General features: G+C 60.9%; 53 protein-coding genes (2 of these 53 running past the window's edge). 22 read left to right on the forward strand and 31 right to left on the reverse strand.

Going from position 1 to position 55,265, the window contains the following annotated elements; genetic code table 11:
• The 4 genes in view from ACJ8IM_RS23065 to rfaD are tightly spaced (at most 22 nt apart) and all read right to left on the reverse strand, a layout consistent with a single transcriptional unit that may run on beyond the window.
• Positions 1 to 83: the 5' portion of a glycosyltransferase gene (locus tag ACJ8IM_RS23065; RefSeq protein ID WP_033654528.1), read on the reverse strand. Its footprint begins 1,084 nt before the window's first position; 83 of the gene's 1,167 nt are visible here — the first part of the coding sequence; it begins with the start codon at positions 81 to 83; its stop codon lies off the left edge, out of view.
• The gene (gene rfaC, locus ACJ8IM_RS23070) at positions 80 to 1,045 is read right to left on the reverse strand and encodes a lipopolysaccharide heptosyltransferase RfaC (protein WP_033654529.1); all 966 of its coding nucleotides are present in this window, start codon (positions 1,043 to 1,045) and stop codon (positions 80 to 82) included. The genes ACJ8IM_RS23065 and rfaC overlap by 4 nt, the downstream gene beginning before the upstream one ends.
• A 2-nt stretch (positions 1,046 to 1,047) precedes the next feature.
• Positions 1,048 to 2,094: an ADP-heptose--LPS heptosyltransferase RfaF gene (rfaF, locus tag ACJ8IM_RS23075; protein ID WP_033649730.1), complete on the reverse strand. Its 1,047-nt coding sequence runs from the start codon at positions 2,092 to 2,094 to the stop codon at positions 1,048 to 1,050.
• 22 nt (positions 2,095 to 2,116) lie between these two features.
• Positions 2,117 to 3,046: an ADP-glyceromanno-heptose 6-epimerase gene (rfaD, locus tag ACJ8IM_RS23080; RefSeq protein WP_016929696.1), complete on the reverse strand. Its 930-nt coding sequence runs from the start codon at positions 3,044 to 3,046 to the stop codon at positions 2,117 to 2,119.
• A gap of 240 nt (positions 3,047 to 3,286) precedes the next feature.
• Here rfaD and kbl point away from each other — a divergent pair, with 240 nt between their 5' ends.
• Both kbl and tdh read left to right on the forward strand, forming a co-directional pair.
• Positions 3,287 to 4,483: a glycine C-acetyltransferase gene (kbl, locus tag ACJ8IM_RS23085; RefSeq protein ID WP_033636462.1), complete on the forward strand. Its 1,197-nt coding sequence runs from the start codon at positions 3,287 to 3,289 to the stop codon at positions 4,481 to 4,483.
• Positions 4,484 to 4,492: 9 nt separating this feature from the next.
• Positions 4,493 to 5,518 carry an L-threonine 3-dehydrogenase gene (gene tdh, locus ACJ8IM_RS23090; protein ID WP_033649729.1) on the forward strand — a complete coding sequence of 342 codons (1,026 nt, stop codon included), beginning with the start codon at positions 4,493 to 4,495 and terminating at the stop codon, positions 5,516 to 5,518.
• Positions 5,519 to 5,559: 41 nt separating this feature from the next.
• On the opposite strand, the gene ACJ8IM_RS23095 is transcribed toward tdh, so the two are convergent.
• Genes ACJ8IM_RS23095 through gpmM form a run of 3 tightly spaced genes read right to left on the reverse strand, consistent with a single transcriptional unit; the run spans position 5,560 to position 9,398 of the window.
• Positions 5,560 to 6,507, reverse strand: coding sequence for a divergent polysaccharide deacetylase family protein (locus ACJ8IM_RS23095; RefSeq protein WP_033654530.1), 948 nt, complete (start codon positions 6,505 to 6,507; stop codon positions 5,560 to 5,562).
• A gap of 2 nt (positions 6,508 to 6,509) precedes the next feature.
• Positions 6,510 to 7,844: a murein hydrolase activator EnvC gene (gene envC / locus ACJ8IM_RS23100; RefSeq protein WP_033649727.1), complete on the reverse strand. Its 1,335-nt coding sequence runs from the start codon at positions 7,842 to 7,844 to the stop codon at positions 6,510 to 6,512.
• 9 nt (positions 7,845 to 7,853) lie between these two features.
• Positions 7,854 to 9,398 carry a 2,3-bisphosphoglycerate-independent phosphoglycerate mutase gene (gpmM, locus tag ACJ8IM_RS23105; protein ID WP_033654531.1) on the reverse strand — a complete coding sequence of 515 codons (1,545 nt, stop codon included), beginning with the start codon at positions 9,396 to 9,398 and terminating at the stop codon, positions 7,854 to 7,856.
• 297 nt (positions 9,399 to 9,695) lie between these two features.
• Between gpmM and ACJ8IM_RS23110 the strand changes: the two genes are divergently transcribed.
• From ACJ8IM_RS23110 to cysE, 5 genes are all read left to right on the forward strand, one after another.
• Positions 9,696 to 10,130, forward strand: a complete 435-nt coding sequence (locus ACJ8IM_RS23110) for a rhodanese-like domain-containing protein (protein ID WP_033649725.1) — start codon at positions 9,696 to 9,698, stop codon at positions 10,128 to 10,130.
• A gap of 28 nt (positions 10,131 to 10,158) precedes the next feature.
• Positions 10,159 to 10,407 (forward strand): glutaredoxin 3, encoded by a 249-nt coding sequence (gene grxC, locus ACJ8IM_RS23115; protein ID WP_004931142.1) that lies wholly within the window; start codon positions 10,159 to 10,161, stop codon positions 10,405 to 10,407.
• Between the two features lie 57 nt (positions 10,408 to 10,464).
• Positions 10,465 to 10,935, forward strand: a complete 471-nt coding sequence (gene secB, locus ACJ8IM_RS23120) for a protein-export chaperone SecB (RefSeq protein ID WP_004931139.1) — start codon at positions 10,465 to 10,467, stop codon at positions 10,933 to 10,935.
• Positions 10,935 to 11,954, forward strand: a complete 1,020-nt coding sequence (gene gpsA / locus ACJ8IM_RS23125) for an NAD(P)H-dependent glycerol-3-phosphate dehydrogenase (RefSeq protein ID WP_033636456.1) — start codon at positions 10,935 to 10,937, stop codon at positions 11,952 to 11,954. The genes secB and gpsA overlap by 1 nt, the downstream gene beginning before the upstream one ends.
• A gap of 103 nt (positions 11,955 to 12,057) precedes the next feature.
• Positions 12,058 to 12,879, forward strand: coding sequence for a serine O-acetyltransferase (gene cysE / locus ACJ8IM_RS23130; protein ID WP_004931135.1), 822 nt, complete (start codon positions 12,058 to 12,060; stop codon positions 12,877 to 12,879).
• Between the two features lie 61 nt (positions 12,880 to 12,940).
• On the opposite strand, the gene ACJ8IM_RS23135 is transcribed toward cysE, so the two are convergent.
• From ACJ8IM_RS23135 to cpxR, 5 genes are all read right to left on the reverse strand, one after another.
• Positions 12,941 to 13,612, reverse strand: a complete 672-nt coding sequence (locus tag ACJ8IM_RS23135) for a DUF3313 domain-containing protein (RefSeq protein WP_033654532.1) — start codon at positions 13,610 to 13,612, stop codon at positions 12,941 to 12,943.
• A 104-nt stretch (positions 13,613 to 13,716) separates the two neighbouring features.
• Entirely contained in the window at positions 13,717 to 14,490 is a 774-nt protein-coding gene (locus ACJ8IM_RS23140; protein WP_033654533.1) for a CHAD domain-containing protein, read from the reverse strand.
• 51 nt (positions 14,491 to 14,541) lie between these two features.
• A complete protein-coding gene (gene trmL / locus ACJ8IM_RS23145; protein ID WP_033636451.1) occupies positions 14,542 to 15,015 on the reverse strand; it encodes a tRNA (uridine(34)/cytosine(34)/5-carboxymethylaminomethyluridine(34)-2'-O)-methyltransferase TrmL in 474 nt (157 codons plus the stop codon).
• Positions 15,016 to 15,058: 43 nt separating this feature from the next.
• Positions 15,059 to 16,453 (reverse strand): envelope stress sensor histidine kinase CpxA, encoded by a 1,395-nt coding sequence (cpxA, locus tag ACJ8IM_RS23150; RefSeq protein WP_033636450.1) that lies wholly within the window; start codon positions 16,451 to 16,453, stop codon positions 15,059 to 15,061.
• On the reverse strand, positions 16,450 to 17,148 hold the full coding sequence (gene cpxR, locus ACJ8IM_RS23155; protein WP_004931124.1) for an envelope stress response regulator transcription factor CpxR: 699 nt from the start codon (positions 17,146 to 17,148) through the stop codon (positions 16,450 to 16,452). The genes cpxA and cpxR overlap by 4 nt, the downstream gene beginning before the upstream one ends.
• Before the next feature lie 148 nt (positions 17,149 to 17,296).
• Between cpxR and cpxP the strand changes: the two genes are divergently transcribed.
• From cpxP to ACJ8IM_RS23175, 4 genes are all read left to right on the forward strand, one after another.
• Positions 17,297 to 17,776, forward strand: coding sequence for a cell-envelope stress modulator CpxP (cpxP, locus tag ACJ8IM_RS23160; RefSeq protein WP_004931122.1), 480 nt, complete (start codon positions 17,297 to 17,299; stop codon positions 17,774 to 17,776).
• Positions 17,777 to 17,908: 132 nt separating this feature from the next.
• Complete coding sequence (fieF, locus tag ACJ8IM_RS23165) at positions 17,909 to 18,811, forward strand: CDF family cation-efflux transporter FieF (protein WP_033654534.1); 903 nt, start codon at positions 17,909 to 17,911, stop codon at positions 18,809 to 18,811.
• Between the two features lie 231 nt (positions 18,812 to 19,042).
• Entirely contained in the window at positions 19,043 to 20,005 is a 963-nt protein-coding gene (gene pfkA / locus ACJ8IM_RS23170) for a 6-phosphofructokinase (protein WP_004931116.1), read from the forward strand.
• 186 nt (positions 20,006 to 20,191) lie between these two features.
• Positions 20,192 to 21,181 carry a sulfate ABC transporter substrate-binding protein gene (locus ACJ8IM_RS23175; RefSeq protein ID WP_033636447.1) on the forward strand — a complete coding sequence of 330 codons (990 nt, stop codon included), beginning with the start codon at positions 20,192 to 20,194 and terminating at the stop codon, positions 21,179 to 21,181.
• A 65-nt stretch (positions 21,182 to 21,246) separates the two neighbouring features.
• On the opposite strand, the gene tpiA is transcribed toward ACJ8IM_RS23175, so the two are convergent.
• Together tpiA and ACJ8IM_RS23185 are read right to left on the reverse strand one after the other, a co-directional pair.
• Complete coding sequence (tpiA, locus tag ACJ8IM_RS23180) at positions 21,247 to 22,014, reverse strand: triose-phosphate isomerase (RefSeq protein WP_004931113.1); 768 nt, start codon at positions 22,012 to 22,014, stop codon at positions 21,247 to 21,249.
• Between the two features lie 127 nt (positions 22,015 to 22,141).
• Complete coding sequence (locus ACJ8IM_RS23185) at positions 22,142 to 22,726, reverse strand: DUF1454 family protein (RefSeq protein ID WP_033636444.1); 585 nt, start codon at positions 22,724 to 22,726, stop codon at positions 22,142 to 22,144.
• Between the two features lie 199 nt (positions 22,727 to 22,925).
• On the opposite strand from ACJ8IM_RS23185, the gene ACJ8IM_RS23190 reads away from it, so the two are divergent.
• Entirely contained in the window at positions 22,926 to 23,345 is a 420-nt protein-coding gene (locus tag ACJ8IM_RS23190) for a DUF805 domain-containing protein (protein ID WP_033639143.1), read from the forward strand.
• Between the two features lie 11 nt (positions 23,346 to 23,356).
• Here ACJ8IM_RS23190 and fpr read toward each other — a convergent pair whose 3' ends face one another.
• Positions 23,357 to 24,103, reverse strand: a complete 747-nt coding sequence (gene fpr, locus ACJ8IM_RS23195) for a ferredoxin--NADP(+) reductase (protein ID WP_033636442.1) — start codon at positions 24,101 to 24,103, stop codon at positions 23,357 to 23,359.
• Positions 24,104 to 24,106: 3 nt separating this feature from the next.
• Positions 24,107 to 24,718 (reverse strand): helix-turn-helix transcriptional regulator, encoded by a 612-nt coding sequence (locus ACJ8IM_RS23200; RefSeq protein ID WP_033654535.1) that lies wholly within the window; start codon positions 24,716 to 24,718, stop codon positions 24,107 to 24,109.
• A gap of 297 nt (positions 24,719 to 25,015) precedes the next feature.
• Between ACJ8IM_RS23200 and emrD the strand changes: the two genes are divergently transcribed.
• Complete coding sequence (emrD, locus tag ACJ8IM_RS23205) at positions 25,016 to 26,200, forward strand: multidrug efflux MFS transporter EmrD (RefSeq protein ID WP_033649888.1); 1,185 nt, start codon at positions 25,016 to 25,018, stop codon at positions 26,198 to 26,200.
• A gap of 193 nt (positions 26,201 to 26,393) precedes the next feature.
• Here emrD and glpX read toward each other — a convergent pair whose 3' ends face one another.
• The 3 genes from glpX to ACJ8IM_RS23220 form a co-directional block, all read right to left on the reverse strand.
• Complete coding sequence (gene glpX, locus ACJ8IM_RS23210; RefSeq protein ID WP_033654536.1) at positions 26,394 to 27,404, reverse strand: class II fructose-bisphosphatase; 1,011 nt, start codon at positions 27,402 to 27,404, stop codon at positions 26,394 to 26,396.
• A gap of 130 nt (positions 27,405 to 27,534) precedes the next feature.
• The gene (glpK, locus tag ACJ8IM_RS23215) at positions 27,535 to 29,043 is read right to left on the reverse strand and encodes a glycerol kinase GlpK (RefSeq protein WP_033654537.1); all 1,509 of its coding nucleotides are present in this window, start codon (positions 29,041 to 29,043) and stop codon (positions 27,535 to 27,537) included.
• 42 nt (positions 29,044 to 29,085) lie between these two features.
• Complete coding sequence (locus ACJ8IM_RS23220) at positions 29,086 to 29,931, reverse strand: MIP/aquaporin family protein (RefSeq protein WP_004931095.1); 846 nt, start codon at positions 29,929 to 29,931, stop codon at positions 29,086 to 29,088.
• A 524-nt stretch (positions 29,932 to 30,455) separates the two neighbouring features.
• On the opposite strand from ACJ8IM_RS23220, the gene zapB reads away from it, so the two are divergent.
• The gene (zapB, locus tag ACJ8IM_RS23225; protein ID WP_004931092.1) at positions 30,456 to 30,695 is read left to right on the forward strand and encodes a septal ring assembly protein ZapB; all 240 of its coding nucleotides are present in this window, start codon (positions 30,456 to 30,458) and stop codon (positions 30,693 to 30,695) included.
• Between the two features lie 60 nt (positions 30,696 to 30,755).
• Here zapB and rraA read toward each other — a convergent pair whose 3' ends face one another.
• The 7 genes from rraA to priA all read right to left on the reverse strand — a co-directional run bounded on the left by rraA (position 30,756) and on the right by priA (position 38,827).
• Complete coding sequence (gene rraA, locus ACJ8IM_RS23230; protein ID WP_004931090.1) at positions 30,756 to 31,241, reverse strand: ribonuclease E activity regulator RraA; 486 nt, start codon at positions 31,239 to 31,241, stop codon at positions 30,756 to 30,758.
• 75 nt (positions 31,242 to 31,316) lie between these two features.
• The gene (locus ACJ8IM_RS23235; RefSeq protein ID WP_033636436.1) at positions 31,317 to 32,234 is read right to left on the reverse strand and encodes a 1,4-dihydroxy-2-naphthoate polyprenyltransferase; all 918 of its coding nucleotides are present in this window, start codon (positions 32,232 to 32,234) and stop codon (positions 31,317 to 31,319) included.
• A gap of 96 nt (positions 32,235 to 32,330) precedes the next feature.
• Positions 32,331 to 33,665 (reverse strand): HslU--HslV peptidase ATPase subunit, encoded by a 1,335-nt coding sequence (gene hslU / locus ACJ8IM_RS23240; protein ID WP_033636435.1) that lies wholly within the window; start codon positions 33,663 to 33,665, stop codon positions 32,331 to 32,333.
• 12 nt (positions 33,666 to 33,677) lie between these two features.
• Positions 33,678 to 34,208, reverse strand: coding sequence for an ATP-dependent protease subunit HslV (gene hslV / locus ACJ8IM_RS23245; RefSeq protein ID WP_004931085.1), 531 nt, complete (start codon positions 34,206 to 34,208; stop codon positions 33,678 to 33,680).
• A 102-nt stretch (positions 34,209 to 34,310) separates the two neighbouring features.
• Positions 34,311 to 35,246 (reverse strand): cell division protein FtsN, encoded by a 936-nt coding sequence (gene ftsN / locus ACJ8IM_RS23250; RefSeq protein ID WP_033654538.1) that lies wholly within the window; start codon positions 35,244 to 35,246, stop codon positions 34,311 to 34,313.
• A 65-nt stretch (positions 35,247 to 35,311) separates the two neighbouring features.
• Positions 35,312 to 36,340, reverse strand: a complete 1,029-nt coding sequence (gene cytR, locus ACJ8IM_RS23255; RefSeq protein WP_004931082.1) for a DNA-binding transcriptional regulator CytR — start codon at positions 36,338 to 36,340, stop codon at positions 35,312 to 35,314.
• A 291-nt stretch (positions 36,341 to 36,631) separates the two neighbouring features.
• A complete protein-coding gene (priA, locus tag ACJ8IM_RS23260; RefSeq protein ID WP_033654545.1) occupies positions 36,632 to 38,827 on the reverse strand; it encodes a primosomal protein N' in 2,196 nt (731 codons plus the stop codon).
• A 199-nt stretch (positions 38,828 to 39,026) separates the two neighbouring features.
• On the opposite strand from priA, the gene rpmE reads away from it, so the two are divergent.
• On the forward strand, positions 39,027 to 39,242 hold the full coding sequence (rpmE, locus tag ACJ8IM_RS23265) for a 50S ribosomal protein L31 (RefSeq protein ID WP_004931078.1): 216 nt from the start codon (positions 39,027 to 39,029) through the stop codon (positions 39,240 to 39,242).
• Between the two features lie 77 nt (positions 39,243 to 39,319).
• Here rpmE and metJ read toward each other — a convergent pair whose 3' ends face one another.
• Complete coding sequence (metJ, locus tag ACJ8IM_RS23270) at positions 39,320 to 39,637, reverse strand: met regulon transcriptional regulator MetJ (protein ID WP_006317756.1); 318 nt, start codon at positions 39,635 to 39,637, stop codon at positions 39,320 to 39,322.
• Positions 39,638 to 39,941: 304 nt separating this feature from the next.
• On the opposite strand from metJ, the gene metB reads away from it, so the two are divergent.
• The 3 genes from metB to metF all read left to right on the forward strand — a co-directional run bounded on the left by metB (position 39,942) and on the right by metF (position 44,663).
• A complete protein-coding gene (gene metB, locus ACJ8IM_RS23275; RefSeq protein WP_033645215.1) occupies positions 39,942 to 41,102 on the forward strand; it encodes a cystathionine gamma-synthase in 1,161 nt (386 codons plus the stop codon).
• A gap of 2 nt (positions 41,103 to 41,104) precedes the next feature.
• A complete protein-coding gene (locus ACJ8IM_RS23280; RefSeq protein ID WP_033649894.1) occupies positions 41,105 to 43,540 on the forward strand; it encodes a bifunctional aspartate kinase/homoserine dehydrogenase II in 2,436 nt (811 codons plus the stop codon).
• Positions 43,541 to 43,766: 226 nt separating this feature from the next.
• Positions 43,767 to 44,663, forward strand: a complete 897-nt coding sequence (metF, locus tag ACJ8IM_RS23285; protein WP_033636430.1) for a methylenetetrahydrofolate reductase — start codon at positions 43,767 to 43,769, stop codon at positions 44,661 to 44,663.
• Positions 44,664 to 44,771: 108 nt separating this feature from the next.
• On the opposite strand, the gene ppc is transcribed toward metF, so the two are convergent.
• The gene (gene ppc / locus ACJ8IM_RS23290; RefSeq protein WP_033638623.1) at positions 44,772 to 47,408 is read right to left on the reverse strand and encodes a phosphoenolpyruvate carboxylase; all 2,637 of its coding nucleotides are present in this window, start codon (positions 47,406 to 47,408) and stop codon (positions 44,772 to 44,774) included.
• 257 nt (positions 47,409 to 47,665) lie between these two features.
• Positions 47,666 to 48,811 carry an acetylornithine deacetylase gene (gene argE, locus ACJ8IM_RS23295; RefSeq protein WP_033649896.1) on the reverse strand — a complete coding sequence of 382 codons (1,146 nt, stop codon included), beginning with the start codon at positions 48,809 to 48,811 and terminating at the stop codon, positions 47,666 to 47,668.
• 216 nt (positions 48,812 to 49,027) lie between these two features.
• On the opposite strand from argE, the gene argC reads away from it, so the two are divergent.
• From argC to argH, 4 genes are all read left to right on the forward strand, one after another.
• Entirely contained in the window at positions 49,028 to 50,032 is a 1,005-nt protein-coding gene (argC, locus tag ACJ8IM_RS23300; protein WP_033654539.1) for an N-acetyl-gamma-glutamyl-phosphate reductase, read from the forward strand.
• A gap of 20 nt (positions 50,033 to 50,052) precedes the next feature.
• Positions 50,053 to 50,826, forward strand: a complete 774-nt coding sequence (gene argB, locus ACJ8IM_RS23305) for an acetylglutamate kinase (protein WP_033636427.1) — start codon at positions 50,053 to 50,055, stop codon at positions 50,824 to 50,826.
• A gap of 25 nt (positions 50,827 to 50,851) precedes the next feature.
• Positions 50,852 to 52,072 carry an argininosuccinate synthase gene (locus ACJ8IM_RS23310; protein ID WP_033649897.1) on the forward strand — a complete coding sequence of 407 codons (1,221 nt, stop codon included), beginning with the start codon at positions 50,852 to 50,854 and terminating at the stop codon, positions 52,070 to 52,072.
• 68 nt (positions 52,073 to 52,140) lie between these two features.
• On the forward strand, positions 52,141 to 53,514 hold the full coding sequence (gene argH, locus ACJ8IM_RS23315) for an argininosuccinate lyase (RefSeq protein ID WP_033636426.1): 1,374 nt from the start codon (positions 52,141 to 52,143) through the stop codon (positions 53,512 to 53,514).
• Between the two features lie 36 nt (positions 53,515 to 53,550).
• Here argH and ACJ8IM_RS23320 read toward each other — a convergent pair whose 3' ends face one another.
• Positions 53,551 to 53,877: a type II toxin-antitoxin system HicB family antitoxin gene (locus ACJ8IM_RS23320; RefSeq protein WP_033654540.1), complete on the reverse strand. Its 327-nt coding sequence runs from the start codon at positions 53,875 to 53,877 to the stop codon at positions 53,551 to 53,553.
• Positions 53,878 to 54,059: 182 nt separating this feature from the next.
• Positions 54,060 to 55,265, reverse strand: the 3' portion of a protein-coding gene (locus ACJ8IM_RS23325) for a dihydrolipoyl dehydrogenase (RefSeq protein ID WP_033654541.1). It continues 243 nt past the right edge of the window; 1,206 of the gene's 1,449 nt are visible here — the last part of the coding sequence; the start codon falls outside the window, past its right edge — the gene reads right to left on this strand; the stop codon is at positions 54,060 to 54,062.

A 55,265-nucleotide genomic window follows, 5' to 3' on the forward strand; every position in this document is an offset into this window, starting at 1 on the left:
TCGGTGGTATCGTTGATGTACTGCAGGAACAGGCGCTCGACGCCGCCCATTTTACCCAGGTTGATAATGTGCAGTTTTTTCATGCTATAACCTTTTGCAACGCCTGCCATGCCGTATCGGCGTCGATTGTCGCCATGCTTTTTTCCGGCGAAATCAACGAGTGCTGATTTTGCCCGTAGCCGCCGATCAGGCCGGGATCGGTCGGCCCGAACAGCGTGATGTTCGGTTTGTCGAGCGCGGCGGTCAAATGGCTGAGCCCGGTGTCGACCGAGACCACGCCCTTGGCGCCGGCCAGCACCTCGGCCACCTGCTGCAGGCTGAGCTTCGGCAGCACTTCGACATGTGAAAAACCTTCCGCCAAGCGCAGCGCGCGCTGATGTTCATGCTCTGCACCCCACGGCAGTTTGATCTTCAACCCGCTGTCCGCTGTCAGCGCGATCAGCTCGCGCCAGTTTTGCTCCGGCCAGTGCTTGTCGTCACGCGTCGTCGCGTGCAAAAACACCAAATACCGCCCGGCATCGACCGGCGGGCTGCTGAGAAAGCGCGCGGCGATGGCGTAATCGCCGTAGCTTCCCGGTTTATCGTAGCCAAGGCTTTTGGCGAACAGTTCGCGCGTGCGTTCCACCGCGTGCTGCTGCTTGTCTATCTCATGGCGCACGTTGTAGAACCAGCTGGCGAACGGCTCGCGCGCGCTCTTGCAGTCCAGGCCATGTTTGTCGCCTTTGGCGATGCGCGTGATCAGCGCGGCGCTTTTGATTAGGCCCTGCGCGTCGATCACTACGTCATAACGGCGTTCTTGCAGCGCGCGCTTGAAGTCGCAGCGCTGTTGCCGGGTGTCGTTGCCGAACCAGTTCTTGCGCCAGCGGCGAATGGCCACCGGGATCACGCGATCCACCGCCGGGTGCCAGGTCGGGATTTGGCTGAAACCTTCTTCCACCACCCAGTCGAAGCGGATATCGGGAATGGCCTGCAGCGCGTCGGTCAGGGCGGGCAGCGTATGCAGTACGTCCCCCATTGAGGAGGTTTTTACGATTAACACCTGCATGACTATTCCTCGCTGGCGACAAGTAGCGGCGTCAGCGCATCCAATACTTGCTGCGGCTGAATATCGATCAAACTTTGGTGGTATCCCTGCTCGGCATCGCCCTTGCGCACCTTGTGATAACCGCTGATCAAGCGAATCACCCGCGCCTTGTCGGAGAGCGGCGGCGTGAAGTCGGGGCTGCTTGGGCCGTACAAGGCTATCAGCGGTTTGTTCAACGCTGCGGCAACGTGCATTAAACCGGAGTCGTTGCTGACCACCGCCCGGCAGGCCGCGATCAGGATCACCGCCTGCTCCAGCTGGGTTTTTCCGGCCAGGTTAAGGCAGAAATCGCGGGCGTCTTCCTGCAGCGCGGCGCGGATCTGTTCGCCGGCCTCGTGGTCTTTCGCCGAGCCGAACAGCGCGATCTGATAGCCGTTCTCGATCAGCCGCTGAGCCAGCGTCGCGTAGTGATAGTGCGGCCAGCGTTTGGCGGGGCCGAACTCCGCGCCTGGGCAGAAGCCGACGATCGGCCGGCTGTCGGTCAGGTTGAAGGCCGCGGTGGTGTCGGCGATCTCTTCGTCGCTCACCTGCAGCTGTGGCCACAGCAGCGGCTGCGGCAGATCGTCGGCGCGCTGAATGCGGCCTTTGTCATAGGCCAGCGCCACGTAGCGTTGCACCATCAGCGGGAAGGCCGCCTTGTCGAGCACGCGGACGTCGTTCAGCAGGCCGTAACGCATTTCGCCCCGCCAGCCGGTGCGCTGCGGGATATCGGCGAAGAAGGGCACCAGCGCGGATTTGAACGAGTTGGGTAGAACGTAAGCGCGATCGTAACGGTTGGCGCGCAGGGCGCGCCCCAGGCGGCGGCGTTCACCGAGCCCCAGCGCGCCGTGGCCCAGCGGCATCGCCAGCGCCTGATTGACTTCCGGCATGCGCGCCAGCAGCGGGCGGCACCAGGCCGGCGCCATCACATCGATCTCCGCCGACGGGTATTCGGCCTTCAGGGTGCGATAGAGACTTTGCGACATCATCATGTCGCCAACCCAAGAAGGGCCGATAACCAGTATTTTCATACCCAGCGTTAATTCCTTCAGCTTATGCGGTGCGGTTCAACCAGGCCATGTACTCTTTCACCCCTTCGGCGACCGTTTTGAACGGTGCGTCGTAGCCGGCGGCGCGCAGCTTGGTCAGATCGGCCTGGGTGTACGCCTGATAGCGGCCCTTCAGCTTCTCCGGGAACTCGATGTATTCCACCGCGCCCTTCTGGTGGAAGTCCACCACCGCGTCGGCCACCGCCTGGAAGGTTTCCGCCCGGCCGGTGCCGCAGTTGAAGATGCCGGATTTGCCGGTTTCCCAGAACCACAGGTTAACCGCCGCCACGTCGCCGACGTAGATGAAGTCACGCTTGAAGTTTTCGCTGCCGGCGAACAGTTTCGGGTTTTCGCCGCGGTTGATCTGGGTATTCAGGTGGAAGGCGACGCTGGCCATGCTGCCTTTGTGGCCTTCGCGCGGGCCGTAAACGTTGAAGTAGCGGAAGCCGCAGATCTGCGAGTCCGCTTCCGGCAGGATCTCGCGCACGTACTGATCGAACAGGAATTTGGAGTAGCCGTACACGTTGAGCGGCGCTTCATACTCACGCTCTTCGATGAACTCTTCGCGGCCGCCGTAAGTGGCGGCCGAGGAGGCGTACAGGAACGGGATTTCGCGATCCAGGCAGTAGTGCAGCAGGTCTTTGGAGTACTGATAGTTATTGTCCATCATGTACTTGCCGTCCCACTCGGTGGTCGCGGAGCAGGCGCCTTCGTGGAAGACAGCTTCGATATCGCCCAGATCGTCACCGGCCACGATGCTGGCGATAAAGTCTTCTTTATCGATATAGTCGGCGATGTCCAGATCGACCAGGTTGACGAACTTGGTGCCGTCTTTCAGGTTATCCACCACTAGGATATCGCGATATCCCTTGTCGTTCAGTGCCTTAATGATGTTGCTGCCGATCATGCCGGCGCCGCCTGTGACGATAATCATTGGGTTACCCCTGCTAAGCTGCCTGGCGGGGCACAATGCCCCACGCTCAATGGTGGTTATCATAGCATTTCATGCCGCGGCAAACAGCGGAAGGGCTCCGAATATCCCGCATTGCCATTGAAGTCCGCTTTTTGCCGTGATATCTGCTGCAATTTTAATATTCTCTCCCGCGCATTCTCGTCAGTTTGGTTACAAATCAGTAAAATATGCCGCAAATAGCCCAATCCTGGAGATAACCGAATGTCAGCGTCTTTTTATCAGCAGTTGGAACAACAGCTTGCCGCCACTCGCAGTGAAGGGCTGTTCAAGGAAGAACGCATCATCACCTCCGCGCAACAGGCGGATATCGCCGTTGCCGACGGCAGCCATGTGATCAACTTCTGCGCCAATAACTACCTGGGCCTGGCCAACCACCCGGCGCTGATCGCCGCCGCCAAGTCGGGCATGGACAGCCACGGTTTCGGCATGGCGTCGGTGCGCTTCATCTGCGGCACCCAGGACAGCCACAAGCAGTTGGAACAGAAACTGGCGGCCTTCTTGGGCATGGAAGACGCGATCCTCTACTCCTCCTGCTTCGATGCCAACGGCGGGCTGTTCGAAACCCTGCTCGGCCCGGAAGACGCCATTATCTCCGATGCGCTGAACCACGCGTCGATCATCGACGGCGTGCGCCTGTGCAAGGCCAAACGCTATCGCTACGCCAATAACGACATGGCCGAGCTGGCCGCGCAGCTGAAGCAGGCCAAAGCCGACGGCGCGCGCCACATCCTGATCGCCACCGACGGCGTCTTCTCGATGGACGGCGTGATCGCCAACCTGAAAGGGGTGTGCGATCTGGCGGACGAATACCAGGCGCTGGTGATGGTGGATGACTCCCACGCGGTGGGCTTTGTCGGCGCCAACGGGCGCGGCACCCATGAATACTGCGAAGTGATGGGCCGCGTCGATATCATCACCGGTACGTTAGGCAAAGCGCTGGGCGGCGCGTCCGGCGGCTACACCGCCGCCAGGAAAGAAGTGGTGGAGTGGCTACGCCAGCGTTCGCGCCCGTACCTGTTCTCCAACTCGCTGGCGCCGGCGATCGTCGCCGCGTCGATCAAAGTGCTGGAACTGCTGGAAGAGGGCGATGCCCTGCGCGATCGCCTGTGGGCCAACGCGCGTCTGTTCCGCGAAAAAATGACCGCCGCCGGCTTCACGTTGGCCGGCGCCGATCATGCCATCATCCCGGTGATGCTGGGTGAGGCGAAGCTGGCGCAGGAATTCGCCAATGCGTTGCTCAAGGAAGGCATCTATGTGACCGGTTTCTTCTATCCGGTGGTGCCGAAAGGCCAGGCGCGCATCCGTACCCAGATGTCTGCCGACCACACCCCGGAGCAAATCGAACGCGCAGTGGCGGCGTTTACACGTATCGGTAAGGATCTTGGCGTTATTGCATAAGGTAAAACCATGAAAGCACTGTCAAAACTGAAAGCGGAAGAAGGGATTTGGATGACCGACGTGCCTCAGCCGGAGCTGGGCCACAACGACATCATGATCAAAATCCGCAAAACCGCGATCTGCGGCACCGATGTGCATATCTACAACTGGGACGAGTGGTCGCAAAAAACCATTCCGGTTCCGATGGTGGTCGGCCATGAATACGTCGGCGAAGTGGTGGCGATCGGTCAGGAAGTCAAAGGCTTCAGCATCGGCGATCGCGTGTCCGGCGAAGGCCACATCACCTGCGGCCATTGCCGCAACTGCCGCGGCGGCCGCACGCACCTGTGCCGCAACACCGTCGGCGTGGGCGTGAACCGTCCGGGCAGCTTTGCGGAATACCTGGTGATCCCGGCGTTCAACGCCTTCAAGATCCCGGATAACATCTCCGACGAACTGGCTTCGATCTTCGATCCGTTCGGCAACGCGGTGCACACCGCGCTGTCGTTCGATCTGGTCGGGGAAGACGTGCTGGTGTCCGGCGCCGGCCCGATCGGCATCATGGCGGCGGCGGTGTGCAAACACGTCGGCGCCCGTCATGTGGTGATCACCGACGTTAACGAATACCGCCTGGAACTGGCGCGCAAGATGGGTGTGACCCGCGCGGTGAACGTCAGCAAGGAAAACCTCAGCGACGTGATGGCCGAGCTGGGCATGACCGAAGGGTTCGACGTCGGTCTGGAAATGTCCGGCGCGCCGCCGGCGTTCCGCACGCTGCTCAATGCGATGAACCACGGCGGGCGCATCGCCATGCTGGGCATTCCGCCTTCGGATATGTCGATCGACTGGAACCAGGTCATCTTCAAAGGGCTGTTTATCAAAGGGATTTACGGCCGCGAAATGTTCGAAACCTGGTACAAGATGGCTGCGCTGATCCAGTCCGGTCTGGATTTGAGCCCGATCATCACCCACCGATTCTCGATCGACGAGTTCCAGCAGGGCTTCGACGCCATGCGCTCCGGCAAGTCGGGTAAAGTGGTGCTGAGCTGGGATTAATCTCGGCAGACGTGACAAGGGCCGGAATTCCGGCCCTTTTTTTACGCTTGCGGTTTGGCTTGCGTCCAGTGCTGCCAATGACGCTTGATGAAGGTCACCGGCGGCGAGGTGGCGATGCTGTCGGCGATGACGCCCAGCGCGGTGCCGGCGTTGGTTTTTTCCTTCGGCGGTTTGACCTTGCACTGCTTGATGCCGCCGCTGAACGGGTTCTTCGGCTGCGGTTTTTGCGGTTTGACCTGCGGTGGGACGTAGCCGCCGTTGCCCTGCGGTTCGTTCAGCAGCGCGCTCGGCTTGACCAGCACGATATCGGCGGGCAGCGACGGCAGCATCTGCTGCAGCACCTTCACCGTCGCCGGGCGCGGGTGGCCGATGGCGATGGCGGAGCCGTTGCGCCGCGCCAATTCGACCGCGCGGTTGAACTGGCGGCGGATGTCGGCTTCGTTCGCGGTATCGTCGAGGAACACCTTGCGTTTGATCACCTTCACGCCGGTGCCGGCCGCGGCGCGGGTCGCCTGGCTGCTGCCGATGGTCATGCTGTCGAGGAAATACAGGCGGTAGCTTTCGAGCGCCTGCATCACTTTCTGCATGCCCGGCAGGCTGGAGGTCATGGCGCTGCCCATGTGGTTGTTCATGCCGACCGCGTAGGGCACGTTGTTCACCGCGTTGCGGATGATGCGCTGGATCTCGTCGCTGCTCATGGAAGGCTGCAGGGTATCGCGCTCCAGCGGCTGCTTGCTGAGCGGCGCCATCGGCATGTGGATCAAGACTTCGCGGCCCTGGCTGTGGGCGCGGGTGGCCATCAGGCGGGCATGCGGCGCGTTGGGCAACACCGCGACCGAGATCGCCGTCGGCATTTGCAGCACCGCGTTTTCTTCGTGAGGGCGGTAGCCCACGTCATCGATGACGATGGAGAGTTTTCCTGCCTGCGCAGCGTAAACCTGCAGCAGACAGCCTATTAACAGAGCTGTACGGGTTTTGACATAGCGCAAATCTATCTTCCCAACCACGGCAGTGGGTTAACCGCCTGTCCCTGACGACGGATTTCGAAATAGAGCGACGGCGTTCCCTGGCCGCCGCTGGTGCCGACCAGAGCGATCGGCTGGCCGGCGCGCACCTGCGCCCCGACGTTGACCAACGCGCTCTGGTTGTAGCCGTACACGCTCATGTCGCCTTTACCGTGTTCGACCACCACCATCAGGCCATAGCCTTGCAGCCAGTCGGCCAGCAGCACGCGGCCATCGGCGACGGCTTTCACTTCGCTGCCTTCGCGGGCTTCGATCACCATGCCTTTCCAGCGTAGCTCGCCCTGCTGCTGTTCGCCAAAGCCGTGCAGCGTGCGCCCGCGCACCGGCCACATCAGCTGGCCGGCCGGACGACCGAGGCCGCCGGTTCGCGCCATCAGCGAGCGATCGGCTTCGCTAGGTTTGTAGGTAGTGCCGGTTTTCTTCGCCTGCTGCTCCTTGATGCGCACCTGTTCGCGCACCTTGGCTGCTTCACGCGCTTCGCGTTCGGCGCGCGCACGGGCTTCGCGCTCCGCCCGGGCGATCTTGTCGCGCATGCGGGCTTCGTTCTGGCGCAGTTCCACCAGGCGTTGTTGGTCTTTTTCCAGCGAGGCTTCCAGCGCGGTCAGCGTTTTCTTGCGGGCGCCGCGCGCCTGCTCCAGCTTCTGCTGCTGCGTCTGTTGCTCGCCCAGTAAGGATTTTTGCTGGCCCTGTTTGGCCACCAGCGTGGTTTTTTGCTTCGCCAGCTCGGCGCGGGTCTGCTTCAGCTCTTCGATGGTTTTCTGACGCGCTTCGTTCAGATAGCCGAAATAGGCCAGAATACGTTCGCTGCGCTGGCTTTCTTCACCGCTGAGGATCAGCTGCACGGCGCTGTGCTGCCCTTGCCGGAAGGCGGCGTCGAGCTGTTTGGCGAGGAGGTTTTGTTGGGTTGATTGCTGCTTTTGCAGTTTGGCTATCGAGGCGTTCAGGCCGGCAATGTCCTTGCCCAACTGGGTGAGCGTGCTCTGGGTGTCGCGCAGCTGGCGGCTGGCCTGGGCGATGGTTTTTTCCTGCTGACGCAACTGATCCTGCAGCGAGCTGCGCTGCTGTTGCTGCTGCTTCACCGCCTTTTCTTTCTCGGCGATGCTCTGCTGGATGTCTTTCAGCTGGGATTTATTGTCCTCCGCCGCTTGGCCGGCGAGCGGCAACAGCAAGACGCCAGCGCAAAATACGCTGGCGCACATGGCGGTGAACGTCCTTGGCGCGGTGCGTTCAGGCAGCGGCCGGCTGCCTGCGTTTGCGCTTCGGGTTACCCTTGATAGTGCAAAAAACGCCTTCTCCCTCATGGAGAAGGATTATTCCACGATGAACAGCGGCTTACCAGTCATCTCTTGCGGGATTTCCATTCCCATCAGCGTTAACAGGGTTGGCGCGATGTCCGAAAGCTTGCCGCCTTCGACCGCCCGCGCCGGTTTACCGACGTAAATCAGCGGCACCGGCAGGCTGGTGTGGGCGGTGTGCGCCTGGCCGGTGGCCGGATCGCGCATCTGCTCGGCGTTGCCGTGATCGGCGGTGATCAGCAGCTGACCGTCGACGTCGCGCACCGCGTCAACCACCTGGGCGATGCAGGCGTCCAGCGTTTCCACCGCTTTGACCGCCGCTTCATACACGCCGGTATGCCCCACCATGTCGCCGTTCGGGTAGTTGCAGATAATGGCGTCGTATTTGCCGCTGCGGATGGCGCTCAGCAGCTTGTCGGTCAGCTCGGCGGCGCTCATCTCCGGCTGCAGATCGTAGGTGGCGACCTTCGGCGAGTTGACCAGCACGCGGTCTTCGCCCTTGAACGGCGCTTCCACGCCGCCGTTATAGAAGAAGGTGACGTGGGCGTATTTTTCGGTTTCCGAGATGCGCAGCTGGGTTTTGTCGTGCTTCATCAGCCATTCGCCGAAGGTGTTGGCCAGCGACGCCGGCGGATAGGCGCAGGCGGTCGCGATGTTGGCGGCGTATTCGGTCAGCATCACGAAATCGCCGAACTGCACCTGTTTGGCGCGCGGGAAACCGTCGAAATCCGCGTTCACGAAGGCGCGGGTGATCTGGCGCGCGCGGTCGGCGCGGAAGTTCATGAAGATCAACGTGTCGCCGTCCTGCATCGCGGCATCGGCCTCACCGGCGGCGCGGATCACGGTCGGTCTGACGAACTCGTCGTTTTCACCGCGCTGATAAGCGGCCTGCAGCCCGGCGATCGCATCCTCGGCCACGGCGTCGCCTTTGGCCGCGGTCAGCAGGTCATAGGCCAGCTGCACGCGATCCCAGCGGTTGTCGCGGTCCATCGCGTAGTAGCGGCCGATCAGCGAGGCGATGCGCCCGACGCCCAACGCGGCGAAGGCGTCGCGGCAGCGTTGCAGCGGGGCTTCGGCGCTGCGCGGCGGCGTGTCGCGCCCGTCGAGGAAGGCGTGCAGATAAACGGCTTTGGCGCCGCGTTGGGCGGCCAGCTTGATCATGGCCAGAATGTGCTCGTCATGGCTGTGCACGCCGCCCGGCGACAGCAGGCCCATGATGTGCACCGCCTTGCCGGCCGCTACGGCCTTATCGACCGCGGCGGTCAGCACCGGGTTGGCGAAGAAGTCGCCGTCGGCGATCGCTTTGTCCAGCCGGGTCAGATCCTGGTACACGATGCGCCCGGCGCCCAGGTTGACGTGGCCGACTTCGGAGTTGCCCATTTGCCCATCGGGCAGGCCGACATCCAGCCCGGAGGCGGCGATCAGCGTATGCGGCTGCTCCCGCCACAGGCGATCCATCACCGGAGTGCCGGCGTTCAGGATCGCGTTGTCCTGCCGCTCTTCACGGTGGCCGTAACCGTCCAGGATCACCAGAACCATCGGTTTTTTGTTGCTCGACATTGCATTGACCTCTTATGAACTTTTTAAGCTGCGAATAGCCATGCGCCCGCCGCAAGCATGGCTATTCACCCTCGAAAAACCGGCTGATTTTACATCGCCGCCGGCGATAAATAGCCCAAAGAGATCAAGGTTGCGGCGAATCGCGCGGGCTTTTATGCTCTGACGTCGGGAATTTCTCAGCGCAGCCCGCAGTTTCTGCAATCGCGCTTGCTTATTGGCTGTATTTGCCGCACTCGGCAGGTATACTCTGGAACCTTGACTTATTTATCCCTTAACTGACGGGAGTTGTTACACCCCATGCTGCAAGAAATTATGCCATTCGTAAGCAGACACCCTATTCTGAGCCTGGCTTGGATCGCTCTGCTGGTCGCCGTGATCGTCATGACCTTCAAAAGCCGTTTCTCCAAGGTCAAAGAGATCGCCCGCGGTGAAGCTATTCGTCTGATCAACAAAGAAGAAGCCGTGGTGGTCGACACCCGCAGCCGCGACGATTTTCGCCGTGGTCACCTGGCCAACGCCATCAACCTGACCGCCAGCGAAATCAAAAGCGGCAGCCTGGGCGAGCTGGAAAAACACAAAGCGCAGCCGATCATCGTCGTGTGCGCCAACGGCACCGCCTCCCGCGAGCCGGCGGAGAACCTGAGCAAGGCCGGTTTTGAAAAGGTGACTATGCTGAAAGACGGCATTTCCGGCTGGAGTGGAGAAAACCTGCCGCTGGTGCGCGGTAAGTAACCGTTTAACCTATTTGAGGTGGCAATCCATGGCTAACATTGATATCTACACCAAAGCGACCTGTCCGTTCTGCCATCGCGCCAAGGCGCTGTTGAACAGCAAGGGCGCGGCGTTTAACGAGATCGCCATCGACGGCGATAACGCCAAGCGTGAAGTGATGATCGAGCGCAGCGGGCGCACCACCGTGCCGCAGATTTTCATCGATGGCCGGCATATCGGCGGCTGCGATGATTTATATGAACTCGATGCTCGCGGCGGCCTGGATCCACTGCTTTAAGCAGCTTGCCGGTTCACCGAGTGTCAATAAGGACGTTTAACCAAGGGTATTACTCACATGTCAGAACAAAACAGCACCGAAATGGCTTTCCAGATCCAACGTATTTATACCAAGGACATCTCTTTCGAAGCGCCGAATGCGCCGCAGGTTTTCCAGCAGGAATGGCAGCCGGAAGTTAAACTTGATCTGGATACCGCGTCCAGCCAGCTGGCTGACGAAGTGTATGAAGTGGTACTGCGCGTAACCGTGACGGCGACCCTGGGCGAAGAGACCGCGTTCCTGTGCGAAGTGCAACAGGCGGGCATCTTCTCGGTAGCAGGCATCGAAGGCACGCAGCTGGCGCATTGCCTGGGCGCATACTGCCCGAACATCCTGTTCCCGTATGCGCGCGAGTGCATCACCAGCCTGGTTTCCCGCGGTACGTTCCCGCAGCTGAACCTGGCACCGGTCAACTTTGACGCGCTGTTCATGAACTATCTGCAGCAGCAGGCGGAAGGCGAAGGTGCCGCACCACATCAGGATGCCTGATGAACACCGTCAATGCTTCAATGACTGTCATCGGTGCCGGCTCGTACGGCACCGCATTGGCCATTACGCTGGCGCGTAACGGCCACACCGTGGTGCTGTGGGGGCATAACCCCGCGCAAGTTCAAACGTTGCAGCAAGATCGCTGCAATCAGGCGTTTCTGCCCGACGTTCCCTTCCCCGATACCCTGTTGCTTGAAGCCGATTTGGCGCGGGCGCTGGCGGCCAGCCGCGACGTGCTGGTGGTGGTGCCGAGCCACGTGTTCGGTGACGTGCTGCGCCAGCTGAAGCCGCATCTGCGCCCGGACGCCCGCATCGTGTGGGCTACCAAGGGGCTGGAAGCGGAAACCGGCCGGTTGCTGCAGGACGTAGCGCGTGAGGCGCTGGGCGAGGCGATCCCGCTGGCGGTGCTCTCCGGGCCGACGTTCGCCAAAGAGCTGGCCGCCGGCCTGCCGACGGCGATCGCGCTGGCGGCGACCGATGCGCAGTTCGCCGACGATCTGCAACAGCTGTTGCACTGCGGCAAGAGCTTCCGCGTCTACAGCAATCCCGATTTCATCGGCGTGCAGCTTGGCGGCGCGGTGAAGAACGTGATCGCCATCGGCGCCGGCATGTCCGACGGCATCGGTTTTGGCGCCAACGCCCGCACCGCGTTGATTACACGCGGGCTGGCGGAAATGAGCCGTCTGGGTTCTGCGCTGGGCGCCGATCCTTCGACGTTCATGGGCATGGCGGGGCTGGGGGATCTGGTGCTAACCTGCACGGACAACCAATCGCGCAACCGCCGCTTCGGCATTATGCTGGGGCAGGGCAAAGGCGTGCAGGAAGCGCAGGACAGCATCGGTCAGGTGGTCGAGGGCTATCGCAATACCAAAGAGGTGTTGGCGCTGGCGCAGCGGCACGGTGTGGAAATGCCGATCACCGAACAGATTTATCAGGTGCTTTACTGCCATAAAGACGCCCGCGAAGCGGCGCTGAGCCTGCTGGGGCGAGCCCGAAAGGACGAAAAACCCAGCGCGTGACATAAAACGATATGTCGGGGCAGCATGCTGACCCCGCTAATGACCTGGGCCGCTTCGCGCTACCGTGTGAAGCGGCTCGTTTGGCAAGGCAGAGAGGAATGTGATGTCGTCAGAAGAGTTGGAACAGGTCTGGAACAGCATTAAATCAGAAGCGCGAGCACTGGCTGATTGTGAACCGATGCTGGCCAGCTTTTTCCATGCGACGTTGCTCAAGCACGAGAACCTGGGCAGCGCGCTCAGCTATATGCTGGCCAACAAGCTGGCGACGCCGATCATGCCCGCCATCGCGGTGCGCGAGGTGGTGGAAGAGGCCTACAAGTCCGACAACCAGATGATCGTGTCGGCGGCGCGCGATATCCTCGCGGTACGGCTGCGCGACCCGGCGGTCGATAAATACTCCACGCCGCTGCTTTACCTGAAAGGGTTTCATGCGCTGCAGGCTTACCGCATCGGTCACTGGCTGTGGCAGCAAGGGCGGCAAGCGCTGGCTATCTACCTGCAAAATCAAATTTCCGTCGCCTTCGGCGTGGACATCCACCCGGCGGCGACCATCGGCTGCGGCATCATGCTCGACCACGCCACCGGCATCGTGATCGGTGAAACGGCGGTGGTGGAGAACAATGTCTCTATCCTGCAGTCGGTCACCCTGGGCGGTACCGGTAAAACCAGCGGCGACCGTCACCCGAAAATCCGCGAAGGGGTGATGATTGGCGCCGGCGCCAAAATTCTCGGCAATATCGAAGTGGGCAAGGGCGCGAAGATCGGCGCGGGCTCGGTGGTCTTGCAGGCGATACCGCCGCACACCACCGCCGCCGGCGTGCCGGCGCGCATCGTCGGGCGGCCGGAGAGCGATACGCCGTCGATGGATATGGACCAATACTTTAACGGCACCAATCACGGCTTCGAGTACGGCGACGGCATTTGAGCGCCGTCTGTGCAGCCATTCAGGGGGAGCTTCGGCTCCCCCTGTGTTTTTCAGGCGGCGGTCAGCCCTGTTTCGGGAAGTTGGTGATATCGGTGACGATGTCGTCGATCGCCGCCTTGACGTCATCCGCCGTGACCGGCGTGCTGTCGTTGTTGACGGTTTTGCCGTAGGCCTTGCGTACCACTTCCATCACCGTTTTACCGGTATCTTGGTCGATCAGCTCGCCTTCGATATACAGCGCGGTATTTTGCGTCCGGTGCCCGGTAGCAGCCATGGTGCTGGCGACCACGGCGGCGACCGGCACCACCTCATAGAATTTCATGTCTTCATTTTCGGCGGAAACGGCGGTGATGGCGAGCTTGGCCACCAGCACGCGCGAGCCCGTCGGGCTTGGCAGAATGGTGAAGCGGTTCTGCAGCGCGGTTTTGATCCGCTGGGTCGCGTAGGTCTTAATCTTGTTCAGCGTGTCCTGGCTGACGCGCGCCGTGGGTTTCTCCGCCGGGAAATAGACCACCGGTTGGAAATAGAGGCCGCGATAGTTGGATTCCTTGTAGCTTGGATCTATCCAGCGCAGCGTTTTATGGCCGCTTGGCGAGGTGGTTTCCTGCAGTTTGCTGTAATCGGACAAGAAGCCCGAATACTGCGACGTTTGGGTGACTTTGGACGAACAACCCGCCAGCAACAGGCCCGCTGCCAGAACCGCCATGGCAACGCTCAAGCGTTGTTTCTTCATATGGTTTCCTATGATGAGTGGTGATTACCCTTACAAAACATAGCGCATTATCTACGCCTCATCGGGCATTTTCGGGGCCGGGCGTGCCCTGCCGCGGCCTTTTTTCAGGATCGTGATGCACCGCCGGTTTTCGCCGCCAGCGCCGATGATAAGGCGGCGAGCAAGTCGTCCGCCTTGGCCAGCGTCTGGCGTTGCTCAGCTTGCCACCGGGGCAACAAGGGCCAGAGATCCGCCTGATGTTCTGCCTGCAGGCACCAGACCTCACGATCGTGCCAGTCGCCGAGGGCGCTTTGCGCCGCCTTGAGGCCCGCCATCGCGGCGGGAGAGAGGGGAAGGCGTCGCGGATAGGCTTCGGCCGCGTAGCGCAGGCGCTTTATCAGCAGCCGCAGGCGGTGGCGATCGTAGCCGGTATCGGCCAATGCCCGGCGCAATTGCTGTTGCTGGCGCTGCAGGCGTCGGTTCAGGCGGTGTTTGGCGCCGCGCCGCGCGGTGCGGCGGAAGCGGCGCGGCCAGGCGTGCAACAGCGAGGGAAAGTCGATGATCTGCGGATGGGCGAGCAGTTGACGGTAGCGGGCCTGAAGATCGCTCTGGCGCACGTTGGCCTGCCAATCCAGGCGATGGCGCGCCAGTTCGGCGATCAGCACCTCGAGATCGCGCAGCGGCGTCGTGAGCCTGCCCAACTCGGCGGCGGCCCGATCGAGCCGCGTTGCGCCGGGGCAGCCGCGCAACGGGCGCAGCAGGCTGCGAATGCGGCGCAGACAGACGCGCAAGTCGTGCAGCGCTTCGGTGTCTTGCGCCTGTTGCAGCCGCAACAGCGCCTCGTTCAGCGCCGGCTCAAGCCGGCGAAGCTGGGTGACAATATCTGCGACGAAAGCCATGTGCCGTGCTCTGGAGAGGATGACCCTTTCAGTATGGCGCGTCGCCGCGGATTACGCCTTGATCAGCGCGCCGGCATAGTCCAGCTGCCGCCAGGCCTCATACACGACCACCGAGACGGCATTCGACAGGTTCATGCTGCGGCTTTGCGCCTGCATCGGGATGCGGATTTTTTGCTGCGCAGGCAGCGCATCGAGGATATCGGCGGGTAACCCGCGCGTTTCCGGGCCGAACAGCAGGTAGTCGCCGGCCTGATAGCTGACGGCGCTGTGCGCCGGCGTGCCTTTGGTTGTGAGGGCAAACAGCCGTTGCGGCTTTTCGGCGGCGAGAAAGGCGGCGTAATCGGCATGACGGCTGACGCGGGTGAACTCATGGTAGTCCAGCCCGGCGCGGCGCAGGCGCTTGTCGTCCCACGGGAAACCCAGCGGTTCGATCAGGTGCAGGTTAAAGCCGGTATTGGCGCACAGGCGGATGATATTGCCGGTGTTGGGTGGAATTTCGGGTTCAAATAAAACGATGTTCAGCATGTTGCAGGCCCCTCGTGAACGAGGGGCGCAGGATAGCAAACTCTTACTGTTCTGTCTTAGTCGACAGACGTTGATGATGCAGCGGCAGCCACAGCACCAACCGCAGGCCGCCAAGCGGGCTGTCTTCGGCCTTCACCCAGCCGCGATGCTGGTTGATCGCCGCCTCGACTATTGCCAGGCCGAGGCCGGTGCCGCCGGATTCGCGGTCGCGCGCCTCGTCGGTGCGATAGAACGGACGGAAGATCTGCTCGCGGTCTTCGGCGCTGACGCCGGGGCCGTCGTCGTCAACCTGGATGGTCACGCCCTGATTGTCGGCGCTGAACGCCACGGCGATGCGGGTGTGCGAATAACGCAGGGCGTTGCGCACGATGTTTTCCAACGCGCTGTCCAGCGCGCTCGCGTTGCCGAACAGCGTCCATGGGCCGGGCGGCGCGGTGATCTCCAACTGCTTGCCCATCTGTTCCGCTTCGAAACGGGCGTTGTCCAGCACGTCGGCCCACAGTTCGTTGGCCTTCAGCTGCTCGCGCGCCAGCTCGCTCTTCTGCTGACCACGCGACAGCGCCAGCAGATCGTTGATCATCGAATCCAGCCGCTGCGCTTCGGTTTCGATGCGCGCCAGTTCGTGGCCTTCGCCGTGGCGGCGGCGCATCAGCGCGGTGGCCAGCTGCAGGCGCGTCAGCGGCGTGCGCAGCTCGTGCGAGATGTCCGATATCAGGCGTTGCTGAGCATTCATCATGCGTTCCAGCGCGCTGACCATCTGGTTGAAGCTGGCGCCGGTGGCCAGGAATTCCTGCGGGCCGGCCTCCAGTTCCGGATGCTGCTTCAGGTTGCCGCGCGCTACTTCATCGGCGGCGTTTTTCAGTTTGCGCGCCGGTTTCGCCAGGCTCCAGGCCAGCCACAGCAGCAGCGGAGCGCTGATCAACATGGTGACGATCAGCAGCAGCAGCGGCCGGTCGAACATCAGGTTGATGAAATCGGATTGCGGGCTGTTGGCGGGACGGATCAGGTACAGCTGGTAGTTGTCTTCGCCGTCGCGCACCGCGAACGGCCCTACCAGCTCGACGCGGCCGTACTTTTTCTTCTTCGGATGATCCGAGTTGTCGGATTGGCCGATGAAGTTGCGGACGATCTGCATTTCATTGCGCTGCGCGCCGATCACCCGGCCTTCGCTGGTGACCAGCAGCAGGCGTTGGCCCGGCGGCGCCCATTTGTCGATGGCGCGGAACAGGCGGCGCCACCACATCAAATCGTTGGCCGGATCGTTTTGCAACTCGGCCTCGACGTGCTGTTCCAGCATCAACCCCTGCCGCTGTTCGCTGTCGAGCAGCGAAGTCATTTGGCGGGAGTCGAGCTTAGGCACCATCAGCACCAACATTAGCACCAGGGCTAACGTGAACCAGAAAATGGCGAAGATGCGTGCCGTCAAGCTGTTGATCATGTTGCAGATACCATCAAATAACCACGCCCGCGCAGGGTTTTGAACCACGGATGCCCGTCTTTGCGATCCGGCAGCTTACGCCGCAGGTTGGAGATGTGCATGTCGATGGCGCGATCGAACGGTGTCAGGCGTTTGCCCAGCACTTCCTGGCTCAGCAGTTCGCGCGACACCACCTGGCCGAGATGCTGCGCCAGCAGGTAAAGCAGGGTGAATTCGGTGCCGGTCAGATCCAGCACTTGGCCGTCGAAGCTGGCCTCCTGGCGACCGGGGTTCAGCTGCAGGCCATCGACATCCAGCGTCGGGGCGCCGCTGTCGACCTGCTGCTGCTGTTCGCTCCAGTTGGAACGGCGCAGAATGGCGCGAATGCGCGCGACCAGCTCGCGATCGTTAAAGGGTTTCGGCAGGTAATCATCGGCACCCAGCTCCAGGCCCAGCACGCGGTCCAGTTCGCTGCCGCGCGCGGTCAGCATGATGACCGGCGTCTGGTGATGTTGGCGCAGTTCTTTCAGCGTATCGATGCCGTTTTTCTTCGGCATCATGATGTCGAGCAGCAGCAGATCGACGGAGCTGTCCAGCAGCGACAACGCCTGCTCGCCATCGTGCGCGACGACGATATTAAAACCTTCCATTTCAAGCAGTTCTTTTAACAGCGAGGTCAACTCGCGGTCGTCGTCAACTAACAGAATCTTGTTCATTATGATTTACCTCCAGACGCAAAATACGTCATCAACTGTTGCCATTCCATGACTTTACGTAGTTTTACATGCACTGACGCAGGTTTTCAGGTGTAGCGGTACACTGCTCCTCGTTGATTCGCAAAGTGAGAAAGCTTGAGGAGTTGAAATGCGTAAGGTGACCGCATTAGTTATGGCATCACTGCTGGCAATTGGTTCGACCGCTGCCTTCGCTGCCGACACTATACCGGACACAGCCCAACCTCCCGGCAACGACGCGATGACCCGAATACCCGGCCAACACCATATGTTCGACGGTGTCAGCCTCAGCGAACAGCAGCGCCAGCAAATGCGCGATTTGATGCGCCAGGCCCGGCACGATCTGCCTGGTGTCAATGTAGCTGAAATGGAAGCCATGCATAAACTGGTGACCGCAGAGAAATTTGACGAAGCCGCCGTGTATGCCCAGGCGGAAAAGATGGCCCAACAGCAGGTCAAGCGCCAGGTCGAGATGGCCCGGGTGCGTAACCAAATGTATAACCTGCTGACGCCAGAGCAAAAAAGTGTTTTAGACCAGAAACATCAGCAGCGTATGCAGCAGATGGAGCAACAAATTTCTGGTTTGCAGCAAGCTTCTGCCCAGAAGTGAAGTACGACTGAGTAGTCCCCTGTTTTTCCTTGCCATAGACACCATCCCTGTCTTCCCCGCCATGATGGCGGGGTTTTTTTTATCCGACATTTCGCTATATTGAGCGCCACACCTTTTGACCGGGATCCCTTGATGGAACAGCGCTATGCACGCCTGGTAAAGTCCGCTGCGTTGGCCGCTACCGCGCTGGCGTCGTCACTGCTGTTGATCAAAATCGTCGCCTGGTACCACACCGGTTCGGTCAGCCTGCTGGCGGCGCTGGTAGATTCGCTGGTCGATATCGCCGCCTCGCTGACCAACCTTCTGGTGGTGCGTTATTCGCTGCAGCCGGCCGATGCCGAGCATACCTTTGGCCACGGCAAAGCGGAGTCGCTGGCAGCGCTGGCGCAAAGCATGTTTATTTCCGGTTCCGCCCTGTTTTTGTTTCTCACCGGCTTCCAGCATCTGTATGCGCCGCAAACGCTGCGCGATCCCGGCGTTGGGGTCGTCGTGACGGTGATCGCGTTGATCAGCACCCTGATTCTGGTCACCTATCAACGTTGGGTGGTCAGAAAAACGCGCAGCCAGGCGGTGCGCGCAGATATGCTGCATTATCAGTCAGATGTCATGATGAATGGTGCTATTCTTATCGCTCTTGGGCTAAGCTGGTACGGCTTCCAGAGGGCGGACGCGCTGTTCGCGCTGGGCATCGGCGTTTACATCCTGTATAGCGCGCTGCGCATGGGCTACGAGGCGGTGCAGTCGCTGCTGGATCGGGCGTTGCCGGATGACGAACGCCAGGCGATTATCGAGGTGGTTTCCTCCTGGCCCGGGGTGAAAGGCGCGCACGATCTGCGCACGCGGCAGTCGGGGCCGACGCGTTTCATCCAACTGCATTTGGAGATGGAAGACACGCTGCCGCTGCGCGAGGCGCACCGGTTGGCCGATCAGGTGGAACAGGCGCTGCGGCACCGTTTTGCGGGAGCGGACGTCATCATTCACCTGGATCCGTGCTCCGTGGTGCCGCCGGGTAGGCAGGGGCATTGGGAGCTATAATCAGATAGAGGCACAGATCGAAGTATTATCATGAATATCTGAGTTAGCTCAGCGTGCCATGCGGTATTTTTACCGTTATATTGCGTGACTTGAATCAATTCAGCTGGGTGTTTTTGATATAATATCCAGCAATAAGCCGTAAAGCTGGTTTTCTGCAGCCGGAGAGGTTTCAAGACGATCGGCGGAGACAGAATTCTTAAGAAATTGCATCTACACAGTTCAGAGGTAGTCATGATCAAGAAAATCGGTGTACTGACGAGCGGCGGTGATTCGCCGGGTATGAACGCTGCAATCCGCGGCGTTGTGCGTTCTGCGCTTTCAGAAGGTCTGGAAGTTTTTGGTATTTACGATGGCTACCTTGGCTTGTACGAAGATCGCATGGAGCAGCTGGACCGCTATAGCGTGTCCGACATGATCAACCGCGGCGGCACCTTCCTCGGCTCTGCCCGCTTCCCGGAGTTCAGGGATGAAAACGTGCGCGCCAAGGCGATTGAAAACCTGAAGAATCGCGGCATCGACGCGCTGGTGGTGATCGGCGGCGACGGTTCCTACATGGGCGCCAAACGCCTGACGGAAGAAGGCTTCCCGTGCATCGGTCTGCCGGGCACCATCGATAACGACGTTGCCGGCACCGACTACACCATCGGTTACTTCACCGCGCTGGAAACCGTGGTGGAAGCGATTGACCGCCTGCGCGATACCTCCTCTTCGCACCAGCGTATCTCCATCGTGGAAGTGATGGGCCGTTACTGCGGCGATCTGACGCTGGCGGCGGCGATTGCCGGCGGCTGCGAATTCATCGTGCTGCCTGAAATCGAATTCAACCGCGAAGACCTGGTGTGCGAAATCAAGGCCGGTATCGCCAAGGGTAAAAAACACGCCATCGTGGCGATCACCGAGCACATCTGCGACATCGATGAGCTGGCGCGCCACATCGAGCAGGAAACCAAGCGTGAAACCCGCGCCACCGTGCTGGGCCACATTCAACGCGGCGGTTCACCGGTTGCCTACGACCGCATCCTGGCCTCGCGCATGGGCGCCTACGCCATCGAGCTGCTGCTGCAGGGCTACGGCGGCCGCTGCGTCGGTATCCAGAACGAAAAAATGGTGCACCACGACATCATCGACGCGATCGAAAACATGAAGCGTCCGTTCAAGGGCGACTGGCTGGAAACGGCGAAAAAACTGTACTGATACGCCGCTCACCGCACGACAAAAGAGCCTCCGCTTGCGGGGGCTTTTTGATGCCCGCCGGCGATATATTCCGTAATCATCTATCCCAAAATTTTTTATTCTTTAATTGCCGGGAAAGTTTCTGGCAGGCTCTGATGCTAAACCAACCGATTGAGGTTGCGCTTAATTTTCTGGGAGAGCCTGTCGATGCGTAAATGGGGTGTAGGTCTGACATTGGTGCTGTTGGCGTCCGGCGCCATGGCGAAGGATATTCAGTTGCTGAACGTGTCATACGATCCGACGCGTGAGTTCTATCAGGCTTACAACACGGCATTCAGCAAGCACTATCAGGCGGAAACCGGCGACAAGGTGACGGTGCGCCAGTCGCATGGCGGATCCGGCAAACAGGCGACCTCGGTGATCAACGGCATCGAGGCCGACGTGGTGACGCTGGCGTTGGCCTATGACGTCGACGCCATCGCCGAACGCGGGCGCATCGAGAAAGACTGGATCAAGCGCCTGCCGGACAACTCGGCGCCTTACACCTCGACCATCGTCTTCCTGGTGCGCAAAGGCAACCCGAAACAAATTCACGACTGGCCCGATTTGATCAAGCCGGGCGTGTCGGTGATCACCCCGAACCCGAAAACCTCCGGCGGCGCCCGCTGGAACTACCTGGCCGCCTGGGGCTACGCGTTGCACCACAACAACAACGATAAGGCCAAGGCGCAGGACTTCGTCAAAAACTTGTACAAGAACGTCGAAGTGCTGGATTCCGGCGCGCGCGGCGCGACCAACACCTTCGTTGAGCGCGGCATCGGCGATGTGCTGATCGCCTGGGAAAACGAAGCGCTGCTGGCGGAGAAAGAGCTCGGCAAAGACAAGTTCGAGATTATTACGCCGAGCGAATCGATCCTGGCCGAACCGACGGTGTCGGTGGTGGATAAGGTGGTCGATAAACGCGGTACCCGCGACGTGGCGACCGCCTACCTGAAGTATCTGTATTCGCCGGAAGGGCAGACCATCGCGGCGCAGCACTATTACCGTCCGCGCGATGCGGCGGTGGCGGCCAAGTTTGCCGGGCAGTTCCCGCAGCTGAAGCTGTTCACCGTGGATGACACCTTCGGCGGCTGGACCGAAGCGCAGAAGGTGCACTTCGCCACCGGCGGCGTGTTCGATGAGATCAGCAAACGCTGATGCCGGTTGAGCGGCAATAAAAAACCCCGGCAAGCCGGGGTTTTTTTATGGCAGGCCTAAGGGAATCAGGCTTTTTTCGCTGCGGCAGCGGCTTTGACGATCACGGCGAAAGCGTCGGCTTTCAGCGAGGCGCCGCCAACCAGCGCGCCGTCGATGTCCGGCTGAGAGAACAGCTCCGCGGCGTTCTTGTCGTTCACCGAACCGCCGTACTGGATGATGATTTCAGCGGCAACCGCGGCATCGTGCTTGGCGATGTGGTCACGGATAAATTTGTGCACGGCCTGCGCCTGCGCAGGGGTAGCGGATTTGCCGGTGCCGATGGCCCAGACCGGCTCATAGGCGATCACGGTGCCTTTCATCGCCGGTGCGCCCAGCGTTTTCAGCACGGCGTCGATCTGGCGCGCGCACACTTCTTCGGTTTTGCCCGCGGCGTTTTCCGCTTCGGTTTCACCGATGCACAGCACCGGGATCAGGCCGGCTTCTTTCAGCACGGCGAATTTCTCGGCGATGACTTCGTCGCTTTCTTTGTGGTAGGTGCGGCGCTCGGAGTGGCCGATGATGATGTACTGGGCACCGACGTCTTTCAGCATGTTGGCGGAAACTTCACCGGTGAAGGCGCCGGACAGGTTAACGTCCACGTTCTGCGCGCCCAGCGCGATGCGGCTGCCGGCCAGCGCGTGCTTGGCCTGATCCAGATACATCACCGGCGGGGCGATGGCGACGCCACAGCCGTCAACGCTGCTCAGCTCATTGCGCAGGCCGGCGATCAGTTCGTTGACCATGTGGGTGCTGCCGTTAAGCTTCCAGTTACCCATAACTAATGGATGACGCATGTTTTTTCCTCCAACTAGGGAACGCGAGAGTCGAAATGACAACTGCCGGACCGGCAGTTTACCTGCCCAACAGTATAGAGATCATTAAGCGCGAAGGCTTTGCTTTTCGTCATTAAATGCCGCGCCGTTACGGCTCGGAAAGCGCCAGCTTAATCGGTTCAACCGCGAAGGTTACGCCTTTATCGCCGTTGTCCGAAACGACATAGCGAATGGCGCCGACCTGCTGTTGGTAAAAGCGCGATCCTTTGCCTTTTTCCAGCAGGCTGTTCACCTTGTTCTGGCTCTGTTCCACCGTCAACGCCGGTTCGAACTGGCGCATCAGCGCCGCCATGTAGCTGATGGCGATGGCGCGCGCGGCTTTTTCTTCATTGGCCTGCTGCAGCGGCAGGTGAGTGATCTGCAACGTTTTGATTTTACCGGTGCCTTTCTCCAGCGCGGTGGAGGCGTACAGGTTTTCGTTGAGTTTGCTGGCGGCGCGCGTCAGCAGCGGCGAATCGTCTTCGGCGGCGGGAATGGCGCGGAATTCGCCAATCGGCAGCTTCGGGTTGTCGCGGTTGTATTTTTCGCGGAATTTGACCACCGTCAGATCGAACGTCGGCGCCCCGGCCAGCAGGTAAGGTGCGGCGGGCGTCGCTTCGGTGGGCGGCGGATCGGCCCAGGCGCTGGCGGCCGCCTGCAGCAGGCAGGCGATGACGAGGGTTTTTCTCAGCATGGCGTATGGCATCAAGGACAAAGATGGCTCCGATTAAAGCGATAACCCGCGGGGCTTGTCAAAGATCCCACGCCATTATCGGTTCGCTGACGAGAAAGCTGTGCGGCGCACCGCGTTATGCAAGGCGGAAAACTCGGCCCGGCAGCGCCTATGTTACACTGCGGCGCAGAATATGGGCAGGCTTAGAGCGCAGGAATCGATGACGTTACAACAGTGGTGTTTTTCTTTTAAGGGCCGCATCGGGCGGCGCGACTTCTGGATTTGGATGGGGCTGTGGTTGGCGCTGATGGCGGCGGCGTTTACGCTGGCCAATTATCAGCTGATCGCCATCCAATCCATCGCCTTCTTTATCGTGGCGTTGCTGTGGCCGACGGCGGCGGTGCTGGTCAAGCGCCTGCACGATCGCAACAAGGCCGGCTGGTGGGCGCTGCTGCTGATCCTGGCGTGGATGCTGGCGGCGGGGAACTGGCAGATGCTGGCGCCGATCTGGCAATGGGGCGTCGGGCGTTTCATTCCGACGCTGATTATCGTGATGATGATGATCGATCTGGGTGCCTTCGTCGGCACGCCGGGGGATAACCGGTTCGGCCCGGAAGCCGAACCGGTGAAGTTCCGCTGATCCCCTTCGGGTTACCAGTAGTGTTCGCTGGTGATGTGGCCCGGCTTGCGGCGCAGGTGCTTGCGCATCTGGCGGTGGTCTTTCAGCGTTTGCTGGGTGTCCCGCACCATTTGTGGGTTGCCGCACAGCATCACGTGGCTGGTTTCGGCGTCGATGGTCAAGCCGATCGCCGCTTCCAACCGGCCGTCCTCGATCAGCGCCGGTACGCGGCCGGTCAATGAACCGGGCGCCTCTTCGCGGCTGACGACAGTCTGGATGCGCAGCTTGCCGTTGTAGCGCTGCTGCAGTTGCTGCATCAGCGGCAGGTAGCTCAGGTCACGCGCAAAGCGCGCGGCGTGCACCAGCACCAGGTTGTTGAAGCGCTCCAGCCCGATGCCCTGCTGCAGAATCGATAAATAGGGGCCGATGGCGGTGCCGGTCGCCAGCATCCACAGCGTGTCGCAGTCGGGCACCTCGTCCAGCACGAAGAAGCCGGCGGCTTCTTTGGTTACCATCACGTCCGAGCCCGGCTGCAGTTGATTGAGGCGCGGGCTCAGTTTGCCTTCCGGCACGGTGACCAGATAGAACTCCAGATTGGCGTCGTCGGGGGCATTGACGTAGGAGTAGGCGCGCTGCACCCGTTCGCCGTCGATCTCCAGCGCCAGCTTGGCGAATTGCCCGGCGGTGAAAGGATCGATGGGGGCATTGACCACCAGGCTGAACAGCCCGTCGGTCCATTGTTTTACCTGCGTAACCTTGCCGTTTACCCATTCAGCCATACTCTAAAGCTCCCGTGGTCGAATCAAATAAGCACAATGTCGTGAGCCGGAAATGGCGTGCGCGGTGCACTCTACCCGGTAGTCGTTGCCGAACAGGCGGTGAAACAGCTGCAGCTCGGAATTGCACAGGCTGCTGCAGCTGGAGCTGGCCACGCCGATCGGGCAGTGGTTTTCCACCAGCAGCGCGCCGAGCGGGTGGTCGAGCAATTCAGCCATGTAACCGTCATGTTGCCGCAGGCGCACCAGTCGGGCTAACCGATCTTGGTGGCTACGCTCGGCGGACAGCTCTTCGGCATAACGCAGATAAAGCTGCTCTTCGCGCGCGCTGAGCAACGGTTCCACCCCGGCGCCGCCAAACAGCTGCAGCGCGGATGCCCGCAACCGCTCCTGGTCGGCGGCCGTAAAGGCATGCCCTCGCTCGGTCAGCGACCAGTAGCGCGTCGGGCGGCCGACCTTGCTGCGCGCTTCTTCGTAACAAACCAACTCACGTTTTTCCAGGGATTGCAGATGTTGTCGGATGCCCATCGGCGTGATGTCCAGACGCTCCGCCAGCATTTTGGCCGAGTGCGGGCCGAGAGCCTTTAACTGCAATAAAATCAGCTCAGGTGTTTTCATGAACCAAATCCCTATGGTGTTATTTTATTTCAAGTTGATGAAAAGGATTATCGATTAAATGCTAAAGCGCGGCTACTGCAAGGGCGCTGTTTTTAACTCCAAAGCGTTAGACGTACAGTTTAATTTACGAGCCTGGTCGGGTTTGCTGCCAGTGTGACCTGGATCAATATCTGCCTGAAACTCGCTAAAAAAATCAGATTTGATTAGTTTATGCCGCCATAGAGGGCTGCTCGCCGTTCTGGCTGCTGCAACGGCCATTCCGGGACGCTGTGACGAGTTGAAACGTTAACGAAGATAATGAGAAAACTAGAGAATTTTCACCTGCTGGTGATGCTTATCCTGTTGGTCGCCGTCGGCCAGATGGCGCAAACCATTTATGTTCCCGTTATTGCTGATATCGCCCACGATCTGTCGGTTCGCACCGGCGCCGTGCAACGGGTGATGGCGGCGTATCTGCTGACCTACGGTTTCTCCCAGCTGATTTACGGGCCGATATCGGATCGTATCGGGCGTCGTCCGGTGATCCTGACCGGCATGATGATCTTCCTGATCGGCGCGCTGGGCGCGCTGCTGTCCACTAACCTGACGATGCTGGTCGCCGCCAGCGCCATTCAGGGCATGGGCACCGGCGTGGCGGGCGTGATGGCGCGCACCATGCCGCGCGATCTGTATGCCGGCACCGCGCTGCGCTATGCCAACAGCCTGCTGAATATGGGGATTTTGGTCAGCCCGCTGCTGGCGCCGGTGATCGGCGGCGCATTGGCGATGGTGTTCGGCTGGCGTGCCAGCTACGCCTTCCTGCTGGCGCTGTGCGCCTGCGTCGCTTTCGCCATGTTCCGCTGGCTGCCGGAAACCCGCCCGGTGCAAACGGAAAAACGCCGCATGCTGGCCAGTTTCCGCCAGCTGCTGGCTGACAGCACCTTCAGCTGCTATCTGGTGATGCTGATCGGCGCGCTGGCGGGCATTGCGGTATTCGAGGCCAGCTGCGGCGTGTTGATGGGCGGCGTGTTGGGGCTGAGCGGTCTGACCGTCAGCATCCTGTTCATTCTGCCGATCCCGGCGGCGTTTTTCGGTGCCTGGTACGCCGGGCGCGACGGCAAGACCTTCCACACGCTGATGTGGCATTCGGTGATTAGCTGCCTGCTGGCGGGGGCGATGATGTGGATCCCGGGCTGGTTCGGCGTGATGAACATCTGGACGCTGATCGTGCCGGCCGCGCTGTTCTTCTTCGGCGCCGGCATGCTGTTCCCGCTGGCGACCACGGGGGCGATGGAGCCGTTCCCTTACCTGGCCGGCGCGGCGGGCGCATTGGTGGGCGGCATGCAGAATATGGGATCGGGGCTTGCGACCTGGCTTTCCGCCATGCTGCCGCAAACCGGGCAGTTCAGCCTCGGATTGCTGATGTTCGCGATGGCGCTGTTGATCTTGCTGTGCTGGTGGCCGCTGTCCAACCGGATGCAACATCAGGGGCATACCGCATAACGACAGGGCGCCATTCGGCGCCCTCATGCAGTTGACAAAGGGGGGAAAAAGCGTGATTTTTCCCCCTTTGTGGTTATCAGCCGAAAATCAATAAATTGATTTTCCTGGTTTTCTATTCGTTGCTCTCTGCCAACTCGGCAAGGTCATGAGGTTTGTCATCAATCATCAGGGCGCCATTCGGCGCCCTGTTTCGTTACAGCAAAAACTCGTGCAGCGCCGGGTCTTTACGATCCAGATAGTGGGTTGAACGGATGCGGCGGATGGTGCGCGACTTGCCGCGGATCAGCAACGTTTCGGTCGTGGCCATATTGCCCTGGCGGCTGATGCCCTCCAGCAGATCGCCCTTGGTGATGCCGGTGGCGGAGAAGATCACGTTGTCGTTGTGCGCCATCTGATCCAGACGCAGCGCCTGACCGGCTTCGATACCCATCTCCCGGCAGCGCGCCAGCTCCTGTTCGCCGATGCGGCGGTTCTCGGCACTGTCGCCTTTCACCTCATGGCGCGGCAGCAAACGCGCCTGCATGTCGCCGTCCAGCGCGCGGATCACCGCGGCTGAGATCACTCCTTCCGGCGCGCCGCCGATGCCGTACATCACATCGACCTCGCTTTCCGGCATGCAGGTGAGAATGGAGGCCGCCACGTCGCCGTCAGGAATGGCGAACACCCGCACGCCGAGCTGCTGCATCTGCGCGATGACGCCGTCGTGGCGCGGTTTGGCCAAGACAATCACCGTCAGCTGCGACAGCGGTTTGCCCAGCCGGGCGGCGACGTTCTGCAGGTTCTCCGCCAGCGGCAGGTTGAGATCGATGGCGCCGCGCGCCGCCGGGCCGACCACCAGCTTCTCCATGTACATGTCCGGCGCGTGCAGGAAGGTGCCGCGATCGCCCACCGCCAATACCGCCAGCGCATTGGACTGGCCCATGGCGGTCATGCGGGTGCCTTCGATCGGATCGACCGCGATGTCGACCGCGTCGCCCTGGCCGGTGCCGACCTGTTCGCCGATATACAGCATCGGCGCTTCGTCGATCTCGCCTTCGCCGATCACGATGCGCCCATCGATATCCACGTTGTTAAGCATGATGCGCATGGCGTGGACCGCCGCGCCGTCGGCGGCGTTCTTGTCGCCGCGTCCCAGCCATTTGTAGCCCGCCAGCGCGGCGGCTTCGGTAACGCGGGAAAATTCGATGGCTAATTCACGTTTCATGGCAAACCTGTCTGTGAGAAAGGGAAGAAAATATCGGCAAAGTCTATCACAGCGCGGCGGCAGCGGGGCGGGGCAAAAAAAAGCGCCGCCCGCAGGCAGCGCAATTTGGGGGGTAACGACAAGGCTGGGTTTAGTCGTGCTCTTCCCACGCCTGAGCGCGAGCCACCGCTTTTTTCCAGCCGCCGTAGCGGTAGTTGCGTTCGGTGGTTTCGATGCTTGGGCGGAATTCGCGTTCAATCACCGCTTTGCTCTTCACTTCATCCAGATCGTTCCAGTAGCCGATGGCCAGGCCCGCCAGGAACGCGGCGCCCAGCGCCGTCGATTCACGCACTTCGGGGCGTTCTACGCGAGTGCCGAGAATATCGGACTGGAACTGCATCAGGAAGTTGTTGGCGACCGCGCCGCCGTCCACGCGCAGCGATTGCAGGCGGGTGTTGGCGTCGGCCTGCATAGCGTCCAGCACGTCACGGGTCTGGAAAGCGATGGATTCCAGCGTAGCGCGGATGATGTGGTTGCTGTTGGCGCCACGGGTCAGCCCGAAGATGGCACCGCGGGCGTACGGATCCCAGTATGGGGCGCCCAGGCCGGTGAAGGCCGGCACCACATAGACGCCGTTGCTGTCTTTCACCTTGGTGGCGAAGTATTCGGAGTCGGCGGCGTCGCTGATCAGTTTCAGCTCGTCGCGCAGCCACTGGATAGACGCACCGCCGATGAACACCGCGCCTTCCAGCGCATAGTTCACTTCGCCGCGCGGGCCGCAGGCGATGGTGGTCAGCAGGCCGTTTTTCGAACGCACCGCTTCTTTGCCGGTGTTCATCAGCAGGAAGCAGCCGGTGCCGTAGGTGTTCTTCGCCATGCCCGGTTGAACGCACAGCTGGCCGTACAGCGCCGCCTGCTGGTCACCGGCGATACCGGCGATAGGAATACGCGTACCGCCCTTACCGCCGATGTTGGTCTGGCCGTACACCTCGGAGGAAGGACGGACTTTCGGCAGCATGGCGCGCGGGATATCCAGCACTTCCAGCATGCGTTCATCCCAGTCCAGCTCGTGGATGTTGAACATCATGGTGCGTGAGGCGTTGGTGTAATCGGTGACGTGTACGCGTCCCTGGGTCATTTTCCACACCAGCCAGGTGTCGACGGTGCCGAACAGCAGTTCGCCGCGCTTGGCGCGCTCGCGGGCGCCTTCGACGTTGTCCAGGATCCACTTCACCTTGGTGCCGGAGAAGTACGGGTCAACCACCAGGCCGGTATTGTGACGGATGTACTCTTCCAGGCCGTCGCGTTTGAGCTTCTCGCAGATGTCGGCGGTGCGGCGGCACTGCCAGACGATGGCGTTGTAAATCGGCTTGCCGGTCTCTTTTTCCCAGACGATGGTGGTTTCGCGCTGGTTGGTGATGCCGATGCCGGCGATCTGATCGGAACTGATGTCGGCTTTCGCCAGCACTTCTACCAGCGTCGAACTTTGCGACGCCCAGATTTCCATCGGGTCGTGCTCAACCCAGCCGGCCTTGGGATAGATCTGCGGGAATTCGCGCTGCGATACCGCAACGATGTTGGCGTCGTGATCGAGCACGACGGCGCGTGAGCTGGTGGTCCCTTGGTCGAGTGCGACGATGTATTTTTTTTCTACAGTCATGGTAATTATCCTGCTGTTGTTAACCGTGTAAAACTGCACCCATCATGCTTTGCGCTGCTGGGTCTTGGCGTCGGGCTCTTCTTCCGTCACGCAGACGTCGCACGGCAGGTGGCGGCCAATCAGCGCGCGGTAACCGAAAGCGCCCAGGCCACAGCCGACGATAGGGGCGAAGATCGGTACCAGGAAGTACGGGATATCGCGTGCGCCGGTGAAGGCGACTTTGCCCCAGCCGGCCAGGTAGGCGAACAGTTTCGGCCCGAAGTCACGCGCCGGGTTCAACGCAAAGCCGGTCAATGGTCCCATGGAGGCGCCGATCACGGCAATCAGAATACCGATCAGCAGCGGCGCCAGCGGGCCGCGCGGGATGCCGTTGCCGTCGTCGGTCAGCGCCAGGATCAGGCACATCAGAATGGCGGCGATCACCATTTCTACCAGGAAGGCCTGGCCGACGGAGATATGCGCGTTAGGGTAAGTCGAGAAGATGCCGGCCAGCTCGAGGCTTTCGTTGCTGCCGCGCACCATGTGGTGAGCCGCTTCGAAGTCGAAGAACAGGTTGTAGTACAGCCCATAGACCAGGGCGGCGGCGCAGAAGGCACCGGCGATCTGCGCAATGATGTAAGGCACCACTTTGCGCCCGTCGAAGCAGGCGAACAGCCACAGAGCGAGGGTGACCGCGGGGTTGAGATGCGCGCCGGAAATGGCGGCGGTCAGATAGATGGCCATGGCGACGCCCAGGCCCCAAATGATGCTGATTTCCCACTGGCCGAAGCTGGCGCCCGCCAGTTTCAGCGCGGCAACGCAGCCTACGCCAAAGAAGATCAGCAGCGCCGTGCCGAGGAACTCGGCGATGCACTGGCCTTTTAATGTCGGACTGGTGGTTTGGCTCATAATGTTGTTGTCCTGCAAAACGGCGGTTGTTGGTTTATAGGCTCAGTTAGGTATACATCTGACCTATGGGCACAGTTTTTTTCATCTCGTCCAATTATTGAATGAGGACGTGATGTAAATTTATCGTTAACGAACATAAACGAGAAATAGCGAAATCAAAATGTGTGTAGCTCGTCATAAAATTGAGCGATTTCGCGTCGTTTAGTGTTCTTTCTGAGCCATAAAAGTGTGATCTGACCAGTGGTTTGGCGAGGGGCGTTAACAACTCGCGGCGGCGGCGGCGGGGATTTTCAGTTTTTGCTGATGGCGGAGGCAGGAAAATTGCAACAGACTGCGCGATGATCCGGTATGTTGCTAGACAGGCGGAGACTGGCTACTTACAATCGTTTTTAACGAATCGAGACTGGCGCGCCTTCCATAACGGCGCGCGTCACTGAGCGCGATGCAATATTCGCAGTAGCTGCAGCCGACGTTGCGGCCGCTACTTATAGATGTACGCCTTGCTATCATGAGGGGACTGAAGCATGTCATTTGAAGTATTTGAGAAACTGGAAGCAAAAGTACAGCAGGCGATTGATACCATCACCTTGTTGCAGATGGAAATTGAAGAGCTGAAAGACAAAAACAACTCTCTGTCGCAGGAAGTTCAGGCTGCCTCCGGCAACCACGAAGCGCTGGTGCGCGAAAACCAACAGCTGAAAGAAGAACAGCACGTATGGCAAGATCGCCTGCGCGCTCTGCTGGGCAAGATGGAAGAGGTCTGATTCCTCACGCCAGGCAGCAACGAAAAGGGCGCCTGCGGCGCCCTTTTTCATGACCGAAAATCACTCGATGTCGAGCGGGTCTTCGGAGAGGATGATGCCGGTGTTGTCGGCATACAGGTGATCGCCGGAGAAGAAGGTGACGCCACCGAAGTTGACGCGGATATCGCTTTCCCCCACGCCTTCGCTTACCGCGCCCGCCGGGATCGCCGCCATCGCCTGAATGCCGATGTCGAGTTCTTCCAGATCGTCCACCTGACGCACCGCGCCGTACACCACGATGCCTTCCCATTCGTTCTGGGCGGCCAGGCGCGCCAGTTCGGCGTTGATCAGCGCCCGGCGTACCGAACCGCCGCCGTCGACCAACAGCACGCGGCCGCGGCCGTTTTCTTCAAGCAGATCGAACAACAGGCCGTTATCCTCAAAGCATTTCACCGTGGTGATCTGCCCGCCAAATGAAGTACGCCCGCCAAAATTGGAGAACAGAGGTTCAACAACGTTCACCTCTTCATGATAGATGTCGCAAAGTTCGGAAGTATCGTATTTCATAGGATTTTACGTCTGTTTGCCGCTGGAATGTTCAGTATATCCCTTTATTCGCCCTGTTGGCAAAATCATCAGTTTTTAACTGAGCGCCACGCCGATGGCGAACAGCAGGTTGGCCAGCAACGCCGCCTTGACCATGTGCTCCAGCATCGGCCGCATGCCGACCGGCGTCGGATCGCGCAGTACGCGCAGGCCGTGGCGCACCAGCAGCGGGATCGCCAGCACGAACAGCCAGCCCCACGGGCTGTGGAGATTGAACAGCGTAAACAGCGCGAAACACAGCACCGCGCCGCCGAGCAGCAGGGCATGGTAAATGCGCGCCTTGTGCGGGCCGAGACGCACTGCCAGCGTGTTCTTGCCGTTTTCGCGATCGCTCTCGATATCGCGCAGATTGTTGATGTTGAGCACCGCCGTCGCCAGCAGGCCGCAGGCGGTGGCCGGCAGCATCACGACGCTGTCGAAGGTGTGCGTTTGCAGATAGTAGGTGCCGGCTACGCTCAGCCAGCCGAAGAATACCAGCACCGAGATGTCGCCCAGCCCCAAATACCCGTAGGGCTTGTTGCCGACGGTATAGGTGATGGCGGCCACGATAGACAGCCCGCCCAGCACCAGGAAGCCCACCACGTCGCTGGGTTGCTCGCAGGCGACGGCGATCAGCGAACAGCCGGCGAGGGCGATCAGCACCACCGTCACCACCAGCGCCCGTTTCATCTGCGCCTGGGTGATCATGCCTTTTTGCATGCCGCGCAATGGCCCGATGCGATCTTCTTTGTCGCTGCCTTTGACGGCATCGCCGTAGTCGTTCGCCAGGTTGGAGAGGATCTGCAGCAGGCCGGCGGTCAACAGCGCCAGCAGCGCCACTTCGGGTTTCAGGCTGCCGTGCCAGGCGGCAATTGCCGAACCGACCACGATGGAGGCAAAGGCCAACGGCAGGGTGCGGGGGCGTAGACTTTCCAGCCAGGCGGAGATCGGGGTGGTGGGGGTCGATGAGCTCATGTTTCGCTTCTGTCAGTAAGTTGCGGTGTCCGTTAGAAATAATTGTGGGAGGCAATGCCTCCCACACAGATGACTGACAAGACAAAGATTGAGCGATTATAGGATAAAACGACTCAAATCTTCATCCGCCACCAGTTCATCCAGATGACTGCGCACGTAATCCGCATCAATTGTAATGGATTGGCCATTAATTTCACTCGCCTCGTAGGAAATATCTTCCATCAGACGCTCAAGCACGGTGTGCAGACGACGCGCGCCGATGTTCTCGGTGCTTTCGTTGACCTGCCACGCGGCTTCGGCGATGCGGCGGATGCCGTCGGCGGTGAACTCGATGTTGACGCCTTCGGTGCCCATCAGCGCTTTGTACTGCTCGGTCAGCGACGCGCTCGGCTCGGTCAGGATGCGCTCGAAGTCTTCGGTGGTCAGCGCCTGCAGCTCAACGCGGATCGGCAGACGGCCCTGCAGTTCCGGGATCAGATCCGACGGATTGGCGGTCTGGAACGCGCCGGAAGCGATGAACAGGATGTGGTCGGTCTTCACCATACCGTGCTTGGTGGACACGGTGCAGCCTTCCACCAGCGGCAGCAGATCGCGCTGCACGCCTTCGCGCGAGACGTCCGGGCCGGAGCTCTGGCCGCCGCGCTTACAGATTTTGTCGATCTCGTCGATAAACACGATGCCGTGCTGTTCAACCGCTTCGATCGCCTGCTCTTTCAGCTCTTCCGGGTTCACCAGCTTGGCGGCTTCTTCTTCCACCAGCAGCTTGAAGGCTTCTTTGATCTTCAGCTTGCGCGGTTTTTGCTTCTGGCCGCCGAGGTTCTGGAACATCGACTGCAGCTGGTTGGTCATCTCTTCCATGCCCGGAGGCGCCATGATTTCCACGCCCATCGGCGCGGCGGCCAGATCGATTTCGATCTCTTTGTCATCCAGCTGGCCTTCGCGCAGTTTCTTGCGGAATGCCTGGCGGGCGGCGGACGGTTCCTGGCCTTCTTCCGGCTGGCCCCAGTTGTTTTTGGCCGGCGGGATCAGCACGTCGAGAATGCGCTCTTCGGCCAACTCTTCGGCACGGGTGCGGTTTTTCTCGATCGACTGCATGCGCACCATTTTGATGGCGGCATCGGTCAGATCGCGGATGATGGAGTCCACTTCTTTGCCCACATAGCCCACTTCGGTGAACTTGGTGGCTTCAACCTTGATGAACGGCGCGTTGGCCAGCTTCGCCAGACGGCGGGCGATTTCGGTTTTACCGACGCCGGTCGGGCCGATCATCAGAATGTTTTTCGGGGTCACTTCGTGACGCAGCATCTCGTTGAGCTGCATCCGGCGCCAGCGGTTGCGCAGGGCAATGGCGACAGCGCGTTTGGCCTTGTTTTGGCCAATGATATAGCTGTCCAGTTCGCTGACGATCTCGCGCGGGGTCATTTCAGACATGGTATTCGATCCTTACGCTTTGGAAGGCAATTCTTCAATGGTGTGGAAATGGTTGGTGTAAATACAGATGTCGCCGGCGATGTTGAGGGATTTCTCAACGATGTCGCGGGCGCTCAGCTCGGTATTTTCCAACATGGCGCGGGCTGCGGCCTGAGCGTAAGGGCCGCCGGAGCCGATGGCGATCAGATCGTTTTCCGGCTGCACCACATCGCCGTTGCCGGTGATGATCAATGAAGCGGTTTCATCGGCGACCGCCAGCAGCGCTTCGAGCTTGCGCAGCATGCGGTCGGTGCGCCAGTCTTTCGCCAGCTCGACGGCGGCTTTCACCAGGTGGCCCTGATGCATTTCCAGTTTGCGTTCAAACAGTTCAAACAGCGTGAAGGCGTCAGCGGTGCCACCGGCGAAACCGGCGATCACTTTGTCGTTATACAGGCGACGCACTTTCTTGACGTTACCCTTCATCACCGTATTACCCAGGGTTGCCTGGCCATCACCACCGATGACGACCTGGCCGTTGCGGCGTACGCTTACAATTGTTGTCACGAGCAGACCCTCGTTAAAGACGGAAAGAAGCCCCCGCAGCGCCTGCTTTCGCAGACGCTACGAGGCATATTGAGAGTATAGATGGGGGGGGATTGACGCTTTTCAACCCCCAACGGAGAGGGGAATGCAACTCGACATGCCGACGCCCTTCAGGCGCGAAAGGGTTTTGTCCGCGGCGGCGCGGCTGCTGTACGGGCCGAGCACCACGCGATTCCAACCGCCGCCGGCGGTGATGCGGCTCTCGATGCCTTCGAACGCCAGGCGCGCACGCACGGATTCAGCCTGATCGGTGGCGCGGAACGAACCGCATTGCACCATCCACTTCTGTTTTGATTCTGGTTTGGTTTCCTGCTTGGCCGTTTCCTGTTTCACTTCCGGTTTGGGCTCCGGTTTCGGTTGCGGCTTCGGCTCAGGCTGTTTCACCTGTACCGGTTGCTGGGTAGTCGGTTTTGGCTGCGGGTGCGGCTGCACCGGCGCGGTGGTGGCCCCGTTGTTGAACGGGTTGCGCGGCGGCTGGCTGACCTGCTGCTGTTGCTGCACCGGCTGCTGCTGCATTTGCTGTTGTTGCATCTGCTGCTGCTGGCGAGTGCTGCGCGCGTTGGCCTGGCCCGGATCGTTATACGGCACTTCGTTCAGCTGCGTCGGGCGCTGCTGCATGTCGGCCTGCATCTGTTCCAGCAGTTGCCGCTGTTCGGCGGTCAGCTGAGTTTTGGAATTGAGCTCGCCGCCGGCCGTCGGTTCGGTCGGGGTTTGCACGCCGATCTGCCGGTTTTCCAGCTCTTTGATGTAGCGCCAGCGCTCTTCCGGCTTCGGCGGCAGGCCGTTGCCGGGGCGCGTGGTGTGCGCAGGCAACAACGGCGCGTCTTCCGGCTTGTTGTGCGTAATGAAATAGAGGCCACCGACAAAGACAACCAGCAATGCGGCGGCTAACGCCAGCACGGTTTTGGAAACCTTCGGAGAACTGCGTTTTTTACGGCTGGGGGTTTTACGCTTAGCTCCTGCTGCGCGCCCACGGCTTACATAGTCTTTTTGTGCCACTATTATTCCGCTGTGTCCTGATGAAAGGATAAGTCCGTCATGTTACTGAACCCTAAAATATTTGACTAGCGTTTCGGGGCAGCGGTGCTGCCTCTGATAATCAATTCACTGTCCAACAGCCGGGAGCCGCTGGCCACCGTCTGGCCGTTCAACTGCTCCAACAGCAACAACATCGCCTGCTGGCCGATCTGGAAGCGCGGCTGCGCCACCGTGGTCAGCGGCGGATCGCAATACTGCGCCAGCTTGAGGTCGTCAAAGCCGACGATCGACAGATCCTGCGGCACCCGCAGCCCCATTTTCTTCGCCTGGGACAGCACGCCGATCGCCATGACGTCGCTGTGGCAGAACACCGCCGTCGGCGGTTTCGGCTGAGCCATCAGTGCCGTCAGCGCTTGCGCGCCGGCTTCGTAGGTAAAATCACCCCGGGTAATATAGCTGCTTTCGACGGTAATGCCATTACGACGTAGCGCTTGAACGTAACCCTGCAGCCGATAATGGCTCAGCGGCATCTGTTCCGGCCCGGCGACGCAGGCGATCTGCCGGTGGCCCAATTGATGTAAATAATGCACGGCTTCAAAGGCGGCGGTCAGGTTGTCGATGTGCACCGTCGGCAGTTCCAGCTCGGGAGCGAACTCGTTGGCCATCACCATCGGCGGCAGGTTGCGCTGCTCTTCCTTGCTGGCGTCGAACGGCAGGTTGGAGCCCAGCAGCAGCATGCCGTCGATCTGTTTGGTGATGATCAGATTGACGAAGGTGCGCTCCTGCTGGTTTTGCTGCGCGCAGTCGCCGATCAGCACCAGATAGCCTTGTTGGGCGGCGGTCTGTTCGATCCCCTGGATCACATCGGCGAAAAACGGATCGCAGATGTCGGGCACGATCACCAGGATGGTGCGGGATTCGTTGCGCTTGATATTGCGTGACAGAGCATGAGGAGAATAACCCACGGCCAGGACGGCCTGTTCCACTTTCTGGCGCGTCGGCGTTGACACCTTTTCCGGGTTCATCAGCGCACGCGATACGGTAGCCGTTGAAACGCCCGCCATTTCGGCGACGTCTTTCATGGTCGCCATGGATAACTCTTTCTTGTGTTCCAACGCCTTTCTCCTTGCGTCAGCCCCATGCCGACGCCACTACTGCTGTTTGCTCACAATGTCCGGCATGCGGTGGCGAAATTGTTGTCATTGAGCGCCACTCGTGTTCGGGCACTCCGTCGCGCTGCGATGTGGCGACAAAATTTGCCCTCGCAGACATTCTAAACAGAATACGCCCCGCCTTTGTTACCTAATTTGCATAAAAAATGTGACCTGAGAAGGTTTTTTAGCGTTCGCTCGCAATTTCAAGGGTAAACGTTTGCACTGCGGCAGCTAAATCGGACTTTTCCGGGATCAGCTGTCGATCGGATCGACATCCAGCGTCCATTTCACCTTGCGCGTTTGCGGCAGGGTGCCGATCAGCGGCAGCGAGCTTTTCATCAGCTGTTGCAGGACGCGCCGCGTCGGGTGCTGCAGCAGCAGCTGCCAGCGGAAACGGCCGCCGCGTTTGGACTGCAGCGCCGGCACCGGGCCCATCACCCACAGCGAATCGTCCTTCAGCGGGCTGGCTTCCAGCAGGTTGCGCAGCTGCTGCAGGAACAGCGGGGCCTGCTGGTTGTCGTGATCTTCGGCGCGCACGATGATGTGGCTGGTGTAAGGCGGCAGAAACACGCTGTTGCGCTCCGCCAGCGTCTGTTTGGCGAAGGCGTCGTAACCCTGTTGCAGCAGTACCTGCAGCAGCGGGTGCTCCGGATGGTGGGTTTGCAGCAGCACTTCACCCTGTTTGCCCGCGCGGCCGGCCCGCCCGGAGACCTGGGTATACAGCTGAGCGAAACGCTCGGCGGAGCGGAAGTCGGCGGAGAACAGCGCGCCGTCCACGTCCAGCAATGCCACTAGCGTGACGTCGGGAAAATGGTGGCCCTTGGCCAGCATCTGCGTGCCGATCAGAATGCGCGCTTCGCCGCGATGGATATCCGCCAGGTGCTGCTCAAGCGCGCCCTTGCGGCTGGTGGTGTCGCGATCGATGCGGGTGATCGGCGTGTCGGGGAACAGCGGCGCCAGCTCCTGCTCCAGCTGTTCGGTGCCGACGCCGACCGACACCAGGTGAGTGGAGCCGCACTGTGGGCACTGGTGCGGCACCGGCCGCTGGCTGTCGCAGTGGTGGCAGCGCAGCTGGCGCTGGTGCTGGTGGAAGGTGTAATAGTGATCGCAGCGCTGGCATTCGGCTATCCAGCCGCACTCGTGGCACAGCAGCGCCGGAGCGTAACCGCGGCGGTTGAGGAACAGCATCACCTGATTGCCGGCTTTTAAATGGTGCTGCATGCTCTTCAGCAGCGGCTGCGACAGACCGACCTTCAGCGGCAGCCCCTTCAGATCGATCAGGTGCTGCGCCGCCGGTTTGGCGTTGCCTGCGCGCTGGGTGAGCTTCAGCTGGCGATATTTGCCCAGCTGCACGTTGTGCAGCGTTTCCAATGCCGGGGTCGCGGAGCCCATCACCATCGGGATATCCTCTTCCCGGGCGCGGAACACCGCCAGATCGCGGGCGTGGTAGCGCCAGCCTTCCTGCTGTTTATAAGAGCTGTCGTGCTCTTCGTCGATGATGATCACGCCCAGCTGACGGAACGGCGTGAACAGCGCCGAGCGGGTGCCGATGACGATGGCGGCTTCGCCGCTGCGCGCGCGCAGCCAAACCGCCAGCCGCTCGCTGTCGTTCAGCCCGGAGTGCAGCACGTCTACCGGCGCGTTGAAGCGCTCGCGAAAGCGGGCGATGGTTTGCGGCGTCAGGCCGATTTCCGGCACCAGCACCAGCGCCTGTCGGCCTTTGGCCAGCACGTTTTCCAGCACGCTGAGGTAGACTTCGGTCTTGCCGGAGCCGGTTACCCCGGCCAACAGCCAGGCGGCGAACTGCTCATCCTCGCTTCTGATCGCCCCGACGGCGGTAGCCTGCTCGGTGTTCAGCCGCAGCCGCTCGCCGAGCACTGCGAAGTTGGGGCGCCAGTCGTGCGTATCCGCGACCTGAGCGCGCAGATCGATCAGCCCTTTGGCGCGCAGCGCCTGCAGGGCGCTTTCCGTCAGCTCAAGCTGGCTGACCTGGTGGCGATAGACCGGGCGTTGCAGCAGCGCCGCGAGCGCCTGCTGCTGTTTCGGCGCGCGTTTCAGGCTTTCGGGCGGGGTGGCGCGCCCCTCTTCGGTGGCGAACCATTGCCACAGCGGCGCGGCCTCGGCCGGTTTGCCTTGCCGCAGCAGGATCGGCAGCGCATGGAACAGCACTTCGCCGATGGGGTAGTGATAGTAATCGCTGGCCCAGCGCAGGATGCGCCACAGGCTGGGGGAGAACAGCGATTCGGCGTCGATCACGCTGTCGATCGGTTTGAGCTTGTCCAGCGGCAGTTCACTGGTGTCGCTGCAGCCGGTGACGATGCCGATCGCATGCTGCCTGCCCCAGGGCACGCCCACGCGCGCGCCGGCCACCGGCTGCATGCCGGGCGGCAGCAGATAGTCGAAGGTGCGGGCGAGGGGGACCGGCAAGGCAACGTGTACGACGGGCATGATCTCATCCAAATTGAAAAAAGTGGGCATCAGTTTACACGGCGCATCGGCAAATGTACGGTTCCGATTGCGCGCCCCGGCTAATGCTGTATAATTTGCCGCCTTTGGTATAATTCGATACCAAAATTCTATTATCAACCACGTGTGGTGTCTGGCGAAACAGGGCTGGATAGCGACACGGCCTTAACTGAGGTTTCCCATGAAACAAGGTATCCACCCAAAATACGAAGAAGTTACTGCTAACTGCTCTTGCGGTAACGTGATGAAGATCCGCTCCACCGTGGGCCACGATCTGAACCTGGACGTTTGTGGCGCATGCCACCCGTTCTACACTGGCAAGCAGCGTGACGTTGCTACCGGTGGCCGCGTTGACCGCTTCAACAAGCGTTTCAGCGTACCAGGCGCTAAGAAATAAGATTTCTTATCGTCCGATGAAAAAGGCGCCTTTGGCGCCTTTTTTCGTTTCTGCCGCCGGCGTTCGCCGGGCGGTTCTCAATATTCCCAGGTATCGGGATCGACACCCAGTTCGCGCATCAACACTTTCGCGGCTTCCGGAATTTCATCGCTGCGCTCTTTGCGCAGGTCTTCATCGTTCGGCAGCGGCTGGCCGGTAAAGGCATGCAGAAACGCTTCGCACAGCAGTTCGCTGTTGGTGGCGTGGCGCAGGTTGTTCACCTGGCGACGGGTCCGTTCGTCGGTGAGGATTTTCAGGACCTTCAGCGGAATGGATACCGTGATCTTTTTGACTTGCTCGCTTTTTTTACCGTGTTCAGCGTAAGGGCTGACATACTCGCCGTTCCACTCAGCCATGGGACACCTTAACTTTGTCAGAAAAATTACAAAATTCTAAAAACCGGCCAATTATGCCCGATCTTCACTGTTCTCACTAAATAAATGTCAATTTTACGCGACCAGGGTCACTGAATGCCCCGCCTCGGCCAGGCATTGCGGCTTAACATCTTATCGTCATGTCATATCGGCATAATTTTAGCGGGTATTGTGCCATTGCTCAATCTATACGCAGAGAAGTTTAGATGTCCAGATGTATTGACGTCTATCAATCCTGCGATTACTCTTTAGGCCTCATTCACCGAACCGAGAGCCGAGCGAGCCCATGACGCGTAAACCAGCCACGATTGCCGTACGCAGCGGCCTGAACGACGACGAACAGTACGGCTGCGTTGTCCCGCCGATTCATCTGTCCAGCACCTATAACTTTACCGACTTCAACCAACCCCGAGCCCATGATTACTCGCGCCGCGGCAACCCGACGCGCGACGTGGTGCAACGCGCGTTGGCGGAGCTGGAAGGCGGCGCCGGCGCGGTGATGACCGGCAGCGGGATGTCGGCGATCCATCTGGTGACCACCGTGCTGCTGAAGCCCGGCGATCTGCTGGTGGCGCCGCACGACTGCTACGGCGGCAGCTATCGGTTGTTCGACAGCCTGAGCAAACGCGGTGCCTATCGCGTGCTGTTCGTCGATCAGGGTAATGAAGCCGCCCTGCAACAGGCGCTGGCGCAAAAGCCGAAGCTGGTGTTGATCGAAAGCCCCAGCAACCCGCTGCTGCGGGTGGTGGATATCGCGGCGATCTGCGCCGCCGCGCACGCGGCGGGCGCGTTGACGGTGGTGGACAACACCTTCCTCAGCCCGGCCCTGCAACAGCCGATCGAACTCGGTGCCGATCTGGTGGTCCATTCGTGCACCAAATACCTGAACGGGCATTCGGACGTGGTGGCCGGGGCGGTGATCGCCAAAGATCCCGAGCTGGCGGTCGAGCTGGCCTGGTGGGCGAACAACATCGGCGTGACCGGCGGCGCGTTCGACAGCTATCTTTTGCTGCGCGGCATGCGCACGCTGTCGCCGCGCATCAAGGCGGCGCAGCAAAACGCTGAAGCGATTGTTGACTATTTACAGCAGCAACCGTTGGTGAAAAAGCTGTATCATCCCTCCCTGCCGGAGAATCCGGGGCATGAGATCGCCCGCCGTCAGCAGCGCGGTTTCGGCGCGATGCTGAGTTTTGAACTGGACGGCGATGAAGCGGTGCTGCGCCGTTTTCTCTCTGCCCTTGAGCTGTTTACTCTGGCAGAATCGTTGGGCGGCGTAGAAAGCCTGATCTCGCATGCAGCGACCATGACCCACGCCGGCATGGCGGCGGAGGCGCGGGCAGCGGCCGGCATCTCCGAGAGCCTGCTGCGCATTTCCGTGGGTATTGAAGACAGTGAAGATTTGATTGCCGATCTGGAACGCGCTTTCCAGGCGGCGGCAACGAGGTAAGCATGAATGCAATTGCTGTAGCAGGGCCGGTGAGTGGGCGTCAACTGCACAAGTTTGGCGGCAGCAGTCTGGCGGATGTGAAGTGTTATCTGCGTGTGGCCGGGATTATGGCGGAATACAGCCAGCCGGGCGACATGATGGTGGTATCGGCCGCCGGCAGTACCACCAACCAGTTGATCAACTGGCTGAAGCTCAGCCAGAGCGATCGCCTGTCTGCGCACCAGGTGCAGCAGACGTTGCGTCGTTATCACAGCGATCTTATCAGCGGCCTGCTGCCGCCGGAAAGCGCCGAGCCGCTGATCGCCGAGTTCATTCAGGATCTGGAACGTCTGGCAGTGCTGCTGGACGGCAAAGTCGACGAGGTGTGCTATGCCGAAGTGGTCGGGCACGGCGAGATCTGGTCGGCGCGCCTGATGGCGGCGGTGCTCAACCACCTGGATATGCAGGCGGCCTGGCTGGATGCGCGTGATTTCCTGCGCGCCGAGCGCGCCGCGCAGCCGCAGGTGGATGAAGGCCGTTCTTATCCGCTGCTGCAGCAATTGTTGGCTCAACATCCGGGCAAGCGCCTGGTGGTGACCGGCTTCATTTCGCGCAACGACGCCGGGGAAACCGTGCTGTTGGGGCGTAACGGCAGCGACTACTCCGCCACTCAGGTCGGCGCGTTGGCCGGCGCGGCGCGCGTCACTATCTGGAGCGACGTGGCCGGGGTTTACAGCGCCGACCCGCGCAAGGTGAAAGACGCCTGCCTGCTGCCGCTGCTGCGCCTGGACGAAGCCAGCGAGCTGGCGCGCCTGGCGGCGCCGGTGTTGCATACCCGCACCCTGCAGCCGGTCTCCGGCAGCGATATCGATCTTCAGCTGCGCTGCAGCTACCAGCCGGAGCAGGGCTCGACGCGCATCGAGCGCGTATTGGCGTCCGGCACCGGCGCCAAGATTGTCACCAGCCACGATGACGTGTGTCTGATTGAGCTGCACGTCGCCGCTCAGCATGACTTCAAACTGGCGCAGAAAGAGTTGGATCTGGTGCTCAAGCGCGCGCAGATCAAACCGCTGGCGGTGGGCATCCATCCTGATCGCAATCGGGTGCAGCTGTGCTACACCTCCGAGGTGGTCAACAGCGCGCTGGCGATCCTGCAGGCCTCGGCGCTGCCGGGTGAACTGCACCTGCGCGAAGGGTTGGCGCTGGTGGCGATGGTCGGCGCCGGGGTGTGCAAGAACCCGCTGCACAGCCATCGCTTCTATCAGCAGCTGAAAGATCAGCCGGTCGAATTTATCTGGCAGGCGGAAGATGGCATCAGCCTGGTGGCGGTATTGCGCCAGGGGCCGACCGCGCTGCTGATCCAGGGGCTGCACCAAAGCTTGTTCCGCGCCGAGAAGCGCATCGGTCTGGTGCTGTTCGGCAAGGGCAACATTGGGTCGCGCTGGCTGGAGCTGTTTGCCCGCGAGCAGACCAATATTTCCGCGCGCAGCGGCTTCGAATTTATCCTGGCGGGGGTGGTGGACAGCCGCCGCAGCCTGCTGAACTACGAAGGGCTGGACGCCAGCCGCGCATTGGCGTTCTTTGAGGACGAGGCGCAGGCGCTCGACGAAGAGTCGCTGTTCCTGTGGATGCGCGCGCACCCGTTCGACGATCTGGTGGTGCTCGACGTGACCGCCAGCGAAGAGCTGGCCGGGCAGTATCTGGATTTCGCCAGCTACGGTTTCCACGTGATCAGCGCCAACAAGCTGGCGGGAGCTTCGTGCAGCGATACCTATCGCCAAATTCGCGACGCCTTCGCCAAAACCGGCCGCCACTGGCTGTACAACGCCACCGTCGGCGCCGGTCTGCCGGTCAACCACACGGTGCGCGATCTGCGCGACAGCGGCGACAGCATTTTGGCGATCAGCGGCATCTTCTCCGGCACGCTTTCCTGGCTGTTCCTGCAGTATGACGGCACGGTGCCGTTCACCGAGCTGGTGGATCAGGCCTGGCAGCAGGGGCTGACCGAACCGGATCCGCGGGTCGACCTCTCCGGCCAGGACGTGATGCGCAAGCTGGTGATCCTGGCGCGCGAAGCGGGCTACGACATCGAACCTAACCAGGTGCGGGTCGAGTCGCTGGTGCCGGCGGGCTGCGAGCAGGGCTCCGTCGATCAGTTCTTCGAGAACGGCGAGGCGCTGAACCAGCAGATGCAGCAGCGCTTTGAGGCCGCCAGCGAAATGGGCCTGGTGCTGCGTCACGTGGCGCGTTTCGACGCCAACGGCAAGGCGCGGGTCGGCGTGGAGGCGGTGCGTCCTGAGCATCCGCTGGCCTCGTTGCTGCCGTGCGACAACGTGTTCGCCATCGAAAGCCGCTGGTATCGCGATAATCCGCTGGTGATCCGCGGGCCGGGCGCCGGCCGCGACGTGACCGCCGGAGCGATCCAGTCAGACCTTAACCGGTTGGCGCAGCTGCTTTAATCCTCTGCGGGCGCGGGTTCACCGCGCCCCTTTGCTTTTCCTGCCATACTTATCCCTGCCGCCGTCATGAAATTCCCTCGTTGAGCGGGTGAAGATTAATCATCTTATTCCCCTCATTTTCCTGTTGACTCTTTAGCCAACATGCGGCATTTTCTATCTAGACGTCTAAACGTATAGACGCTCATCAAGATGAAAAAAACAGTGATTGATAAGAGGTGAGCAGGGTATGAGTTTTTTCCACGCAAACCAGCGGGAAGCGCTGAATCAGAGTCTGGCGGAGTTGAACGGCCAGATTAACGTATCATTCGAGTTCTTCCCGCCGCGCACCAGCGAGATGGAAGAGACCCTGTGGCAGTCGATCGATCGTCTGAGCATCCTCAAACCCAAATTCGTTTCCGTCACCTACGGCGCCAACTCCGGCGAGCGCGATCGCACCCACAGCATCATCAAGGGGATCAAGGAGCGCACCGGCCTGGAGGCGGCGCCGCACCTGACCTGCATCGACGCCAGCCCGGCGCAGCTGCGCGACATCGCGGCCGATTATTGGAACAGCGGCATTCGCCATATCGTGGCGCTGCGCGGCGATCTGCCGCCGGGCGGCGGCAAGCCGGACATGTACGCGACCGATCTGGTGGCGCTGCTGAAAGACGTGGGCGACTTCGACATTTCCGTCGCCGCCTACCCGGAAGTGCACCCGGAGGCGAAGAGCGCCCAGGCTGATTTAATCAACCTGAAGCGCAAGATCGACGCCGGCGCCAGCCGCGCCATCACCCAGTTCTTCTTCGACGTTGAGAGCTACCTGCGCTTCCGCGACCGCTGCGTCGCCGCCGGTATCGACGTGGAAATCGTGCCGGGCATTCTGCCGGTGTCCAACTTCAAGCAGCTGCAGCGCTTCGCCACCATGACCAACGTGCGGGTGCCAAGCTGGATGACCAGCATGTTCGAAGGGCTGGACGACGATGCGGAGACCCGCAAAATGGTCGGTGCCAACATCGCCATGGACATGGTGAAGATCCTCAGCCGCGAAGGCGTGAAAGATTTCCACTTCTATACGCTGAACCGCGCCGAGATGAGCTACGCCATCTGCCACACGCTGGGCGTGCGCCCGGTGGCAGCCGCCTGACAGGCCTGTTCCATTGAAAAGGGCGTCACTTACCGCGGCGCCCTTTTTTTGTGGGGAAGACAAGACATAAAAAAACGGCCCCGATAAACGGGGCCGCGATGAGGCTCGCTAGCCGGTGTTGCGCATCCCGGCGGCGACGCCGGCGATGGTGACCATCAGCGCCTGCTCGACGCGGGCGTCCGGCTGCTCCTGCTGGCGTGAACGGTGCAGCAGCTCGGCCTGCAAGACGTTCAGCGGGTCGGTATAAACGTTGCGCAGCGCGATGGATTCGGCGATCCACGGCAGGTCTTCCATCAGGTGGGCATCGTTGGCGATGGTCAGCACCACCTTGATGTCGCTTTCCAGCTGATCGCGCAGCTGTTGGCCCAGCGGCCACAGCGATTTATCCACCAGGCGCTGATCGTAGTATTCCGCCAGCCACAGGTCGGCCTTGGCGAACACCATTTCCAGCATGGCGATGCGGGTGGAGAAGAACGGCCAGTCGCGACACATCGCCTCCAGTTCCGCCTGTTTGCCGGCTTTCACCGCCTCCTGCAATCCGGCGCCGGCGCCGAGCCAGGCCGGCAGCATCAGGCGGTTCTGCGTCCAGGCGAAGATCCACGGAATGGCGCGCAGGCTCTCTACGCCGCCGTTCGGCTTGCGTTTGGCCGGGCGTGAGCCCAGCGGCAGTTTACCCAGCTCCAGCTCCGGCGTAGCCGCGCGGAAGTAAGGCACGAAGTCCGGGTTTTCACGCACGTAGCCGCGATACATCCGGCAGGAGGTGTCTGACAGATCGTCCATCAGCGCCCGCCATTCTTTCTTCGGTTCCGGCGGCGGCAGCAGGTTGGCCTCGAGGATCGCGCCGGCATACAGCGCCAGGCTGCTGATGGTGACTTCAGGCAGGCCGAATTTGAAGCGGATCATCTCGCCCTGTTCGGTGACGCGCAGGCCGCCCTTCAGGCTGCCCGGCGGCTGCGACAGCAGCGCCGCATGCGCCGGTGCGCCGCCGCGGCCGATGGAACCGCCGCGGCCGTGGAACAGCGTCAGCGCCACGCCGGCTTTTTCACAGGTTTTGATCAACGCGTCCTGCGCGCGGTACTGCGCCCAGGACGCGGCCATCACGCCGGCGTCTTTCGCCGAGTCGGAGTAGCCGATCATTACCATCTGTTTGCCCTGAATAAAGCCGCGATACCAGTCGATATTCAGCAGCTGGGTCATTACGTCGTCGGCGTTGTTCAGATCGTCGAGAGTTTCGAACAGCGGAGCGACCGGCAGCGCGAACGGGCAACCGGCCTCTTTCAGCAGCAGGTGCACCGCCAGCACGTCGGAAGGCGTGCGCGCCATCGAAATCACGTAGGCGGCGATCGAGCCCTGCGGCGCTTCGGCGATCACCCGGCAGGTTTCCAGCACTTCCTGCGTGTCGGCGCTCGGTTGCCATTTCAGCGGCACCAGCGGGCGTTTGGAGTTCAGTTCGCGGATCAGGAACGCCTGTTTATCGGCTTCCGACCAGCTTTCATAGTCGCCCAGCCCCAGGTAGCGGGTCAGCTCGGCGATGGCCTCGGTATGGCGGGTGCTTTCCTGGCGCACGTCGATGCGCACCAGCGGCACGCCGAAGCAGCGCACGCGGCGCAGGGTATCCAGCAGCTGACCGTTGGCGATGATGCCCATGCCGCAGGCCTGCAGCGATTGGTAGCAGGCATACAGCGGCTCCCACAGCTGCTCGTTGTTCACCAGCAGGTCGTGCGGCTTCAGCACGCGTTCGCCCTTCAGGCGGCCTTCCAGATAGGCCTGGGAGCTCATCAGCTGGCTGCGCAGCTGCTTCATGATTTCGCGGTACGGTTCCTGCACCTCGTCACCGCCGGCGCGGGCGCGCAGCTCCGGGGTACATTCGGTCATCGACAGCTCGGAGACCAGCACCTGAATATCGCGGGTGAACAGGTCGCAGGCTTTCCAGCGGCTGAGCAGCAGCACATGGCGGGTAATTTCGGCGGTCACGTTCGGGTTGCCGTCGCGGTCGCCGCCCATCCAGGAGGTGAAGCGCACCGGCACCGCTTCCGCCGGCAGGCTGTAATCGATGGAGTTTTCCAACTGCTCGTTGAACTCGCGCAGGAACGCCGGCACGCCTTCCCACAGGCTGTTTTCCACCACCGCAAAGCCCCATTTGGCTTCGTCGATCGGGGAAGGGCGATGTTTGCGAATTTCATCGGTGTGCCACGACTGGGCCACCAGCTGGCGCAGGCGGCGCATGATCTTGTTGCGCTCGTAGTCGGCCAGATCGTTGTGATCGAGCTGGCTGAGACAGGTGTTGACCTCCACCAGCTTGTGGATCAGGGTGCGGCGGGTGATCTCCGTCGGGTGCGCCGTCAGTACCAGCTCGATGGAAAGTTGCGACACCGCGTGCTGCAGCTCTTTGTCGCTGAGCTTTTTGTCTTTGAGGCGGCTGAACAGCTGTGCCAGCGCTTCCGGGTTGCTGGCGGCCTCGCCGTTGGGCGAAATGCTGTGGTACTGCTCGGCGACGTTGGTCAGGTTGAGGAACTGGCTGAAGGCGCGCGCCACCGGCAGCAGCTCGTCGTTGGACAGGTTCTGCAGGGTGGAGAGCAGCTCCTGGCGATGCGCTTCGTTGCCGGCGCGTGAGGATTTGGAAAGCTTACGGATGGTCTCAACGCGATCGAGAATATGCTCGCCCAGCGCTTCTTTGATGGTATCGCCGAGCAATTTGCCGAGCATACTGACATTACTGCGCATTGCCGAATATTGTTCGTTCATATAACCCCTGACCCAGTTCTGTATGATTTTTATCTTGTAAATAAATTTCACGCGTCAGGCGCAGACCGCCTGCCTGATCACATCGCGTTCCTGTCCAATCGTCAATTGACACTATTTTTAGCAAAAAAACATCAAAATCGGCGCATTTTCTGAAATTTAATTACGCCGCATCGGTTATCAGCGTGGCTTATTTCGCCGTTTTCTACTTATTTTGAGTTAGGGGAAGCATAGCGCGTTTCCCCTGTTAAATGTCGGGTTTACTGCCGGCAAAAGTGATTGACCAGCTGGCCCAGCAGTTTGCGCGTCGGTTCGATAAACGCGGTGTCGATGTATTCGTCCGGCTGGTGGGCCTGATCGATGGAACCGGGCCCGAGCACCAACGTCGGACAGACCTGCTGCACGAACGGCGCTTCGGTGCAGTAGTTGACCACCTGCGTGCGGGTGCCCAGCAGCTCCTCGATCACCGCCACCATGCGGTGGTCGGTCGGGCATTCGTAACCCGGCACCGACGCGTGCAGCTCTTCGATGGTCAGGCGGCCCGGCCAGCGTTGGCTCACCGGCTCCAATGCCTGATGCATCAGCTCGTTGATGTTGTCGAGCGTCATGCCGGGCAGCGGGCGGATATCCAGGTGCAGCTCGCAGCAGGCGCAGATGCGGTTGGCCGCGTCGCCGCCGCTGATATGGCCGAAGTTCATGGTGGGATAAGGCACGGCGAACGCCGGATTGTTGTAGCGCTCCTGCAGGGTTTTGCGCAGCTCCATCAGGCGGCCGATGGATTCGTGCATCAGATCGATGGCGTTGACGCCGCGCGCCGGATCGCTGGAGTGGCCGGACTGGCCGACGATGCGAATGGCGTTGGCCATGTGGCCCTTGTGCGCGCGCACCGGCTGCAGCGAGGTCGGTTCGCCGATGATGGCGAAATCCGGACGAATGGCGGTGGAGGCGGCGAAATAACGTGCGCCGGCCATCGTCGTTTCTTCATCTGCGGTCGCCAGAATGTACAGCGGCTTGGTCAATTTGCTCGCATCGATATCGCGCACCGCATCCAGAATAAAGGCGAAGAAGCCTTTCATGTCGGCGGTGCCCAGGCCGTAGAGCTTGTTGTCGTGCTCGGTCAGGGTGAAGGGATCGCGCGTCCAGCGGCCTTCGTCGTAAGGCACCGTATCGGTATGGCCGGCCAGCAGCAGGCCGCCGCTGCCTTCGCCGATGCTGGCCAGCAGGTTGAATTTGTGGCGCGATTCCGGCACCGGCTGTACGTCGACGCGAAAGCCCAGGTCGGCAAACCAGCCGGCCAGCAAGTTGATTAACGCCTCATTGCTCTGATCGAGGCCGGCATCGGTGGCGCTGATCGACTTCGTTGCGATCAACGCCCGGTACAGCTCAATAAATGGAGGTAATTTCATCTTCACTGTTGACAGCCTTTGGTTAGGATAGTATCAATATTCATGCATTTATTTTGAATAAAAATACAGTAAGCCGAAGCGTAAGGGAACCCGATACCCGGATGTTTATAAAAGCATCAACGCCTGGCTCCGTGGGTGAACGGCGCAACAACGCTGGCTAGCCCTGTTACCTGGGTCGCAAGCGACCGCACGTCAGTTTAGAAGGTGAAAGGCCACATGTTGAATACGCTGATCGTTGGTGCCAGCGGTTACGCCGGAGCGGAGCTCACGGCTTACCTGAATCGCCACCCACACATGAACATAACCGCTTTAGCGGTTTCAGCGCAAAGTGCAGATGCAGGAAAGTTGCTTTCCGATCTCCATCCCCAGTTGAAAGGTATCGTCGATCTGCCGCTGCAGCCGTTGACTGACGTCGCCAAGGCGGCGCAGGGCATCGATGTGGTGTTCCTCGCCACCGCCCATGAAGTCAGCCACGATATCGCACCGGCCTTCCTGGCGGCGGGCTGCGTGGTGTTCGATCTGTCGGGCGCCTTCCGCGTGCAGGACGCCGGTTTTTATAGCCAGTACTACGGTTTTGAACATCAGCATGGCGCCCTGCTGGAGCAGGCGGTATACGGCCTGGCGGAATGGCAGAGCGACAAGATTAAACAGGCGCAGCTGATTGCCGTGCCGGGCTGTTACCCGACGGCGGCGCAGCTGGCGCTGAAGCCGTTGATCGAAAAACAGCTGCTGAACCTCGACCAGTGGCCGGTGATCAACGCCACCAGCGGCGTCAGCGGCGCCGGTCGCAAGGCCAGCATGACCACCAGCTTCTGCGAAGTGAGCCTGCAGCCGTACGGTATTTTCACCCACCGGCACCAGCCGGAGATCGCCGCGCACCTGGGCGTGCCGGTCATCTTTACGCCGCACCTGGGCAACTTCCCGCGCGGCATCCTTGAAACCATCACCTGCCGCCTGAAGGCCGGCGTGACCGCGCAGGACGTGGCCGCCGCCTATCACGTCGCCTATGACGACAAGCCGCTGGTGCGGTTGTACGACCAGGGCGTGCCGGCGCTGAAAGCGGTGGTGGGGCTGCCGTTCTGCGACATCGGCTTTGCGGTGCAGGGCGAGCATCTGATTGCCGTGGCGGTGGAAGACAACCTGCTGAAAGGCGCGGCGGCGCAGGCGGTGCAATGCCTGAATATCCGTTTCGGCTTCCCGGAAACCCAGTCACTCCTTTAAACCAGCGTGAGTAAACAGCAATGAACCCGTTAATTATCAAGTTAGGTGGCGTGTTATTAGACAGTGAAGAAGCGCTGGAGCGTCTGTTTACCGCGCTGGACAGTTACCGGCAGCAGCATCAGCGCCCGCTGGTGATCGTGCACGGCGGCGGCTGCGTGGTGGACGAACTGATGAAGCAGCTCTCTTTGCCGGTAGTGAAAAAGAACGGCCTGCGGGTCACGCCGGCCGATCAGATCGACATCATCACCGGCGCGCTGGCCGGCACCGCCAACAAAACGCTGCTGGCGTGGGCGATTAAACACCAAATCAACGCCGTCGGCCTGAGCCTGGCGGACGGCGGCAGCGCAGTCGTGACCCCGCTCGATCCGGCATTGGGCCACGTCGGCAACGCGCAGCCCGGTTCCCCCGCGCTGCTCAATACCCTGCTGAGCGCCGGCTACCTGCCGGTTGTCAGCTCCATCGGCATCACCGCCGATGGGCAGTTAATGAACGTGAACGCCGATCAGGCGGCGACGGCGCTGGCGGCGACGCTGGGGGCGGATCTGATCCTGCTGTCGGACGTCAGCGGCATCCTCGACGGCAAGGGGCAACGCATTGCGGAAATGACGGCGCAAAAAGCGGAACAACTGATCGCGCAAGGCATTATCACCGATGGTATGGTGGTGAAGGTGAATGCGGCGCTCGACGCAGCCCGCACCCTCGGCCGCCCGGTGGATATCGCCAGCTGGCGCCATGCCGATCAGCTTCCTGCTTTGTTTAACGGCGTGTCGATTGGCACCCGGATCCTCGCTTAATTTTAGAATTAGAAAGGAATAGATCATGCAAAACCAAGGCATCAAAAAAATCGTTCTGGCGTACTCCGGCGGCCTGGATACCTCGGCCATCATTCCATGGCTGAAAGAGAACTACGGCGGCTGTGAAGTGGTGGCGTTCGTGGCGGACATCGGTCAGGAGCGCAGCGATCTGGAAGGCGTGGAGCAAAAAGCCCTGCAGTCCGGTGCCTCTGAATGTCACGTGGTCGATCTGCGTGAAGAATTTATCCGCGATTACGTTTATCCGGTGCTGCAGACCGGCGCCCTGTACGAAGGCAGCTACCTGCTGGGCACCTCGATGGCGCGGCCGATCATCGCCAAGGCGCAGGTCGAGCTGGCGTTGAAAGTGGGCGCCGACGCGCTGTGCCACGGTGCGACCGGCAAAGGCAACGATCAGGTGCGTTTCGAGACCACCTACACCGCGCTGGCGCCGCAGCTGAAAGTGGTGGCGCCGTGGCGTGAGTGGAATCTGCGTTCCCGTGAAGCGCTGCTGGATTACCTGAAAGAGCGCAACATCCCGACCACCGCGTCGCTGGAGAAGATCTACAGCCGCGATGAAAACGCCTGGCACATCTCCACCGAAGGCGGCGTGCTGGAAAGCCCGTGGAATGCGCCGAACAAAGATTGCTGGGTGTGGACCGTCGATCCGCAGGAAGCGCCGGACCAGCCTGAGCAGGTGACCGTGACCGTTGAGAAAGGCCGCGTTGTGGCGGTTAACGGTAAAGCGCTGTCGCCGTACCAGTGCCTGGAAACCCTGAACGCGCTGGGCGCCAAACACGGCGTCGGCCGTATCGACATCGTGGAAAACCGCCTGGTGGGCATCAAATCCCGCGGCTGCTATGAAACCCCGGGGGGCACCATCATGGTGGCGGCGCTGCGCGCCGTCGAGCAGTTGGTGCTGGACCGCGACAGCTTCAAATGGCGCGAGCAGCTGGGCCTGGAGATGTCTTATGTGGTGTACGACGGTCGCTGGTTCGCGCCGCTGCGCCGCTCGCTGCAGGCCTCTGCCGAAGCATTGGCTGAAGAGGTGAACGGTGAAGTGGTGCTGCAGCTGTACAAAGGCCAGGTGACGGCGATCCAGAAAAAATCCGCCAACAGCCTGTACTCCGAAGAGTTCGCCACCTTCGGTGAAGACGAAGTTTACGATCACAGCCACGCGGGCGGCTTTATCCGCCTGTTCTCTCTGTCTTCACGCATCCGCGCGTTGAACGAGAAAAAGAATAAATAATCGATTGGCGTGACTCTGCAAGGGCGCAGCATGCTGCGCCCTTTCGCATAAAAATTCAGGAGTAAGATATGGCACTTTGGGGCGGACGGTTCACTCAGGCGGCGGATCAGCGGTTCAAGCAACTCAATGATTCGCTGCGGTTCGATTATCGCCTGGCGGAGCAGGATATCGTGGGCTCGGTGGCCTGGTCGAAGGCGCTGGTGACCGTTAACGTGTTGACGGCAACGGAGCAACAGCAGCTGGAGCAGGCGCTGAATGCGCTACTGACGGAAGTTCAGGCCGATCCTTTGGCGATCGTCCAAAGCGATGCCGAAGACATCCACAGCTGGGTGGAGCAGAAGCTGATCGAGAAGGTCGGCGATTTGGGCAAGAAGCTGCACACCGGCCGCAGCCGCAACGATCAGGTCGCGACCGATCTGAAGCTGTGGTGCAAACAGCAAGTCGGCGATCTGCATCAGGCGATCGTCCAGCTGCAGCAGGCGCTGGTGGAAACCGCCGAAGCCAACCAGGATGCGGTGATGCCGGGGTATACCCACCTGCAACGCGCGCAGCCGGTGACTTTCGCGCACTGGTGCCTGGCCTATGTCGAGATGCTGGCGCGCGATGAGAGCCGCCTGCAGGATACCCTGAAACGGCTGGACGTCAGCCCGCTGGGCAGCGGCGCGCTGGCCGGCACCGCTTATCCTATCGATCGCGAGCAGCTGGCCGGCTGGCTGGGCTTCGCCTCGGCGACCCGCAACAGCCTGGACAGCGTATCCGATCGCGATCACGTGCTGGAGCTGCTGTCCAATGCTGCCATCAGCATGGTGCACCTGTCGCGCTTCGCCGAAGACCTGATCTTCTTCAACAGCGGTGAAGCGGCGTTTGTCGAGCTGTCCGACCGCGTGACCTCCGGCTCTTCGCTGATGCCGCAGAAGAAAAACCCGGACGCGCTGGAGCTGATCCGCGGCAAGTGCGGCCGCGTGCAGGGCGCGCTGACCGGCATGATGATGACGCTGAAAGGCCTGCCGCTGGCGTACAACAAAGACATGCAGGAAGATAAAGAAGGGCTGTTCGACGCGCTCGACACCTGGATGGACTGCCTGCAGATGGCGGCGCTGGTGCTGGACGGCATTCAGGTGAAGCGCCCGCGCTGCCAGGAAGCGGCGGAGCAGGGCTATGCCAACGCCACCGAACTGGCGGATTACCTGGTCGCCAAGGGCGTGCCGTTCCGCGAGGCGCACCATATCGTCGGCGAGGCGGTGGTAGAAGCGATTCGCCAGGGCAAACCGCTGGAAGCGCTGCCACTGGCGGACTTGCAGCAGTTCAGCGCAACGATCGGCGACGACGTTTACCCGATCCTGGCCTTGCAATCCTGCCTGGACAAGCGTGCGGCCAAAGGCGGCGTCGCACCGCAGCAGGTGGCCGCGGCAATCGCCGCAGCGAAACAGCGTTTGGCTTGACGACGACAAGGGCGGCCCGGTGCCGCCCTTGAACCTCTACCCCGCCAGTCGTGCGCACAGATAACGGTTCAGGCTCACGCCTTCCTCCATCGCGCCGATCGCCAGCCGCCGATGCTGTTCCGGCGTCATGCGCAACACCAGTTTTCCGCTGAAGTTCTTTTCCGCCAGCGCCTGCGGCGGCGTTTCGCCTTGCGCCAACATATCGGCGATCGTTTCGCTCACCACTTTTTCGATACCCTCCAGCGCGCCGCTACGCGTGGCGGCCAACCAGGACAGCGAGGGGAATTCGGCGCATAGCCCGACATATTCACGATCATCCGCTGACCAGGTGATGCGATAGGTATAGTGTTCATGCTTTTCCATGTTCTTCCTCCATTCTGGCTCCCTTCTTTATTCTAGTATCGTTATTGGTATCACTTCAATGTCGAAGCATAAAAAATGAACGCAGAAGGGCCGTGAGGCAAGAGGAGGGAGGAAAATGTGGAAAGTGCTGCGCAAAAAAACCGGGCCTGAAGGCCCGGTGGGGATGAGCGGAGAATGAGAGGTTATTCGCCCGGGCAGCGCTGGCAGCGCTCGATTTCGGTCGTGCCGAGTTTGAGTTTCGCCTGCAGGTCACGCAGCGCAGTGCGCAAGCCTTCCTCGATCACCGGGTGATAGAACGGCATGTCCAGCATCTGATCGACGGTCATCTGTTGCTGATGCGCCCAGGCCAACAGGTGCGCGATGTGTTCGGCGTCCGGGCCGATCATTTCCGCGCCGAGGAAACGGCCGGTGCCTTGCTCGCCGTAGACGTGCAGAATGCCTTTGTTGCGCAGCATCACCCGCGAGCGGCCCTGATTCTCAAACGAGACCTTGCCCACTTCAAAGCAGCCGCAGGCGCTGAACTTCTCGCTCAGCTCGCGGAAGGTCGAGCCGACCATGGCGATCTGCGGATCGGAGAACACCACTGAAATCGCGCTGCGGCGCAGGCCCGGATTGATCTCCGGGAAGCTGCCGGCGTTGGCGCCGGCGATGTGCGCCTGATCGCTGGCCTCATGCAGCAGCGGCAGCTGGTTGCTGGCGTCGCCGGCAATGAAAATATGCGGCACGCTGGTTTGCATCGTCAGGCGGTCGGCCAACGGCACGCCTCGGGCGTCGAGCTGTAAGCCGGTGTTTTCGAGGCCCAGCCGATCGACGTTGGGGCGGCGGCCGGTGGCGGCCAGCACGTAGTCCACCAGGATCTCCTGCGGTTGGCCCTGCAGATCCCGATAGCGGATAAATACGCGGTCGCCTTCGCGCTGCATCATCTCTACCTTCACGTCGGCGTCGAGATAGAACTCTTCCCCCAGCGCGTTGGCGGCGTAGTCGCGCACGGCGCTGTCGGTCAGCGGCCCGACGGCGCCGCCGATGCCGAAGACCTTGGTGTCGACACCGAGGCGGTGCAGCGCTTGCCCCAGCTCGAGCCCGATGACGCCAGGGCCGAATACCGCTACGGACTGCGGCAAATCATCCCAGTTGAACAGATCGTCGTTGACGATCAGACGATCGCCCAGTTCGTTCCACGGCGCCGGCCAGCTGGGGCGGGAACCGGTGGCGATCACGATGCGCTGCGCCACGATGCGCGTATGCTCGTCGACCTGCAGCGTGTTGTCGTCGATAAAGCGGGCATAGCCCTGAATTTTGTCGCCGGCCGGGATCTCGTCCACGCCTTCCAGCACGAAGCCGACGAAGCGATCGCGTTCGCGTTTGACGCGCGCCATCACTTCGCGCCC

This window comes from Serratia sp. CY33525, from assembly GCF_052169115.1.
Lineage (GTDB): Bacteria > Pseudomonadota > Gammaproteobacteria > Enterobacterales > Enterobacteriaceae > Serratia > Serratia sarumanii.

What these genes read in the sequence shown, in the direction of transcription:
- envC (WP_033649727.1), bottom strand. Translation starts at nt 7,844, where the DNA reads ATGAGGGAGAAGGCGTTTTTTGCACTATCAAGGGTAACCCGAAGCGCA.
- tdh (WP_033649729.1), top strand. Translation starts at nt 4,493, where the DNA reads ATGAAAGCACTGTCAAAACTGAAAGCGGAAGAAGGGATTTGGATGACC.
- ACJ8IM_RS23235 (WP_033636436.1), bottom strand. Translation starts at nt 32,234, where the DNA reads ATGAGCTCATCGACCCCCACCACCCCGATCTCCGCCTGGCTGGAAAGT.
- ACJ8IM_RS23175 (WP_033636447.1), top strand. Translation starts at nt 20,192, where the DNA reads ATGCGTAAATGGGGTGTAGGTCTGACATTGGTGCTGTTGGCGTCCGGC.
- metB (WP_033645215.1), top strand. Translation starts at nt 39,942, where the DNA reads ATGACGCGTAAACCAGCCACGATTGCCGTACGCAGCGGCCTGAACGAC.
- cpxA (WP_033636450.1), bottom strand. Translation starts at nt 16,453, where the DNA reads ATGATCAACAGCTTGACGGCACGCATCTTCGCCATTTTCTGGTTCACG.
- argE (WP_033649896.1), bottom strand. Translation starts at nt 48,811, where the DNA reads ATGAAATTACCTCCATTTATTGAGCTGTACCGGGCGTTGATCGCAACG.
- ACJ8IM_RS23280 (WP_033649894.1), top strand. Translation starts at nt 41,105, where the DNA reads ATGAATGCAATTGCTGTAGCAGGGCCGGTGAGTGGGCGTCAACTGCAC.
- argB (WP_033636427.1), top strand. Translation starts at nt 50,053, where the DNA reads ATGAACCCGTTAATTATCAAGTTAGGTGGCGTGTTATTAGACAGTGAA.
- ppc (WP_033638623.1), bottom strand. Translation starts at nt 47,408, where the DNA reads ATGAACGAACAATATTCGGCAATGCGCAGTAATGTCAGTATGCTCGGC.
- hslU (WP_033636435.1), bottom strand. Translation starts at nt 33,665, where the DNA reads ATGTCTGAAATGACCCCGCGCGAGATCGTCAGCGAACTGGACAGCTAT.
- kbl (WP_033636462.1), top strand. Translation starts at nt 3,287, where the DNA reads ATGTCAGCGTCTTTTTATCAGCAGTTGGAACAACAGCTTGCCGCCACT.
- emrD (WP_033649888.1), top strand. Translation starts at nt 25,016, where the DNA reads ATGAGAAAACTAGAGAATTTTCACCTGCTGGTGATGCTTATCCTGTTG.
- rfaD (WP_016929696.1), bottom strand. Translation starts at nt 3,046, where the DNA reads ATGATTATCGTCACAGGCGGCGCCGGCATGATCGGCAGCAACATCATT.
- tpiA (WP_004931113.1), bottom strand. Translation starts at nt 22,014, where the DNA reads ATGCGTCATCCATTAGTTATGGGTAACTGGAAGCTTAACGGCAGCACC.
- gpmM (WP_033654531.1), bottom strand. Translation starts at nt 9,398, where the DNA reads ATGTCGAGCAACAAAAAACCGATGGTTCTGGTGATCCTGGACGGTTAC.
- ACJ8IM_RS23320 (WP_033654540.1), bottom strand. Translation starts at nt 53,877, where the DNA reads ATGGAAAAGCATGAACACTATACCTATCGCATCACCTGGTCAGCGGAT.
- secB (WP_004931139.1), top strand. Translation starts at nt 10,465, where the DNA reads ATGTCAGAACAAAACAGCACCGAAATGGCTTTCCAGATCCAACGTATT.
- metJ (WP_006317756.1), bottom strand. Translation starts at nt 39,637, where the DNA reads ATGGCTGAGTGGAACGGCGAGTATGTCAGCCCTTACGCTGAACACGGT.
- trmL (WP_033636451.1), bottom strand. Translation starts at nt 15,015, where the DNA reads ATGCTGAACATCGTTTTATTTGAACCCGAAATTCCACCCAACACCGGC.
- priA (WP_033654545.1), bottom strand. Translation starts at nt 38,827, where the DNA reads ATGCCCGTCGTACACGTTGCCTTGCCGGTCCCCCTCGCCCGCACCTTC.
- zapB (WP_004931092.1), top strand. Translation starts at nt 30,456, where the DNA reads ATGTCATTTGAAGTATTTGAGAAACTGGAAGCAAAAGTACAGCAGGCG.
- ACJ8IM_RS23140 (WP_033654533.1), bottom strand. Translation starts at nt 14,490, where the DNA reads ATGGCTTTCGTCGCAGATATTGTCACCCAGCTTCGCCGGCTTGAGCCG.
- ACJ8IM_RS23200 (WP_033654535.1), bottom strand. Translation starts at nt 24,718, where the DNA reads ATGAAAACACCTGAGCTGATTTTATTGCAGTTAAAGGCTCTCGGCCCG.
- rfaC (WP_033654529.1), bottom strand. Translation starts at nt 1,045, where the DNA reads ATGCAGGTGTTAATCGTAAAAACCTCCTCAATGGGGGACGTACTGCAT.
- argH (WP_033636426.1), top strand. Translation starts at nt 52,141, where the DNA reads ATGGCACTTTGGGGCGGACGGTTCACTCAGGCGGCGGATCAGCGGTTC.
- ACJ8IM_RS23185 (WP_033636444.1), bottom strand. Translation starts at nt 22,726, where the DNA reads ATGCTGAGAAAAACCCTCGTCATCGCCTGCCTGCTGCAGGCGGCCGCC.
- glpK (WP_033654537.1), bottom strand. Translation starts at nt 29,043, where the DNA reads ATGACTGTAGAAAAAAAATACATCGTCGCACTCGACCAAGGGACCACC.
- cpxP (WP_004931122.1), top strand. Translation starts at nt 17,297, where the DNA reads ATGCGTAAGGTGACCGCATTAGTTATGGCATCACTGCTGGCAATTGGT.
- cysE (WP_004931135.1), top strand. Translation starts at nt 12,058, where the DNA reads ATGTCGTCAGAAGAGTTGGAACAGGTCTGGAACAGCATTAAATCAGAA.
- metF (WP_033636430.1), top strand. Translation starts at nt 43,767, where the DNA reads ATGAGTTTTTTCCACGCAAACCAGCGGGAAGCGCTGAATCAGAGTCTG.
- ACJ8IM_RS23310 (WP_033649897.1), top strand. Translation starts at nt 50,852, where the DNA reads ATGCAAAACCAAGGCATCAAAAAAATCGTTCTGGCGTACTCCGGCGGC.
- rpmE (WP_004931078.1), top strand. Translation starts at nt 39,027, where the DNA reads ATGAAACAAGGTATCCACCCAAAATACGAAGAAGTTACTGCTAACTGC.
- ACJ8IM_RS23220 (WP_004931095.1), bottom strand. Translation starts at nt 29,931, where the DNA reads ATGAGCCAAACCACCAGTCCGACATTAAAAGGCCAGTGCATCGCCGAG.
- grxC (WP_004931142.1), top strand. Translation starts at nt 10,159, where the DNA reads ATGGCTAACATTGATATCTACACCAAAGCGACCTGTCCGTTCTGCCAT.
- cpxR (WP_004931124.1), bottom strand. Translation starts at nt 17,148, where the DNA reads ATGAACAAGATTCTGTTAGTTGACGACGACCGCGAGTTGACCTCGCTG.
- fpr (WP_033636442.1), bottom strand. Translation starts at nt 24,103, where the DNA reads ATGGCTGAATGGGTAAACGGCAAGGTTACGCAGGTAAAACAATGGACC.
- argC (WP_033654539.1), top strand. Translation starts at nt 49,028, where the DNA reads ATGTTGAATACGCTGATCGTTGGTGCCAGCGGTTACGCCGGAGCGGAG.
- fieF (WP_033654534.1), top strand. Translation starts at nt 17,909, where the DNA reads ATGGAACAGCGCTATGCACGCCTGGTAAAGTCCGCTGCGTTGGCCGCT.
- glpX (WP_033654536.1), bottom strand. Translation starts at nt 27,404, where the DNA reads ATGAAACGTGAATTAGCCATCGAATTTTCCCGCGTTACCGAAGCCGCC.
- rfaF (WP_033649730.1), bottom strand. Translation starts at nt 2,094, where the DNA reads ATGAAAATACTGGTTATCGGCCCTTCTTGGGTTGGCGACATGATGATG.
- pfkA (WP_004931116.1), top strand. Translation starts at nt 19,043, where the DNA reads ATGATCAAGAAAATCGGTGTACTGACGAGCGGCGGTGATTCGCCGGGT.
- ACJ8IM_RS23190 (WP_033639143.1), top strand. Translation starts at nt 22,926, where the DNA reads ATGACGTTACAACAGTGGTGTTTTTCTTTTAAGGGCCGCATCGGGCGG.
- gpsA (WP_033636456.1), top strand. Translation starts at nt 10,935, where the DNA reads ATGAACACCGTCAATGCTTCAATGACTGTCATCGGTGCCGGCTCGTAC.
- ACJ8IM_RS23135 (WP_033654532.1), bottom strand. Translation starts at nt 13,612, where the DNA reads ATGAAGAAACAACGCTTGAGCGTTGCCATGGCGGTTCTGGCAGCGGGC.
- rraA (WP_004931090.1), bottom strand. Translation starts at nt 31,241, where the DNA reads ATGAAATACGATACTTCCGAACTTTGCGACATCTATCATGAAGAGGTG.
- ACJ8IM_RS23110 (WP_033649725.1), top strand. Translation starts at nt 9,696, where the DNA reads ATGCTGCAAGAAATTATGCCATTCGTAAGCAGACACCCTATTCTGAGC.